We start from the raw sequence: 46,855 nt of genomic DNA, 5'->3' as shown, positions 1-46,855 counted from the left end.
TGTCCTCCCCTCCGAGGTCTTCGTCGACCGCTACACCGGAGGCCGGTCCGCGGGGAGGGCGGTGTCCTCCCCTCCGAGGTCTTCGTCGACCGCTACACCGGAGGCCGGTCCGCGGGGAGGGCGGCGGGGCGGCCGGCCGGGACGACATGGCGCGTCCCGGCCGGCCTACGGCACCCGCACGGCCGTACGCTGTCGAGCCTGCCGCGTTCGCATATCGGAGTGAAGTCGCCGGAGTTGCCTGCGCGTTAACGCGGTCGACGGTTCCTTCGGGCTTCCGTCCGCAGCTGCGGCGGCTGCCGTCACTCCTCGTCGCCCTCCGCCGGGACGACGTGCTTCTCCTCCGCGAAGTGGCAGGCCGAGTCGTGCTTCGCCGGGCTCTCGGCGAGCCGGAAGACCGCGGGGACGGCGAGTTCGGGCACCTCCAGGGTGCAGCGCTCCTGGGCCTTCCAGCAGCGGGTGCGGAAGCGGCAGCCGGAGGGGACGTTGGCCGGGGAGGGGACGTCGCCGCTGAGGATGATGCGTTCGCGGTGGGCGCGGGCCTCGGGGTCCGGCACGGGCACGGCGGACAGCAGCGCCTGGGTGTAGGGGTGCGTCGGGTGGTCGTAGATCTCGGCGTCGGTGCCGATCTCGACGATCCGGCCCAGGTACATCACGCCGACCCGGTCCGAGATGTGCCGCACGATCGACAGATCGTGCGCGATGAAGACGTAGGAGAGGGAGAACTCCGCCTGGAGCCGGTCGAGGAGGTTCACGACCTGCGCCTGGACCGAGACGTCCAGGGCGGAGACCGGTTCGTCGGCCACGATGATCTCCGGCTGGAGCGCGAGGCCGCGGGCGATGCCGATGCGCTGGCGCTGGCCGCCGGAGAACTGGTGCGGGTAGCGGTTGATGTACTCGGGGTTCAGGCCCACCACGTCGAGGAGGTCCTGGACCTTCTGCCGGCGCGAGCCCTTCGGCGCGACCTCGGGATGGATCTCGTAGGGCTCGCCGATGATGTCACCGACGGTCATCCGCGGGTTCAGCGAGGTGTACGGGTCCTGGAACACCATCTGGATGTTCCGGCGGACCGCGCGCAGGCCCTTGGCGGACATCTTCGTGATGTCCTCGCCCTTGTACGAGATGGTGCCGGATGTCGGGCGCTCCAGGTTCACCAGCATCTTCGCGACGGTCGACTTGCCGCAGCCGGACTCGCCGACGATGCCGAGCGTCTCCCCCGGCGCGAGGTCGAAGGAGACGCCGTCGACGGCCTTGACCGCGCCGACCTGCTTCTTGAAGAGGATGCCCTGGGTCAGCGGGTAGTGCTTGTACAGGTCCKGGACCTCGAGAATCGCCTCAGGCATGCAGGCACTCCTTCCAGAAGTGGCAGGCGCTGGTGCGCGGCACCGGGGACTCGGTCACGTCGTACAGCGGCGGCACGTCGGTGCGGCAGACGTCCTGCGCCATGGGGCAGCGCGGGTTGAAGGCGCACCCGGGCGGGATGGCGAGCAGGTTGGGCGGCAGGCCCTTGATGGCGTAGAGCTCCTGGCCCTTCTGGTCCAGGCGCGGGATCGAGTCGAGCAGACCCCGGGTGTACGGGTGGGCGGGCGCCTTGTAGATCTCGTGGACGGGGGCCGCCTCGACGATCCGCCCGGCGTACATCACGGCGATCTTGTCGGCGACGTCGGCGACGACGCCGAGGTCGTGGGTGATGAGGATGAGCCCCATGTGGAGCTCCTGCTGGAGTTCGGCGAGCAGGTCCATCACCTGGGCCTGCACGGTGACGTCCAGGGCGGTGGTCGGCTCGTCGGCGATGATCAGCTCGGGCTCGAGGGCGAGCGCCATGGCGATCATGATGCGCTGGCGCATGCCGCCGGAGAACTGGTGCGGGTACTGGCCGACGCGTTCCTTGGCGGCCGGGATACGGACCCGGTCCATCAGCTCGACGGCCTTGGTCCGGGAGTCCTTCCGCGACATCCCGCGGTGGACCTGGAACATCTCGCCCAGCTGGTCGCCGACGCTGATCACCGGGTTCAGGGAGGACAGCGCGTCCTGGAAGATCATCGCCATCTTCGCGCCGCGGATCTTGCGCCGCTCCTCCTCCTTGAGCTTGAGGAGGTCCTGGCCCTGGAAGAGGATCTCGCCGCTGGAGATCTTCCCGGGGGGCACGTCGAGGATGCCCATGACGGCCTGCGCGGTGACGGACTTCCCGGAGCCGGACTCGCCGAGCACGGCGAGCGTCTCGCCCGCGTCCACGGAGTAGTTGACGCCGTTGACCGCCTTCGCCACCCCCTCACGGGTGTGGAACTCCACGTGCAGGTCGCGCACTTCGAGCAGCATGGGCGTCTACCTCAGCTTCGGGTCGAGGGCGTCGCGCACCGCGTCGCCGAGCATGATGAACGCGAGCACGGTGATGGCGAGCGCGCCGGCCGGCCAGAGCAGCATGTGCGGGGCGACGCGGATGTACTGCGAGGCCGCGGAGATCTCGATGCCCCACGAGACGGTCGGCGGCTTCAGGCCGACGCCCAGGTACGACAGGGTCGCCTCGAGCGCGATGTACGTGCCCAGCGCGATCGTCGCCACGACGATCACCGGGGCGACCGCGTTGGGGGCGATGTGGCGCAGCAGCATCCGGGAGTTGGACGCGCCGAGGGCCCGGGCCGCCTGCACGTAGTCGTTCTGTTTGGCGGTGATCACCGAGCCGCGGGCGATGCGCGAGATCTGGGGCCAGCCCAGCAGGATCATGAATCCGATGACGGGCCAGATGGTGTTGCTGGTGACGACCGACAGCAGGACGAGTCCGCCGAGGACGACGGGGATGGCGAAGAACACGTCGGTGATCCGCGACAGGAAGCCGTCCCAGCCTCCGCCGAAGAAGCCGGCCAGGCCGCCGAGGAGGGAGCCGAGCAGGGCGACGCCGAGGGTGGCGAGGACGCCGACCGACACGGAGGTCCGGGCGCCGTACACGGTGCGGGTGTACACGTCGCAGCCCTGGCCGTTGAAGCCGAACGGGTGTCCGGGCTGGGAGCCCTCCTGCGCCTTGGCCAGGTCGCAGTCGAGGGGGTCGCCGGAGGTGATCAGCTGGGGCCAGATCGAGATGATCACCAGGAACAGGATCACCAGCGAGGAGATGATGAAGACCGGGTTGCGCCGCAGGTCGTACCACGCGTCGGTCCACAGGGAGCGCGGCTTGTTCTCCGGCCCGGTCCCTTGGGGGCCGCCCGGAGTCTTCTCCAGAGTCTCGCCCTCTTCCATGGCGAGATCGGTGCCGCCGCCCGCACCGGTGTGGTCGATGGCACGTCCGTCGTCGAACGGCGCGTGCGGCTCAGGCTGCTCAGGCATAGCGGATCCTCGGGTCAAGGACGGCGTACAGGAGGTCGACGAGCAGGTTGGCGACCAGGAACACCAGCACCAGGACGGTCACGAATCCGACGACGGTCTGCGTGTTCTGGCGGATGATGCCCTGGTAGAGCTGGTAGCCGACGCCGTGGATGTTGAAGATCCGCTCGGTGACGATGGCACCGCCCATCAGGGCGCCGATGTCGGTGCCGATGAAGGTGACGACCGGGATGAGCGAGTTGCGCAGCAGGTGGCGGGTGGTGACCCGGCGGCGCGGCAGTCCCTTGGCGACGGCCGTGCGCACGTAGTCGGCCTTCTTGTTCTCGGCGATGGAGGTCCGGGTCAGCCGGGTGACGTAGGCCAGGGAGACGGACGCGAGGACGAGGCCGGGCACGATGAGCTCGCTGAACGGCGCCTCGGGCGAGACGGCCGGTTTGATCCAGCCCCATTTGACGCCGAGGAGCAGCTGGAGCAGGAGGCCGGTGACGAAGGTCGGGATGGAGATCACGACCAGGGTCAGCACGAGCACGCTGGTGTCGACGGGGCTGCCGCGCCGCAGGCCCGTGACGACGCCGAGGGTGATGCCGATGACGATCTCGAAGAAGATCGCGACGATGGTGAGCCGGATGGTCACGGGGAACGAGCTGGCCATCAGCTCGGTGACCGGCTGGCCGTTGAAGGCCGTGCCGAAGTCTCCGGTGAAGACGTTGCCCATGTAGGTCAGGTATTGCTGCCAGACGGGCTTGTCGAGGCCGAACTCCTTCTCCAGCTGGGCGGCGGTCGCCGGGTCGCACGCGCGGTCGCCGCACAGGCCGGCGATCGGGTCGCCCATCACGTTCACCATCAGGAAGATCAGCAGGGTGGCGCCGAAAAAGACCGGGATCATCTGCAGCAGACGTCGGATCACATAACGACCCATGAGGGGCTCCGGGGGGTGGGGAAGGCGTACGGCCCGGCGTGGGGAAGGACGCCGGGCCGTGCGCAGCCGACCTGCGTCAGTTGACCTTGATCTCGTTGTAGACGGGCACGCTGAAGGGGTTCAGGGCCACGTTCGAGATCCGCTCCGAATAGCCGGCGCTGCCGTTCTGGTACCAGAGCGGGATGGCGCCCATGTCGTTGCGGAGCACTTCCTCCGCCTGCTGGAAGAGGCCCACGGCCTTCGCGGTGTCCGTCTCGGCGTTGGCCTGGTTGACGAGCTTGTCGAAGTCCGGGTTGGTCCACTTGCCGTCGTTGGACGAGGCGTTGGTGTAGTACACCGGCTGCAGGAAGTTCTGGATGAGGGGGTAGTCCATCTGCCATCCGGCGCGGAAGGGGCCGTTCAGCTTCTGCGTGGTCACCTGGTTGCGGTAGTCGGCGAAGGTGCCGATCGGGTTGCCGACGCAGGCGTTGTTGTTGCCCAGCGCGTTGTTGATCGAGTTGCAGACGGCGTCCACCCACTCCTTGTGGGAGCCGGTGTCGGCGTTGTACGAGATCTTCATCGTGCCGCCGGGGATGCCGCCGCCCTCGGCGACGAGCTGCTTCGCCTTGGCGGCGTCGTACGTGCAGAACTCGCCGCAGATGTTCTTGAAGCCGCCGTCCTCGCCGAGGACCGGGGAGGTCCAGTCGACGGCGGGCGTGCGGGTCTTCTGGAAGATCGTGTCGGTGATCTGCTGGCGGTTGATCGCCATGGACAGGCCCTGGCGGAGCTTCTCCTGGCCCGGCTTGTTCCAGGCCGGGTCGTAGAACGGGAAGGCCAGGGTCTGGATGATGCCGGCCGGGGTGTTGATGTACCGGTCGCCCAGGTCCGCCGACACGTTCTTGAGCTGCGAGGCCGGGACGTCGTCGACGAGGTCGAGGTTGCCGGCGGTCAGGTCGGTGTAGGCGGTGTTGTTGTCGGTGTAGACCTTGAGGGTCACGCCGCCGTTCTGCGCCTTGTCGTCGCCGGGGTAGGCGTCCCACTTCGTCAGGCTCATCTGCGAGCCCTTGGTGTACGAGTCGATGGTGTACGGGCCGTTGCCGATGGGCTTGGAGAGCCAGGCGGCGTGGTCGCTGAAGAAGACCGAGGGGAGCGGGGCGAACGCGTTGTAGCCGAGGGTCTCGGGCCAGGTGGAGAACTTCTGGGTGAGCTTCACCGTGAAGGTCTGACCGTTCACGATCTTGAGACCGGACATGCTCGTGGCGCTCGGCGTGCCCTGCTCGGGGTGGACCTTGTCGTAGCCCTCGATCTGGCCGAAGAAGAAGGAGTTCTTCTGGTTGTTCCTCAGCAGGGCGCCGTAGTTCCACGCGTCGACGAAGGACTTGGCGGTGACCGCCTCACCGTTGGAGAAGGTCCAGCCGCTCTTGACGGTGATGGTGAAGTTCGTGGAGTCGGTGGTCTCGATGTTCTCGGCGAGCATGTTCAGCGCCTCGCCGGTTTTCGGGTCGTACTTCTTGAGTCCCCGGAAGATCATGTCGAGGACCTTGCCGCCCTGGACCTCGTTCGTGTTCGCCGGCTCCAGCGGATTCTGCGGATCGGTCCAGGAGGCGCTCACGACCCCGTCGGCGCCACCGCCCCCGCTGTCGCTCCCGCCTCCGCACGCGGTCGTCGCCAGGGCGACGGCCGCGGCCAGTGCGGTCCACTTGGCGTACGTGGCTCCGCGCATGATGGTGCCTCCCGAGTGTCCTTGGTCTCCACTGAGAGACCCAATATCACCCGATACCAGGCTCCATGCACCTTATTGACACCCATACGGACAAACGCGCCGAGGGCGCCCGAACCGAAACGGTCCGGGCGCCCTCGTCACGGGAGCGGAGAGGATCACACCGCGTGGACGACGTCCTTCTCCTCGGCGAAGTGGCACGCCGACTCGTGCGCGGCCGGGGTGTCCTGGCCGACGAACACCTCGGGGATCGCCAGCAGGGGCTGCTCCGTGGAGCACTTGTCCTGCGCCTTCCAGCACCGGGTGCGGAAGCGGCAGCCCGACGGCGGGTTGGCCGGCGAGGGGACGTCACCGGTGAGGATGATCCGCTCGCGGTTGGCGCGGGCCTCCGGGTCCGGAACCGGGACCGCCGACAGCAGCGCCTGGGTGTAGGGGTGCGTCGGGTGGTCGTAGATCTGCGTGTCGGTACCGATCTCGGCCATCTTGCCGAGGTACATCACGCCGACCCGGTCGGAGATGTGGCGGACGATCGACAGGTCGTGCGCGATGAAGACGTAGGAGAGGTTGAACTCGTCCTGCAGCTTCTCCATCAGGTTGATGACCTGCGCCTGGACGGACACGTCCAGGGCCGAGACCGGCTCGTCGCAGATGATGATCTCCGGGTTGAGCGCGAGGCCGCGGGCGATGCCGATGCGCTGGCGCTGGCCGCCGGAGAACTGGTGCGGGTAGCGGTTGATGTACTCGGGGTTCAGACCGACCACATCGAGCAGCTCCTGCACCTTGCGGCGCCGGTCGCCCTTCGGGGCCACCTCGGGGTGGATGTCGAAGGGCTCGCCGATGATGTCACCCACGGTCATACGCGGGTTCAGCGAGGTGTACGGGTCCTGGAACACCATCTGGATGTTCCGGCGGACGGCCTTCAGCGCGCGCCCGGACAGCCGGGTGATGTCCTGGCCCTTGTAGAAGACCTCGCCGGCGGTGGCCCGCTCCAGGTTCATCAGGAGCTTGGCGACCGTGGACTTGCCACAGCCGGACTCGCCGACGATGCCGAGGGTCTCGCCCTGGTAGAGGTCGAAGGAGACCCCGTCCACGGCCTTGACCGCGCCGACCTGCTTCTTGAAGAGGATGCCCTGGGTCAGCGGGAAGTGCTTGACCAGGTTGCGCACCTGCAGGATCGGCTCGCCACGCTGGACGGGGGCCTCGATGGCGGCTACGGCCTCCGCCTCGCTCGCGGCGTCGACCGTCTGCACGTCGGTGACGTTCGGAGTCGCGTCCGCGGCGTCGTCCTTCTTGCTGAGCTCAGCCATGGATCGTCTCCTTCCAGAAGTGGCAGGCGCTGCCGCGGCCCGGCAGCTCGGCGCCGTCCTGCTCGGTGACCGGCGCCAGCGCCGGGACCTCGGTACGGCAGATGTCGTCGGCCTTGGGGCAGCGCGGGTTGAAGGCGCAGCCCGTGGGGACGCGGAGCAGGTTGGGCGGCAGGCCCTTGATCGCGTACAGCTCCTGGCCCTTCTGGTCCAGGCGCGGGATCGAGTCGAGCAGACCCCGGGTGTACGGGTGGGCGGGGCGCTTGTACAGCTCGTGGACCGGAGCGGTCTCGACGATGCGGCCCGCGTACATGACCGCGATCTTGTCCGCGACGTCGGCGACGACGCCGAGGTCGTGGGTGATCAGGATCAGGCCCATGTTGTATTCCTGCTGGAGCTCCGCGAGGAGGTCCATGACCTGGGCCTGCACCGTCACGTCGAGCGCCGTGGTGGGCTCGTCGGCGATGATCAGGTCCGGCTCCAGGGCCAGCGCCATGGCGATCATGATGCGCTGGCGCATACCGCCGGAGAACTGGTGGGGGTAGTCGGTGACCCGCGCCTTGGCGGCGGGGATCTTGACCTTGTCCATCAGCTCGACGGCCTTGGCCGTGGCCTCCTTCTTGGAGAGGCCGTGGTGCACGCGGAACATCTCGCCGAGCTGGTAGCCGACGGTGAGGACCGGGTTCAGGGAGGACAGCGCGTCCTGGAAGATCATCGCGATCTTGCGGCCGCGGATCCTCCGGCGCTCCTCGTAGGACATCTTGAGCATGTCCTCGCCGCGGAACAGGATCTCGCCCTGCGGGATCTTGCCGGGCGGCATGTCGAGGATGCCCATGATGGCCTGCGCGGTGACGGACTTGCCGGAGCCGGACTCGCCGAGCACGGCGAGGGTCTCGCCCGCGTTCACCGAGTAGTTGACGCCGTTGACCGCCTTGGCCACACCGTCGCGGGTGTGGAACTCGACGTGCAGGTCGCGTACTTCGAGCAGGGGACCCGTGTGGTCGTCGCCGTCGCGCGGCGCGGGGACGGCCGCGGTCTTGCCGGTGTTGTCGATGGTCGTCATTACGCCCTCCTCAGCGCAGCTTGGGGTCGAGGGCGTTGCGGACGGCTTCGCCGAGCATGATGAACGCCAGAACGGTGAGGCTCAGCATGATCGACGGGTACAGCAGGATGTGCTGCGACGTACGGATCTGCTGGACGCCCGACGAGACGTCGACGCCCCAGGACACGATGGGCGACGAGAGGCCCAGGCCCAGGTACGACAGGGTCGCCTCGGCGGAGATGTAGCCGCCGAGCGCGATGGTCGCGACGACGATCACCGGGGCCATGGCGTTCGGCAGGATGTGCCGGAACAGGATCCGGGTGGTGCCGGCGCCCAGTGCCTTGGCGGCGTGGACGTAGTCCGTCTGCTTGATCGTGATCACGGCACCGCGCATGACGCGGGTGATCTGCGTCCAGCCGAGGAACGCCAGGGCGAAGACGACGACCCAGATCGTGCGCTCGGTGAAGGACTGCAGAACGACCATCGCGCCGAGCAGGAACGGGATGCCGAAGAAGATGTCGGTGATCCGCGAGAGGATCGCGTCCGTGATGCCGCCGAAGTAGCCGGCGATCATGCCCATGATGCCGCCGACGATCGTGACGATCACGGTGACGGCGATACCCACGATGACCGAGGCACGGGTGCCGTAGATCAGGCGGGCGTACACGGAGCGGCCCTGGATGTCGTAGCCGAGCCAGCCCTCGGAGCCGATCTTGCTGAGCTCCGGCTTGCCGATGTAGTGGTGCACGAGGTCACCCGCGGTCGGCGAGGCACCGGTGAACCAGCCCGGGAAGGCCGCGATCACCAGCAGGAAGAAGATCAGCACCGACGACACGATGAAGTACGGGTTGCGGCGCAGGTCGCGCCACGCGTCACCCCAGAGGCTGCGCGCCTTCTCCTGCTTGTCCGCCGGGGCCGGCGCCGTCACCGGGGGGGTGGTGACGGCGTCCACGGCAGCAGCGGTCTCTGCGGTCTTGGTCACGTCAGGCATAACGGATCCTCGGGTCCAGGACCGCGTACAGCAGGTCGATGAGCAGGCTGGTGACGAGGTAGACGAGCACCAGGATGGTGACGAGTCCGACGATCGTGGTGCCCTCGCGGCGGGAGATCGACTCGTAGATGACGCCGCCGATGCCCTTGATGTTGAAGATGCCCTCGGTGACGACCGCGCCGCCCATCAGGGCGCCGATGTCGGTGCCGAGGAAGGTGACGACCGGGATCATCGAGTTGCGCATCAGGTGGACGCCGATGACACGGCGCCTCGGCAGGCCCTTGGCGACGGCCGTGCGCATGTAGTCGGCGCGCAGGTTCTCCGCCATGGACGTACGGGTGAGGCGGGCGACGTAGGCGAGCGACAGACCGCCGAGCACGATGGCCGGTGCGATGAGCTCGGACCACTTCTGCTCGACGCTGACGTTCGGCTCCATCCAGCCGAGCTGGAAGGCGAAGACCATCTTGATGAGGTAGCCGAGCACGAAGACGGGGATCGAGATGATCAGCAGCGTGAAGATCAGGATCACGTTGTCGGCCAGACGGCCGGCCTTCAGGCCGGCGATGATGCCCAGGCCGATGCCGAAGGTCAGCTCGAAGGCGAAGGCCAGTGCAGCGAGCTGCAGGGTGATGGGGAACGCGTCACCCAGCACTTCGGTGACCGGGCGACCGTTGCGGATCTGGTTGCCGAAGTCGAAGTGCAGGATGATGTTGGTCATGTAGTCCCAGTACTGCTTGAGCAGCGGCTGGTCGAGTCCGAGCTCGTGCTTGATCTTCGCGAGCGTCGCCGGGTCCACGCCCTTGTCGCCGAAGAGACCCGCCACGGGGTCGCCGGGCAGGCTGTAGACCATGAGGAAGATCAGCAGGGTTGTCCCGATGAAGACCGGGATCATCTGGAGCAGTCGTCGTGCGACATAGCGCCCCATCATGCCTCCGTTGAGATGTGACAGCCGCAGCCGGACGGGCCCTCCCTCGGCAACCGCGCCCCAGTGGGTGCGCGAATGTCATGGAAGGGCCCCCCGGCCACTGCGTAAGGCACCGGGCGGGGCTGACGATCCGTCAGCCCCGCGTCGGCGTGCGGACTACGCTTGGGTGGTTACTTCTTGACCTCGACGCCGGTCAGGATCGGGTCGCCGTCCTGGCCGTACTGAACGCCGGAGACCTTCTCCGAGTAGCCCGCGTTGACCTTGTAGTACCAGAGCGGGATGGACGGCATGTAGTTGACCAGGTCCTTCTCGATGACCTGGAACTGCTTGACCGACTCGTCGAGCGTCGGCGCGGAGTCGGCGGCCGCGATCTTCGCGTCCAGCTCCTTGTTGCCGAAGCCACCCTGGTTGCCCGCAGCCGTGGTGCGGAACAGGTCGCTGATGAAGTTGGCGTTGACGGGGTAGTCGAGCACCCAGCCGGACCGGTAGATGGCCTTGACCTGCTTGCTCTTACGAGCGGTCAGGTCGGCCTGGAAGTCCGGCTTGCTGTCGCCGACGCACTTGACGCCGGTCGCCTGCGTGATGCTGTTGCAGACCGCGTCGACCCACTCCTTGTGACCGCCATCCGCGTTGAACTGGATGGAGATCTCGTTGTTCGGGACACCGCCGCCGGCCTTGATGAGCTCCTTGGCCTTCGCGGGGTCGAACTTGGTGACGTCGCCCGCGGCGTTCTCCTGGAAGCCCAGGACGCCCTTGGCGACCCAGCCGGTCGCCGGCTCACGCGTACCCTGCAGCACCGTCTTGGTGATGGTGGCACGGTCGATCGCCATCGACAGACCCTGGATGACCTTCGGGTCGACCTTCTTCGGCTTCGACCACTTGTCGGCGTAGAAGGCGATGGCCAGCGTCTGGATCGCGGAGTACGGCTGGTCCACGGCACGGTCGCCGAGGTCGGCGCGGTAGACCGGGAGGTCCTTCGGGCCGATCTGACGCAGGACGTCGACGTTGCCGGACTTCAGGTCCTCGTACGCGGCCTCGAGGGTGGTGTAGTTCTTGAAGACCACACCGCCGTTCTTCGCCTTGTTCGGGCCCTGGTAGTCGTCGTAACGGACGATCTTGATCTGCTTCTTGTGGTCCCACGACTCGAACTTGTAGGGACCGTTGCCGACCGGCTTCTGACCGGCGCCCTTCGTGTCCTTGTAGAAGGAGTCGGGCAGCGGCGCGAAGACGATGTACGCCAGCTTGTGACCGAAGTACGGGACGACGTTCTTCAGCTCGATGGTGAAGGTGCTGTCGTCGACGATCTTCAGACCCTCGAGCTTGTCGGCGGTGGGCTTGGCGCCCTCCGCCTCCGGGTGCACGGCGTCGAAGCCCTTGATGTCCGCGAACCAGGAAGACAGACCCTGGGCGTTGTTGATGTTGGCGTTCCAGTTCCACGCGTCCACGTAGGACTTCGAGGTCACCGGGGTGCCGTCGTGGAACTTCCAGCCCTTCTTGAGCTTGACCGTCCACGTCTTCGAGTCAGTGGTGGTGACCGACTCGGCGTTGATCATCTCAAGCGAGCCGTCGGCCTTGTAGTCGACCAGGGTCGAGAACAGACCGGCCATGACCGCGGAGCCGTTCGACTCCATCGTGTCACCGGTGTACAGGGGCTTCTCCGGCTCACCGAGCTCGATCGAGAAGATCCCGTTCGGGTCAACAGCGCCCTTGGCGTCGCTGCCGCCGTCGCTCTTACCCCCGCCACAGGCGGTCGCTGCCAGGGCGACGACGATCGCGCCCACTACCCACTTGGCGCTCTTGGCACCGCGCATGGGTTCCTCCTCATGAGTCCACTTGTCACTACAAGAGGGGCACTTCGAGTTCTGCCGACACCCCTGACGGCGTTGGACTCAAGTGCCCCGAGTGTGCTCGTGAGTCGGCACTCCCCACAGTGCGTGACCCATTGACCCGAGCTCAATGGAGCCAACTATTAAGTACGTCCGGGCTGTAAACCACACTTAAGTGGTCTCGTTTTGACAACATCACCAGGGGCCTGGAGACCGAAATCCGGACAAAGCGATCACAGACAGACACCCCCGAAACGGACCGTTAACACACGTTCCGGAGAGCGACGACCGATATCCGGACAGGGTGCCCACCTAATGGAGTTGACGAAAGGCCCGGACCCCCACAGTGTCTGCGGGGGTCCGGGCCTTCGTCTGATGCCGTGTCAGCCGGGTGCCGTGAAGGTCACAGCCGGCCGTTCACGGCGTGCCTCAGCCGTTCTTGGCGCGCGAGGCCGTGCGGCCGCGCGCGTTCTGGTCCAGGACGACCTTGCGGATACGCACGGCCTCCGGGGTGACCTCGACGCACTCGTCGTCGCGGCAGAACTCCAGGGACTGCTCCAGGGAGAGCTTCCGCGGCGGGACGATCGCCTCGAAGGAGTCGGCCGAGGAGGAGCGCATGTTGGTGAGCTTCTTCTCCTTGGTGATGTTCACGTCCATGTCGTCGGAGCGGGAGTTCTCGCCGACGATCATGCCCTCGTACACCTCGGTGCCGGGGTCGGTGAACAGCACGCCGCGCTCCTGCAGGTTCGTCATCGCGAAGGCGGTGACGGCGCCGGCGCGGTCGGCGACCAGGGAGCCGTTGTTGCGGGTCTGCAGGGTGCCGAACCAGGGCTCGTGGCCCTCGTGGATCGAGTGGGCGATGCCCGTACCGCGGGTGTTGGTCAGGAACTCCGTGCGGAAGCCGATCAGGCCACGGGACGGAACGACGAACTCCATGCGGACCCAGCCGGAGCCGTGGTTGGACATGTTGTCCATGCGGCCCTTGCGGACGCCCATGAGCTGCGTGACCGCACCCATGTGCTCCTCGGGCACGTCGACCGTCAGACGCTCGACCGGCTCGTGGACCTTGCCGTCGACCTCCTTGGTGACGACCTGCGGCTTGCCGATGGTCAGCTCGAAGCCCTCGCGGCGCATCTGCTCGACCAGGATGGCGAGCGCGAGCTCACCACGGCCCTGGACCTCCCAGGCGTCCGGACGCTCGGTGTCGAGGACGCGGAGCGAGACGTTACCGATGAGCTCGCGGTCCAGACGGTCCTTGACCTGGCGGGCGGTGACCTTGCGCTGCTTGACGGCGGCCTTGGCGTCCGCGCCCTTGCCCGTGCCACCGCGGCCGACGAGCGGCGAGGTGTTGGTGCCGATGGTCATGGAGATCGCGGGCTGGTCGACCGTGATCAGCGGCAGCGCGATCGGGTTCTCCGGGTCGGCCAGCGTCTCGCCGATCATGATGTCGGGGATACCGGCGACGGCGCAGATGTCACCGGGGCCGGCGACCTCGGCCGGCTTGCGGGTGAGCGCCTCGGTCATCATCAGCTCGGTGATGCGGACGTTGGAGATCGTGCCGTCCCGCTTGATCCACGCGACCGTCTGGCCCTTGCGGAGCTCGCCCTGCTCGACGCGGAGGAGCGCGATACGGCCGAGGAAGTTGTCGGCGTCGAGGTTGGTGACGTGCGCCTGGAGCGGCGCCTCCTCCTCGTACGTCGGGGCCGGGACGTGCTCCAGGATGGTGGAGAAGAACGGCTCCAGGTTCTCGCTGTCGGCCGGGACGGTGCCGTCCTCCGGCTTGGTCAGCGAGGCGATGCCGTCACGGCCGCAGGCGTAGACGATCGGGAACTCGATCTGGTCCTCGTCGGCGTCCAGGTCGAGGAAGAGGTCGTAGGTCTCGTTGACGACCTCGTCGATCCGGGAGTCCGGGCGGTCCGTCTTGTTGATGCAGAGGATGACGGGCATCCGGGCCTGAAGCGCCTTGCGCAGCACGAACCGGGTCTGCGGCAGCGGACCCTCGGAGGCGTCGACCAGCAGGACGACCGCGTCCACCATCGACAGACCGCGCTCGACCTCGCCACCGAAGTCGGCGTGGCCGGGGGTGTCGATGATGTTGATCGTGATCGGGGCCCCGCCGTCCTTGGGGTGGTACTTCACCGCCGTGTTCTTGGCGAGGATCGTGATGCCCTTCTCACGCTCCAGGTCGTTCGAGTCCATCATGCGGTCGTCGAGGTGCTGGTGGGCGGCGAAGGCACCGGCCTGCTTGAGCATGGCGTCGACGATGGTCGTCTTGCCATGGTCGACGTGGGCGACGATGGCGACGTTACGGATGTCGTGGCGCGTGGGCATGGGTGCTTGCGCTTCTCTCGGATCGTGGGATGCGGCGTCAGTTCCTCTTACGCCCGCCGGGCGGACGCGCCACGGCTGTCTCCCATGGTACGGGGCTGCCGCGCAAGGGGCTTCCCCGCCCGGATTCGAGAGGGTTTACTCAGAGGTTTCGGGGTCGCCTCTGCGGGGGTGGCACGGGGTACTCAGGTGGTACGGGTGGTGCGGGATTGCACTGGGGTGCCGAACATGGGCCGGGTCAAGGGGGCCGGACGTGATCCTGCCCGCCGGGATCACCGGCGGGCAAGGAACTTGAGCGTGATCTGAGGTTGTGACCAGCCCTTTCGGGGCTTTCGGTCATTTGTTGGTGTTGCGTTCCGCGCCATGGGCGGACGCGGGCTTCTTCCACCCGATGTCCTGGTAGCGCGGGGCCGCGAAGCCCCAGGCGCCGGCGTTCAGGAGCTCGGGCCGGGCGGCGACCAGCTGGGGGCGCTGATAGAGGGGAATCGATCCTGCTGCGGCCCAGATCCGGGCGTCGGCCTGGCGGACCAGCTCGCGGGACTCCTCCTCGTCCAGCGTGGCGACCGCCTGGTCGAACAACTGATCGATCCGGTCGGTGCCGACCCGCGCGTAGTTCTGTTCGACCAGCAGGGAGCCGTCCGAGGCGGGCTCGGGCTTGGCGAAGATCGGCCGGGCGTCGGTCGCCGGGAAGGCCGAGGCCGGCCAGGAGTAGAGGGCCAGGTCGTAGTCGCCGGAGGCGACGTGGTCCTTGAAGAAGCTCTCGTCCGCGACCTTGGTGACCGTGGTGCGGATGCCGACCGCGTCGAGCATCCGGACGATCTTGTCGCCGACCGCCCGCAGGGACTCCGAACCCGGACCCGACGGCAGGACGAAGCGGAGGTCGAGCGCCTTGCCGTCCTTGCCGAGCGCCTGGGAGGCCGCCGCGGGCGCGGCCGGGGCCGCGGTGCCGAGCGGGGCGTAGGCGCCGGCGACCCCGTTGTCCGGGCGGCCGGCGGGCTGGCCCTTGGCCTCCGCGCCGGGGGTCGTGCCGGTGTCGAGGGACTCGGCCTGGCGGAGCACGGCGACGCTCTGGAGCGCCGCGGCGGGCGCCGGGGCGAGGACGCTGGTGCCGTTCTCCGGGCCGCCCACGCCGCGCGCGGACTCCCCGGCCTTGCCGTCGGCGGGCACGGTGGCCGAGCCGCCCGGCTTGTCGTCGCCCACGATGTAGAGGCCCTCGTTCGAGGCCACGTCGGCCTGCCACTGCGCGGACCCGGGCTTCGCGGCCTCGGGCTTCCCCGCCCCGCCCTCGGCGGCCTTCTTCTCGGGTGCCTTCTCCACCGACTCACTGCCGGCCTTCGTCCCGGCGGGCTTCTTGTTCGCGCCACCCGGCACCCAGCCGGCGTCCGAGAGCAGCGCGCGGGCCTCCTTCGTGTCCTGGTCGCCCAGCGCGTCACTGCTGTCCGCGTACGCCGCCTGCCCGGCGAGGGCCAGGTGGCTGCCCGGCGGCCTGGCGGGCAGGCCGAGCGGCTTGAGGACGGCCTCGGCCAGCTCCTGCCGGTTCAGGGCACGGGCCACCGCCCGCCGCACCCGCTCGTCCGCGAGCGGCCCGGACTCGCCGTTCAGCGAGAGCTGGGTGTACGCCGGCTCGAGGGACTTGCGCACCACGAACTTGCCCAGCGCGCTCTGCTCGCTCGCGTACTGCGCGATGGCCTGCTGGTTCTTCTCGCGGGCGGCCTTGACGACCTCCGCCTGCGCCTCGTCGGAGCCGTGGGCCAGCGCCCAGGACCGGAGCGCCGCGGCGGGGGTGATCCCGGCGCCCGGACCATGGGTGAGCACCTGCCCGCCGTTCGCGCCGGAACGGGCGTCGCGGGCCGCCAAGGCGATGCGGTCGGCGGCGGCCCGGTCGATCTCGGCCAGGTCCAGGCTGCCGGCGGACAACGCCGCCACCCGCTCGGCCCGCGGCACGGCCTTCAGCCGGAGCGTGTCCAGCTTGGCGGGCTGCCCCCACCAGCGGGAGCTGCGGACCAGCGTGATCTCGCCGCTCTTGCGGTCGATCCCCTTGAGCTCGAAGGGCCCCGCGGTCGCCTTCAGCGCGCTGCGCGCCCCGTCGTTGAAGCTGCTCGGGGAGCCCATCACCTCCTTCGGGTACAGCGGGGTGAAGAGGGACTGCCAGTCGGCGTACGGCTTGCCGAAGGTGACCCGCACCTCCAGGTCGTCCTTGCCGCGCTCGATCCGCTCGATCCGCTCGTAGCCGGAGTTGCGGGCCGTCCAGTAGGCGGTGTCCCGGCCGCTCAGGGCGCGCCACTGCGCGACGAAGTCGGGGGCGCCGATCTCGCGCCCGTCGCTCCAGACCGCCTGCTGGTTGAGCTTGTAGAGGACGACCTGCTTGGGCTCGGTCTCCACGACCTTCGCGGACTCCAGGTAGTCCGCGTTGCGCTGCGGGCGGCCCCGCGCGTCCAGCGTGTAGAGGGAGGGCAGCACCGCCCCCGCGACCCGGTTGGTGGCGCCGTCGGCGTCGGCCTGGAAGGCGTTGAGCGTCGTCGGCAGCGCGTCGACCGCCCAGCGCATGGTGCCGCCGTCGGCGACCTTGTCGCGGGCGGCGGGAGCGTTGTCCTGCGCGGCGGCCGCGGCCTGCTCGCCCTCGTCGTCGGAGCTGCAGCCGGCCAGGACGGACACGGCGAGCACCGCACTGGTGAGGGTGGCGACGGAGCGGAGCGTGCGGGAGCGGGGGCTCCTGGAGCATGTCCTCCCGCGAGGGGCGGCGACCTGGGACATGACTTGTACCCCTTCGTCCAGTTTTATTCCATTTGGAGATGATCACACCTATGACTCATCCACTGAAAGGGACGGATCGGACGCGGCCGCGCCGACACGGCGGCGCGGCCGGCAAACCCCACTCGTGCGGCCCAACCGCCCTCCGCGGAGACGATCCGTGCACACGCCTTCCCAACGCGTGATGTGACGCGCGACACTCTCAGGCGCGTGTGTGCCACCCGCTATCGCGGAAGTGAGGGCCATCCATGTCCCTGCACGACGATCTGGCGGCCGTGAAGCGCTGCCTCGACGACCTGGTCCGCACGGTCGGACAACTGGAACGGCGCATCGACACCGAGCGGGACGGACCCCCCGGGAGCACGGCAGGGCGCGCCGCGGCCCGCCCCGGACGCGCCGAGGAACTCGTCTCCATCCCCGACACCCCCTACCGCAGCGAGCTGTGGACGGACGTCGACGACGAGGGCCTCGGAGCGCGCGACCGGCACGCACCCTAGGGAGGGGACACCGTGGCCACCGGAACCGAACCGCCCGCACTGGACGCGGGCCGGCAGCCCGCCACCGGCGTGCACTCCCCCGGCCGCGCGGCGGTGGGCGCCCGCCATCTGCGCACCGACCGCTGGTGGCTCGCGCCGGCCGGCACCGCCGCCGGGCTGCTCGCCTTCGTCGTCTACTCGACCTGGCGGGCCTTCGCCGCCGCCGACTACTACGCCGCCCCCTACGTCTCGCCGTTCTACTCGCCCTGTCTGGCGGAGAACTGCGTGCCGATGAGGGGCGGGCCGAACTGGGAGATCCTCGGCAGCTGGTGGACCCTCTCCCCCGCCCTGATCATCCTGGTCTTCCCGCTCGGCTTCCGTCTCACCTGCTACTACTACCGGAAGGCGTACTACCGCAGCTTCTGGGCCTCCCCGCCGGCCTGCGCGGTGGCCGAGCCGCACCGCGCGTACACCGGCGAGACCCGCTTCCCGCTGATCCTGCAGAACGCCCACCGGTACTTCTTCTACGCGGCCGTGCCCGTCGCCGCGATCCTCACCTACGACACGGTGCTGACCTTCCGCGACGCCTCGTACGCCTGGGGCCACGCGGGCCTGGGAACGCTCGTGTTCCTCGCCAACACCGTGCTGATCTGGGCCTACACGCTGTCCTGCCACTCCTGCCGGCACATCGTCGGCGGGCGGCTGCGGCACTTCTCGCGGCACCCGGTGCGCTATCGCCTGTGGACCTGGGCGGGACGGCTGAACGCCCGGCACATGCAGCTCGCCTGGGCCTCGCTGATCAGCGTCGCCCTGTGCGACCTGTACGTCTTCCTGCTCGCCACCGGCACCTTCGACGACCCGAGGATCTTCTGACATGGCACAGGTCGCACGGCAGGAGTGGGACGTGGTCGTGGTCGGCGCCGGCGGCGCCGGACTGCGCGCCGCGATCGAGGCGCGCGAGCGGGGCGCCCGTACCGCCGTCGTCTGCAAGTCCCTCTTCGGCAAGGCGCACACGGTCATGGCGGAGGGCGGCATCGCCGCCTCCATGGCCAACGCCAACCCGCACGACAACTGGCAGGTCCACTTCCGCGACACCATGCGGGGCGGCAAGTTCCTCAACCAGTGGCGGATGGCCGAGCTCCACGCGCGCGAGGCCCCCGAGCGGGTGTGGGAGCTGGAGACCTGGGGGGCGCTCTTCGACCGCACCCCGGACGGCCGGATCTCCCAGCGCAACTTCGGCGGCCACGAGTACCCCCGGCTCGCGCACGTCGGCGACCGGACGGGGCTGGAGCTGATCCGCACGCTCCAGCAGAAGGTGGTCGCCCTGCAGCAGCGGGACTTCGAGAAGACCGGGGACTACGAGTCCCGGCTGCGGATCCTCCAGGAGTGCACGGTCACCCGCATCCTCAAGGACGACTCGGGCCGGGTGGCCGGGACGTTCTGCTACGAGCGCGAGACCGGACGCTTCTTCGTCCTGGCGGCGCCGTCGGTGGTGCTGGCCACCGGCGGGATCGGCAAGTCCTTCAAGGTCACCTCGAACTCGTGGGAGTACACCGGCGACGGGCACGCCCTGGCGCTGCTGGCGGGCGCGCCGCTGGTGAACATGGAGTTCGTGCAGTTCCATCCGACGGGGATGGTCTGGCCGCCGTCGGTGAAGGGCATCCTCGTCACCGAGTCGGTGCGGGGCGACGGGGGTGTGCTGCGCAACTCCGAGGGCCGGCGCTTCATGTTCGACTACGTCCCCGACGTCTTCAAGGAGAAGTACGCGCAGTCGGAGGAGGAGGGCGACCGCTGGTACGAGGACCCGGACGGCAACCGGCGCCCGCCCGAACTGCTGCCGCGCGACGAGGTGGCCCGGGCCATCAACTCCGAGGTCAAGGCGGGTCGCGGCTCCCCGCACGGCGGCGTGTACCTCGACGTGTCCACCCGGATGCCGGCGGAGGTGATCAGGCGCCGGCTCCCGTCGATGTACCACCAGTTCAAGGAGCTGGCGGACGTGGACATCACCGCGGAGGCGATGGAGGTCGGGCCGACCTGCCACTACGTGATGGGCGGTGTCGCGGTCGACTCCGACTCGGCGGCCGCGGTCGGCGTGCCGGGGCTCTTCGCGGCCGGCGAGGTGGCCGGCGGGATGCACGGCTCCAACCGGCTGGGCGGCAACTCGCTGTCCGACCTGCTGGTGTTCGGCCGGCGGGCCGGGCTGCACGCCGCCGCGCACGCGGCGGAGACCGGACGCGCGGCCGTCTCGGAGGCCGAGGTGGACGCGGCGGCCGCCGCGGCGCTGGCACCGTTCGGGGCGGCGGCGGCCGACGACGGCGGACAGGGGCCCGCCGAGAACCCGTACACCCTCCATCAGGAACTCCAGCAGACGATGAACGACCTGGTCGGCATCATCCGGCGGGAGGGCGAGATGGCCGAGGCCCTGGAACGGATCGCCCTGCTGCGAGCCCGGGCCCGGCGGGCCGGGGTCGAGGGGCACCGGCAGTTCAACCCGGGCTGGCACCTGGCCCTGGACCTGCGGAACATGCTGCTGGTCAGCGAGTGCGTGGCCCGGGCGGCGCTGGAGCGCACGGAGAGCCGCGGCGGGCACACCCGGGAGGACTGCCCGTCGATGGAGCGGGAATGGCGCCCGGTGAACCTGCTGTGCCGCGCGGTGGACGACGACGGTTCCGGCGCGGCGGCGGTCGCGCTGGCACGGACCCGCACGGAGCCCGTCCGTCCGGACCTGCTCGCCCTCTTCGAGAAGGAGGAGCTGGTCAAGTACCTCGCCGAGGAGGAGCTCGACACATGAGCAGCTATGACGCCAGGTTCCGGGTGTGGCGGGGCGACGTCGGCGGCGGGGAGCTGACCGACTACAAGGTGGAGGTGAACGAGGGCGAGGTCGTGCTCGACATCATCCACCGGCTGCAGGCCACCCAGGCGCCGGATCTCGCCGTGCGCTGGAACTGCAAGGCGGGCAAGTGCGGTTCGTGCTCGGCCGAGATCAACGGCCGGCCGCGGCTGATGTGCATGACCCGGATGTCCGTCTTCGACCCGTCGGAGACCCTCACCGTGACTCCGCTGCGGGCCTTCCCCGTCGTCCGGGACCTGGTGACGGACGTGTCCTTCAACTACGCGAAGGCCCGGGAGGTCCCGGCCTTCGTCCCTCCCGAGGGCGTGGCGCCGGGCGAGTACCGGATGCAGCAGAGGGACGTGGAACGCTCGCAGGAGTTCCGCAAGTGCATCGAGTGCTTCCTGTGCCAGGACACCTGCCATGTGGTCCGCGACCACGAGGAGAACAAGACGGCGTTCGCCGGTCCCCGCTTCCTGATGCGGGTGGCGGAGCTGGACATGCACCCGCTGGACGCGGCGCAGGAGGCGGGACTGGACCGCCGGCGGACCGCGCAGGACGAACACGGGCTGGGCTACTGCAACATCACCAAGTGCTGCACGGAGGTGTGCCCGGAGGGCATCAGGATCACCGACAACGCGCTGATCCCCCTGAAGGAGCGCGCCGTGGACCGGAAGTACGACCCGCTGGTGTGGCTCGGGAGCAGGATCGGCCGGCGGAAGACGTAGCCGGTGCCCGGGGCCGCCCCGGGCACCGGACACCCGGGCGCGGGGAGGCGCCCGGGCCGGCGCGGCGCGGGCGGCGGCGTCAGTGCCAGCCCGCGCGGTAGGCCGCCCAGTCGCCCTCCTCCGCCGCGAAGTCGACGTAGAGCGCCACGCCGAAGCGGGCCCGGTCGGCGTCCGTGCGCCCGAGGCCCAGCCGGGTGCCGCGGACGGCGGCCTCGACCGTCTCCGCGGACTCGTGGTGCCCGAGGTCGTCCTCGTGGAAGAAGGGCAGGCCCATCAGCAGGTCGGTGTCCTCGGGGGTGACCTCCAGGGCCAGGCTGGTCTGCTGGGCGACGTATCCGCCGTACATCCCCTCCAGCGGCATCCAGGTGTCGTACGACATCACGGCGATCTGGTCGACCCGCCGGGCGACCTGCCCGAAGAACTCCTGCGACCACCACTTCTCGCTGCCGCTCATCGCGCCCAGCACGGAGTGCGCGGCCGGCAGCGGGTCGATCTGGTGCGCGGCCACCGAGAGCTGCGCCCCGCGGGGCCCGGTCAGCGCGCCGAGGTCGTCCAGGAGCGAGAGGTAGTGCGCGTCGTCCGAGTGCAGCGGCTCCAGGTCGAAGTGCACCCCGTCGAAGCCGGCGTCCAGGACCTGCCGGGCGGAGCCCACCACGGCCCGGCGCGAGGCCGCGTCCTCCAGCCTCAGCCCGTCGGGGCCCTCGGTGGCCAGCACGTCGCCGAGCCAGGCCTGCACCCGGATGCCGGGCATCGTCCGGTGCACGTTCTCGATCAGCCACTTCGCCCGCGGGTACCGGTCGGCGGGCAGCGTCCCGTCGTGCTCCAGCGGACCCGTGTGGACGTAGAGGTCCCGTATCCCGGTGCCCTTGATCCGGGCCGCGAAGGCCGCGAGGTCGGCGTCCTTCTTGCGGCCGTCGACCCAGGCGTGCCCCAGCCAGACCGCGTCCCTGCCCCGCGACTGCGTGCCCTCCCGAAGGTCGCCCGTGTAGTTCAGCCGCAGCGCGAGCGCGCCGGACACCGGCGGCAGGACCAGCAGGAGCACGAGGCCGAGCACGACCCAGCGCCCCCGCCGCCACCGACCGCGCAGCCGGTCCCGCGTGCTCATCCGTGCCCCCATGTCCGCCCCCGTCCGATGCCGATCACCGCCCCCGGGACGGCCATGGGCAGGGACGCCGAACGGGACCGGACGGTTCCGGTCCGGGTGCGCCGCCCGATACCGGGACATAACCTCCCCCTGTGACGCGAACAGCCACCCGAGCCCTCCTCGCGGTGCTGGTGGCGGCGTGGTGGCTGGTCGTACCCGCCGCGCACGGCGCCCGCGCCGACGACCCCGTCGTACTGTCCCGCGACGGGCAGATCACCGACACGGTGGACGCGCTGGGCGACCGGCGCGGCGAGGTCGCCCGGGCCCTGGACCGGCTCTACGACAACCGGCGGCTCCAGCTCTTCGTCGTCTACGTACGGGACTTCTCCGGACGCTCCCCCCAGAGCTGGTCCGACGCCACCGCCGACCGCAACGGCCTCGGCACGGACGACGTCCTCCTGGCGGTGGCCACCCACGACCGCCGGTACGGCTACTCCGCCGACCCCGGCTCCCCGCTCACCCAGACCCAGCTCGACGACGTGGCGCGGACCGCGATCGAACCGGCACTGCGGCAGAACGACTGGGCCGGGGCGGCGATCGGCGCGGCGGACGGCTTCGACGCCGTACTCGGCGGCCGCCCGATCCCCGCGACCGCCGTCACGCCCGGCCCCGCCGACCCGGGCGGCTCGGCCGACGACGGCACCTCGGCGACGGACCTCGTGCTCCCGATCGTGCTGGTCGGCGGAGCGGGGGCCGTGGCCGCCTACGCCTACCTGCGCCGCCGACGGCGCGCAGCGCCCCCCACGCCCCCGCCGGGCGGGCAGACCTGGGGCCCGCCGAAGGAGCCGGCCCCGATGGGCCTGCGCGAGCTGGACCGGCTGGCCCGCACGGCACTGGTCGCCACCGACGACGCCGTCCGCACCAGCGACGAGGAACTCGGCTTCGCGACCGCCCAGTTCGGCGAGGAGGCGGTGCGGCCGTTCACCGAGGCCGTGGCCTTCGCCAAGGGCGAGCTGACGGCCTCCTTCCGGCTCCGGCAGCAGCTCGACGACGCCTTCCCCGAGGACGACGCGACCCGCCGCGCCATGCTCGACGAGATCGTCGCGCGCTGCGGACGGGCGAACGCCCGCCTGGACGCCGAGTCGGAGGACTTCGACCGCCTGCGGGCACTGGAGCGCAACGCCCCCGCGGCCCTCGCCGCTGCCGAGAGCGCGGCCCTCGAACAGACCGGGCGCGTCGACACCGCGCAGGCGGCGCTGGCGGCGATGCGCGAGCGGTACGCCGAGTCGGCGGCCTCCCCGGTCGCGAGCGACGTCGAGCAGGCCAAGGACCGGCTCGTCTTCGCCACGGCGAACCTGGAGCGGGCCCGGCAGGCGGTCGAGGCGGGTGAGAACGGCCTCGCGGCCGTGCACGTCCGCGCCGCCGAGGGTGCCGTCGACCAGGCGGCCCGGCTCACCGAGGCGGTGGACCGGCGGGCGCAGGAGCTCGCCGAGGCCGTGGGCCGGCTGCCGCACGCGCTCGCCGAGACCGAGGCCGACCTCGCCGAGGCCCGCGGCCTGCTGGCGGGCACGGCCGAGGACGTACCGACCGCCGACCTCCAGGGCCGGATCGCCCGGGCGGAGTCCGTCTCCGCCGACGTCCGCCGCACCGTGGACGCCGGCCGCTACGACCCGCTCGACGCCCTGCGCCGGATCGAGGAGGTCGACACCGCCCTCGACGAGGCGCTGGAGGGGGCACGCGAAAGCGCCTCGGGCACCCGCCGGGCCCGCGCGCTGCTCGACCAGGCGATGCTGACGGCCCGTTCGGCGATCGGTGCGGCCGGCGACTACGTCGCCACGCACCGCGGCGCGGTCGGCAGCGAGGCCCGGACCCGGCTGGCCGAGGCCCAGCGCCGGCTGGAGAAGGCGCGGCTGCTCGCCGACGAGGACCCGCAGAGCGCGCTGGCCGAGGCGCAGCAGGCCGACGGGCTGGCCCGGCGGGCGCAGGACCTGGCCGAGCAGGACGGGCCTCGGTCTCGGCGAGCGCGTGCGGCAGCCGGCCCACGGCCTCGGCGAGCTCCTGCGCCCGCCGGTCCACCGCCTCGGTGCGTGCGGCAGCCGGCCCACGGCCTCGGCGAGGGGTCTGGGTGAGCGGGGAGCCGGGGTCGGCGGAGTAGCCGTACCGGCGGTCGTGGGTGGCCACCCGAGCTGTCATCCGTGCGTTCAAGGAGAAGACCATGACGAAGCAGACGATCCTCGGCCGTGTCACCCAGCTCGCCAAGGCCAACATCAACGCCCTCCTGGACCAGGCCGAGGATCCGCAGAAGATGCTGGACCAGCTGATCCGCGACTACACGAGCAACATCGCGGAGGCCGAGGAGGCGGTGGCCACGACCATCGGCAACCTGCGCCTGATGGAGCAGGACCACCGGGAGGACGTGGACGCGGCCCGGGAATGGGGCGAGAAGGCCCTGGCTGCCAGCAGGAAGGCGGACGGGCTGCGGACGGGCGGGCAGACCGCCGAGGCGGACCGCTTCGACAACCTGGCGAAGGTGGCGCTGGGCCGGCAGCTCCAGTCCGAGAAGGAGGCCAGGACGGCCGAGCCGACCATCGCCGCGCAGACCGAGGTCGTGGACAAGCTCCGCACCGGTCTCGACCGGATGAAGGTCAAGCTCGGCGAGCTGCGGGCGAAGCGCGACGAGCTGGTCGCCCGGTCGAAGTCCGCCGAGGCGCAGAACCGCATGATGGACGCGGTGAAGAGCATCGACGTGCTCGATCCGACGAGCGAGCTGAGCCGCTTCGAGGACAAGGTGCGGCGCGAGGAGGCGAAGGCGATGGGCAAGCAGGAGCTGGCCGCCTCCTCGCTGGACGCCCAGTTCGAGCAGCTGGACGCCCTCGGCGACAGCGCGGAGATCGAGGCCCGGCTCGCCGCGCTCAAGGGCTGAGGGCCGTCCGCAGGGTCCCCGTCCCGGCCGGTCCCGCCGGGCGCGGCGAGCGGCCGGCGGGACGGCGGCGGACCGGCGGCGGGTGCCGGCGGCCGGCCGATCGGTCAGAACATGCTCAGCAGCTGCTCCACGGTCGGCTCCGCGACGCCCTCGCCGTCCGGCAGGGGCAGTTCGAACCAGACGGTCTTGCCGCGCGGGGTACGGCGCGACCCCCAGGCCTCGCTGAGCAGTCCCACGAGCTGCAGTCCGCGCCCGCCCTCGTCGGTGTCCCGGGCCCGGCGGCGCCGGGGCTGGACCAGGCCGGCGTCCCAGACCTCGCAGACCAGTGTCCGGTCGCGCAGGAGCCGCAGCCGGATCTCGCCCTCGCCGTAGCGCAGGGCGTTGGTGACCAGCTCGCTGACGAGCAGCTCGACGGTGTCCACCAGCGCTTCGAGGTCCCAGGCGGTGAGCTGGGCGCGGGCCAGCTCGCGGGCCCGGCCGACCGAGCGGGGTTCCCTCGGCAGCCGCCAGTCCCCCACCGCCTCGCTCGGCAGGCCCTGGATCCGCGCCATCAGCAGGGCGATGTCGTCCTCGCCGTGCCGGGTGTCGAGGGTGGCCAGGACGTGGTCGCAGACGTCCTCGAGCGAGTGCGCCGAGGGTTCGCCGCCGTAGGCGGGCCCCAGCTCGGCGGGGTCGGTGAGGGCGTTGCGGAAGGCGCTCAGGCCCTCGTCGAGCGGATGGTCGCGTGACTCGACGAGCCCGTCGGTGTAGAGGGCGAGGAGCGCGCCCTCGGGCAGCTCGACCTCGACCTCCTCGAAGGGTTCGCCGCCGACCCCGAGCGGCATCCCCGGGGGCACGTCGAGCAGCTCGGCCTCCTCGCCGGGGACGACCAGGACCGGCGGCAGGTGTCCCGCGTTGGCGAAGGTGCAGCGCCGGGTGACCGGGTCGTAGACCGCGTAGACGCAGGTGGCGAGGTAGACCTCGGAGAGTTCGGGACCGCGGGCCTTGTGCGCGCGGGCGCTCTGCTGGGCGCCCGCGGGGGCGCCGAGACCGCGGGCGATCTCGTCGAGGTGCGAGAGGACCTCGGCGGGCTCCAGGTCGAGCTGCGCCAGGGTCCGCACCGCGGTGCGGAGTTCGCCCATGGCCACCGCGGCGCGCAGGCCGCGGCCCATGACGTCGCCGATGACGAGGGCGGTGCGGTGGCCGGGGAGTTCGATGACGTCGAACCAGTCGCCGCCGACCTCGGTGGTCGTGGTGCCCGGCAGGTAGCGGCAGGCGATGTCCAGGCCGGCGGCCTCGGGGTCGCCGGGCGGCAGCAGGCTGCGCTGGAGGATGAGGGCCCGCTCGTGCTCCCGCCGGTAGAGGCGGGCGTTGTCGATGCAGACCGCGGCCCGGGCGGCCAGTTCGACGGCGAGGGCCCGGTCCCGCTCCCCGAAGGGCTCGCTGCCCTTGGTGCGGGAGAACTGGACGAGTCCGACGACGACGTCGTGGGCGACCATCGGGACGACGAGGGTGGACTGGACGAGGCTGCCCTCGCCGCCCGGCACGGTCCGCACCCGGCCGGTGCGCAGGGCCCCGGCGCAGGGCGAGTTGAACGGGTAGCGGTGGACGGAACCGACGTCGACGGGGCCGGTGCCGCAACAGCCGCCGTCGGCGTTCTGGTCGGTGCGCAGCGGTGTGTCGGACACGGCGCTGGCGATGGCGACCCGGCGCAGTTCGGCACTGCCCCCGTAGCCGACGTCGTGGGAGCCGCCCCAGCGGCCGGGCGGGGCCTCGTCGCCGGTCAGGAGCCCCTGGTACAGGTCGACGGAGGCGAGGTCGCAGAAGCCGGGGACCGCGACGTCGAGGAGCTCGCGGGCGGTGGCCTCCAGGTCGAGGGAGTTGCCGATGCGGGCACCCGCCTCGTTGAGGAGGGCCAGGTTGCGCCGGGCGCTGGCCGCCTCGCGGGCCGCGTTGTGGCGGCGGGTCACGTCGATGCCGAGCCCGGCGACGCCGATGGGGCGGCCGGAGCCGCTGTGGACGCGGTAGAGGTTGATCGACCAGTGGCGGCGGTCGGCGGAGCCGGGCGCGGCGCCGACGATCTGCAGTTCGGTGACGGACTCGCCGGTCTCCAGGACGCGCCGGAGGGCGTCCGTCATCCGGTCGGCCTCGGGCCGGGAGAGGTAGTCGTGCACGGTACGGCCGCGGTGGTCGTCGGCCGAGCCGCCGAAGACGGTGGCGAAGCGCTGGTTGGCGCGCGTCACCGTGAGGTCGGTGCCGAAGAGCAGGAAACCGAAGGGGGATTGGCCGAAAATCGCCTGCGAGGCGGCCAGGTCGGTCTCGATGTGCCGCAGGGCCCGGACGTCGACCACGATGCACAGCGCGGCCCGCTCCCCGGAGGGCGTCTCGCTCGGCATGACGTACATCTCGGCGATCCCCTGCGGGCGGCTCTGCCCGGGGATACGGAAGGGGACGAGGCCCGTCCACTCCTTGCCGTCGAGGATCTCCGAGACCCGGCGGCGGCCACGCTCGCGCAGGTCGGAGGGCATGAAGGCCTCGACGGGATCCTTGCCCATCGCCTCCTCGGCGGGCACGCCGAAGAGATCGGCCGCCCGTCGGCTCCATTGGTCGACGAGCCCGTCGGGCCCTATCGAGAAGGAGGCGACCCGGATGTAGTCATAGATCGAGCCGGGCGGGCTGCTCTGCCACATGACGCCGCTCGCCGTCTCAGGTATCTCGCTCACGCGACCGTCCCCTCCAGCTCACCGCACCGGACCGGCCATGACCGCAGTATTCAGCACTACGGCCCCGGACGGCACGACGTTCACGATCACAGGGTGGTCTCGTTCGTTTTGAGCCGGGTCCCCAATGATCGTCCCTTCCCCTAGTTACTCACCAGGCAAGGCCAGCTCGAACCACACTGTCTTGCCCGTCCTTCCTCTGCGGGTACCCCAGCGGCGCGCAGAACAGGCCACCAGCTGGAGTCCGCGTCCTCCTTCGTCCTCGGGACCGGCGGGACGCTCGGTGGGCGGATCCGGAAGAGGATCGGAGATCTCCACCAGGAGACCGGGGTGGCGGGCGGGGTCGTCGCCGTCGGGATGGAGGCGGACCAGACGGACGCCGATGGGGCCCGAGGCGTGGCGCAGCGAGTTCGTGACCAGCTCGCTCACCAGCAGGACCGTGACGTCACCGACGGCCGTGTCGATCTTCCAGGTCCGCAGGGCGTCCCGTACGGCGTGGCGTGCGGTGCGTACGGCATCGGCCTCCGCCGGGAAACTCCATTCGACGCAGTCGTCTTCGGTGTCGATCACACCCGATCACTTCCCCAGCCGTCACCAGAAGGAAGGCCCACGTCCGTTTCGGGGGTCAATCAGGACATACCCGATATTCGGGGCGCGATATCGCGCCCCGCACGGGAGCGGGTGCACGGTGGCACGATCGGCGTAGGGGCACCCCCGCCGACCGAGCGGGGTGCGGCCCGGCGGGCACCCCCGGGTCCGTCCGGGATCAGCCGTGGACGCCGTCCGCCGGAAGGGCGGGCAGCCACCGGGCGGCCTCGGCCACGGCGGGCCGGTCCTGGTCCAGCCAGTCCACGGTGTCCAGCTCGTGGCGGGCCAGCCAGCGCAGCTCGTCGTGGTCCTCCAGCGGGCGCGGTTCGCCGGAGAGCAGCCGGGCGGTCCACACCTGGAGGACGTAGCCGGGCTTCAGCGGCCACTCGCCGGGGATGCGCTCGCCGGGCTCCGTCTCGACGCCCAGCTCCTCGCGCAGCTCGCGGACGAGGGCCTCCCGGGCGCTCTCGCCCGGCTCCAGCTTGCCGCCGGGCAGCTCCCAGCGGCCCGCCAGGTCGGCGGGGGCGCTACGGCGCGCGGCCAGCAGCCGCCCCCGGTCGTACACGGCTCCCGCGACCACGACGACGCGGCCGGTACTGCGATCGGTCATGGGCACGAGCTTAGGTCCTGGCCGGACGGACGGAACCCAGGTACTGGCCGCCCCCGCCCGGGACGGCGAGGCGCGGCCCGCGGGCGTCAGACGGCCGGCTGGCCGATGCGCTCCACCCAGTAGAGCTGCTTGTGTCCGCGGTCGTCGAGGCTGTCGGCGACCTTCTGGGCCTCGTCCCTGGTCGCGTACCGTCCGACGCGATAGCGGTTGCCGTTGTCGTCCTGCCGTATGACCAGCCAGGGAAGGACAGGGCCGTTGTCGGTCATCGGGCATCCCCCTCCGCCGGGCAGGCCGTCTCTAACGATCTCCAGGAAACCGCAGTCTGCATATGCCCGACCTTACGCCTGACCTTTACACAGCGGTTACGGGTTTTCACAAAGAGGTACGGATCCGGCCGGGAACCGACGGAGGGAGGCCGAACGTCACGCCCCGGGCGGCGCCTTGGGCACGGTCGGCACCGGCATCAGGACCGGACCGGCCGCCTCGGGGTCCTTGCGGCAGACGTCGCCGCACTCGGCGTCCAGGGAGCAGCAGAGGGAGCAGATCGGCCCCGACCACACCGGGCAGTCGGCGATGTCCGGGAGCTCGTACGCCGTCTCGCAGACCGCGCAGACATGAGTGGCCGTCACGTCCGGGGCGTCGGCGTCCGTCCCGCCGCCGGTGCCGCCGGCCGCCCGTTCGGGCCCCCACACGGGGTTCGGGCGGGCCAGGTAGTACCGGCCCTTCGTGGCCCAGGCGATCAGCGGGCACAGGACCAGCGCGAGACCGGCCGCGATGAAGGTCGAGAACGCCTCCGCGTAGGCGCCGAAGAGCCCGAAGAAGGCGAGGATCGAGACGGTCGAGGCGATCGTCATGGCGCCGAAGCCGGCCGGGTTCACGGCATACAGGTAGGCGCGCTTGAACTCGATGTACGGCGGGCTCCAGCCGGCCCGCTTGTTGATGACGAGGTCGGCGGCGACGGCGGCGATCCAGGCGATGCCGACGTTGGAGTAGAACCCGAGCAGCTTGCCCAGGGCCGCGAACATGTTCATCTCCATCAGCGTCAGCGCGATGACGAGGTTGAGGAAGATGTACCAGACCCGGCCGGGATGACGGTGGGTCACGCGGGAGAAGAAGTTGGACCAGGACAGCGAGCCGCTGTAGGCGTTGGTCACGTTGATCTTGATCTGCGAGACGATCACGAAGAGGGCCGCCGCGGGCAGTGCCAGCGAGCCCAGCCAGGGCCGAAGCGCCTCGATCTGCGGGGCGATCGGCTCCAGGGCGTGCGTCTTGCCGACGGCCTCGAGGGCGACGAAGGCGAGGAAGGCGCCGCCGAGCTGCTTGGCCGCGCCGATGACGACCCAGCCGGGTCCGGCGGCGAGCACGGCGAGGTTCCACCGCCGCTTGTTGGCCTCGGTCTTCGCCGGCATGAAGCGCAGGTAGTCGGCCTGCTCGCCGATCTGGGCGATGAGCGAGAGGGCGACGCCCGTACCGAGGCCGAACCCGATCCACGAGAACCCCGACCCGGCGCCCTCCGTGCCGCCGAAGGAGCCGAAGACGCCCCAGGCGTCCGGCGCCTCGAAGGCGAGGACCACGAAGGGCAGCACCATGCCGACGATCCAGACGGGCTGGGTCCACGCCTGCACCTTGGCGAGGGCGCCCATGCCCCGGAAGACGATCGGGATCACGATCAGGGTGGTGACCAGGTAGCCGATCTCGACGGGCAGCCCCACGGCCTGATGCATGGCCTGGGCCATGATCGAGCCTTCGAGCGCGAAGAAGATGAAGGTGAAGGAGGCGTAGATGAGCGAGGTGAGGGTCGAGCCGAAGTAGCCGAAGCCGGCTCCCCGGGTGATCAGGTCCATGTCCAGGCCGTAGGTGGCGCAGGCCCGGGCGATGGGGATGCCGGTGAGGAAGATGATCACCGCGGCGGTGAGGATCGAGGCGAGGCCGCTGGTGAAGCCGTAGGTGAAGACGATCGAGGCACCGATGGCGAAGTCGGCGAGATACGCGATGCCGCCGAGGGCGGTGCCCGCCACCGTCGAGGGGGACCAGCGCCGGAACGCGTGCGGGGCGTACCGCAGCGAGTAGTCCTCGCGGCTCTCGTCGGCGGCCAGCCTGGCGTAGCTGCGACGGGGCGGTGGAGTGGGCACGGGGGTGGTGTCGCGCGCGACCGTGTCCGTCATGGGGGCTCCTGTCGTCCGACCGGGTTGCGGATACGGACTCGGAAGGTAGGAGCCGGGCGTGACGGTTCGTCACAGCGGGCGATTGCCTCGCGGTTACGGCCGCCGGGACGCCGTTAACTCGGCGTCACGGGCCTCGGACGGCGCCGTCCGCCCAGCGGTCGCCGCGGGCGGGCGGCTCCCGCGGAGCCCCGGCGGGAGCCGCGGCCTCGGGCCTTCACCGCCACCGGCGGACCGAGGTCCCGCCCGTCACCGCACGGGCAGGTGGTACGCGATCCGGTAGCGGTCGGCCGGGACGACGACGTCGGCGGTCTCCACCGCCCGCCCCGAGGCGTAGTACGTCCGCTCGACCACCATCACCACGTGGCCGGGCACCCCGCCCAGAGCCAGGAGCTCCTCCGCCAGCCCCGGGCGTGCGCCGACCTGCTCCGCCACGTTGTCGACGACGACGTCGATCGCGGCCATCCGCTCGACGACCCCGCATCCGCCGAGCGGCCCCTCCTCGGGCAGCATCACGGGCGTCCGGCCGGTGACCGAGAGCGGTTCCCAGGACGTGGAGAGCATCATCGGCTCTCCCCCGTCCCGGTACACGTACCGCGTGCGCATCACCCGCTCCCCGGGCTCGATGCCGAGCCGCTCGGCCACCGCCGCGCTCGCCGCCTCCTGCTCGCTGCGCGACTCCCAGGTGCCGCGCGCCCCGTCGAGCGCCTGCTCCTGCCGGAAGGGATTGGCGCCGGACGGCGGCCGGTTCCCGGAGCGGGCGATCCGGCGCGGCACCGGCCGCTCCCGCACGTACGTCCCCGAACCCGAGCGGCCCTCCACCAGGCCCTCGGCCATCAGCACCTTGCGGGCCTCCAGTGCGACGGTGTCCGAGACCCCGTACTCCTCGCGGATGCGTGCCTGCGAGGGAAGCCGGGTATGCGGGGGAAGCGAGCCGTTGGCGATCTTCTCCCGGAGATCGCTCGCCACCCGCAGATAAGCGGGCTGCTCACCGAACGTCACAGGACACTCCCCTCAGGTTGACGGACAGCTACAGAGTGACAACCCTCGGTGTCCGCCCGCAAGCATGGGCCAGAGTTTCACTCGAAGTGATGATTTGCCTTTACGCCTGCGCTTACCGCAGGTATGGCCGCAGACCCCTTGACCTCAATGGTCCAGACCAATACTTTCCTGTGAGCACCGCTCCCTTCCGGCACACGCACAGGAAACGAGCCTCATGCGTCGCAGAACCCTCTCCCGGCTGACGATCGCCGCCGCCTCGCTCGGCCTGCTCGCCGCGCTCTCCCCCGCGGCCGGCGCGAGCGCCCCCGCCCACCACCCCGTACCGGACAAGTCCGGGTACAAGCGCGTCGGCTACTTCACCCAATGGGGCGTCTACGGACGGAACTTCCAGGTCAAGGACCTCGACACCAGCGGTACCGCGGCCAAGCTCAGCCACATCAACTACGCCTTCGGCAACGTGGGTCCGGACGGCAAGTGCTTCACCGGCAACGTGCCCGGCGAGGCCGACGCCTGGGCCGACTACGTCCGCCCGCTGGACGCCGCGGGATCCGTGGACGCCGTGGCCGACACCGCCGACCAGCCGCTGGCCGGCAACTTCAACCAGCTGCGCGAGCTCAAGGCCAAGCACCCCGGCCTCAAGGTCATGATCTCGCTGGGCGGTTGGAGCTGGTCCACCCACTTCTCGGACGCGGCCCGCACCCCGGCCTCCCGCAAGGCGTTCGTCTCCTCCTGCATCGACCTCTACATCAAGGGCGACCTGCCCGTCGACGGCGCCCGCGGCGGCGCCGGGGCCGCGGCCGGACTCTTCGACGGCATCGACATCGACTGGGAGTGGCCCGGCTCGGCCGGCGACGTCGACACGGTCTTCCGCCCGGAGGACAAGCAGAACTTCACCGCTCTGGTGCGGGAGTTCCGTACCCAGCTCGATGACTACGCGAAGACCCGGAAGGGCCAGCGGAAGCACTACGAGCTGTCGGCGTTCGTCCCCACCGCACCCGCCAAGATCGACGCGGGCTTCGAGGTCCGCAAGATCATGCGCGACTTCGACTTCGTCAACCTCCAGGGCTACGACTTCCACGGCTCCTGGGAGACGACCACCGCCCAGCAGTCCGCGCTGTTCGCGAAGAACGACTTCAGCGTCGACCAGACCGTCGGCGACTGGCTGCGGCGCGGCGCGCCGGCCCACAAGCTCGTGGTCGGCATGCCCTTCTACGGGCAGGGCTGGACCGGGGTCACCGGCGGCGGCGACGGCCTCGGACAGCCGGCGACGGGCCCGGCCGCGGGCACCTGGGCGGCCGGCTCCGAGGACTACGAGGCCCTCGAGCGGCTCGCGGACTCCGGCCGGTTCACGGTGCACCGCGACCGGAGGAACGGCCACGCGTGGCTGTTCGACGGGACCACCCTGTGGACGTACGACGACCCGCAGGTACTGCGCGCCAAGTCGGCGTACGTGCGGGCCAGGGGGCTGGGCGGAGCGATGTTCTGGTCGCTGGACGGGGACACCCCGGACGGCGAGCTGATCACCGCGGTCGACCGGGGTCTCGGCCGCCGGTGACGGCACCGCGCTGAGGGCACCGTCCCTCCGCGGCGCGACGCTCCCCCGTCGCGCCGCCACGGACCGCGGGCCGGCCCGCCACCGGCGGTGCGGACCGCGACGGCGGTCGGTCACGGGCCGCCGCACCGGGCACACCGTCCCGGCCCGCGGACGACGGGGCCGGGTCTCCCGAGCGGAGACCCGGCCCCGTCCGTACGGACGCCGGCGGCTGCCGGCTCAGGCGTTCGCGCCCGTCTCCGGCCCCGTGGTGGCCAGGCCCAGAGCCGCCCGCACCCGCCGCTCCGCCCTCCACACGGTCAACTCGTAGGCCGCGTCGTAGTGCTCCCAGAAGACGTCCTCGTCGGCCGCCTTCGCCAGCTTGTCCCACTTCGCGGCCGCCGCGTCCAGTTCCTCGGTCAGATCCGCGACGGGCGCCGCGGAGGCACCCGGCCAGGAGTGGCCCTTCAGGCCCCGGCTCGCGGCGGTGAGGGCACCGCGCACCTTGCCCGCCCACGCCTTGTTGCCGTCGAGGTCCTCGTCCGCGTCCTCCTCCGGCTCGCTCTCGAGGGCGTCGCCGATCGAGTTCGTGCTCTTCAGGAAGAGCACCTGGTCGGCGCCGAGCGTGGTCTCGTCCCGGCGCACCGAGCCCTTCATCGGCTTGCCCCCGTCGACGATGAACGAGCAGGTCACGACGCGGTCGCCGGTACGCCAACTGGCCTTGCTCGGGTAGTAGTAGAACGTCCACACGTCGTCCGGGATCGCCAGGTAGTCCAGGGCGTAGGAGTAGCTGATGTCCTCGCAGCGGTCCTCGGCGATCGAGTCGATCTTCGTCTCGCCCGGCCAGGTGGTGCCGGTGAGCTCGAAGCTGCCGGTGACCTCGCCCTCGTGCTCGCGCGCGCAGTCGACGATCCGGACGTCCGACGTGAGCGCCTCCACCTCGCCGTCGACGTCGTAGCACTGGCCCTTGCGCAGCTCGAAGGTGGACTGGGAGCGGCCGGCCTCTTCCATGCCCTTGCGGAAGCCGTCCCACGCCTCGCGGAAGCCCCCGCTGACGAGGCCGGAGACGATCAGCAGGCAGCTGACCACGGAGAGGACGATGCCGGTGACGGCGAGGCCCTTGCCCGCCTGGTCCTTCTTCCTGATCTGCGGCAGCGCGACCAGACCGAGGATCAGGCCGAGGGGCGGGAGGCAGCACACGATGCCGGCGACGAGCGAGGCGACGGCCATGCCGTTGGTGGAGCGCGCCGGAGCGCCGTAGGGGCCGGGCCCGCCCGGACCCCCGGGTCCGTACGGGCCGTAGGGAGCGTACGGACCCGGGGCGTAGGGGCCGGGTCCGTACGGGCCGGGTGCGGTGTGCGGTGTCCCCGCGCCGGGCGCGGCCCCCATCGGGTTCGACGGCTCCGGGGCAGGCCGGCCCTGCTGGGGAGGCGGGGAATCCTGCGGCGGCTGGGAGGGCTCCACGAGTACGTGCTCCTGTGGGGGCGGGGATGCGAACAGGCGATCGGGCGCGCATCGTACGTGGTGGGGGCACGGGGCCGGTACGCCGGGGCGGCCCATGACGAAGGGGCGGCCGCCCACCGGCGACCGCCCCTCGAATCGACCGCTACCGGTCAGAACTGCAGACCCCAGGAGTCGATCTTCCCGGTGTCGTAGTTCGCGTTGTCGCTGACCCGCAGCTTCCACGTGCCGTTCGCGACCTCCGAGGAGGCGTTCACGGTGTACGTGGTGTTGATGTTGTCCGCGCTGCCGCCGGTGCCGTAGGCCTTCAGCGTGTACACCGTGCCGTCGGGCGCGACCAGCTGGACACGGAGGTCACCGATGTAGGTGTGCACGATGTTCACCGGCACCTGGAGCGCGGCCGGGGCGTTGCCCGCGACGCCGCTCACGGTCACCGGGGAGTCGACGCTCGCGTTGTCGTTGATCGCGTAGTCCGTCGTGTTCTCGAACTTCGGACCGGGCGGCGGGGTCGTGCCGCCGCCGACGAAGAGCAGCTTGTTCGGGGAGCCGGTGCCGGGGCTGCCGACGACGTTCGGCGTCGCGGCCGTCGTCAGCGCCGTCGAGACCTGGGCCGGGGTCGCCGTCGGATTGTCGCCGAGGTAGACCGCGGCGGCGCCGGCCACGTGCGGGGTCGCCATCGACGTGCCGGAGATGGTGTTCGTGGCGCTGTCGCTGGAGTTCCAGGACGAGGTGATGGACGAGCCGGGGGCGAAGATGTCCAGCACGCTGCCGTAGTTGGAGAAGCTGGAACGGGCGTCGGTGCTGGTCGTGGAGCCGACCGTGATCGCCTCGGAGACGCGCGCCGGCGAGTAGTTGGAGGCGTTGGAGCTGTCGTTGCCCGCGGCCACCGCGTAGGTGACGCCCGAGGCGATGGAGTTGCGGACGGCCGTGTCGAGGGCCGTGTCGATGCCGCCGCCGAGGCTCATGTTGGCGACGGCCGGCTTCACGGCGTTCCGCGTCACCCAGTCGATGCCGGCGACGACCTGCTCGGTCGTGCCGGAGCCGGAGTTGTCGAGGACCCGGACGCCGACGATCTTGGCCTTCTTCGCGACGCCGTACGAGGAGCCCGCGACCGTGCCGGCGACGTGCGTGCCGTGACCGTGGCCGTCCTGGGCCGTGTTGTCGTTGTCGATCGCGTCGTAGCCGTAGGAGGCCCGCCCGCCGAAGTCGCTGTGGGTGATGCGGACACCGGTGTCGATGATGTACGCCGTCACGCCCTGGCCGGCGCTGTCCGGGTAGGTGTAGCTCTGGTTCAGCGGCAGGGCCTTCTGGTCGATCCGGTCCAGGCCCCACGACGGCGGGGAGGGCTGCGTGCCGCTGACCCTGAAGACGCGGTTCTGCACGACGGAGGCGACCGCGGGGTCGGCGGCGAGCTTCTTCGCCTGCGCCTCGGAGAGCTCGACGGAGTAGCCGTTGAGGGCCGAGGTGTACGTCTTCCTGATCTTCGCGCCGTACTCGGCCGCGACCGCCCGGCCCCGTGCCGTCTCGGCCTGGGCGGACTCGTCGAGGGTGACGATGTAGCTGCCCGCGACCGTGCCGGGGGCGCCGGCGTTCTGGATCACGCCTTCCGGCGCGGTGGGGGCGGCGACGGCCGGCAGCGCCGAGACGGCGCCGAGGGTCAGGGCCGCGACGGCCATGGCACCGGAGGCGGCGAGTCTGCGCCGCGCATCACGCATCACTGACATGTGAGGGGTCCTCCTCATAGGTGGTGCGTTGCTGTGGGGGTACGGCAGGGACATGTCAAAACTTCAACCGGGGAACACCGCGAGATGCCCCACCGGCCGCCCACATCCGGCTGCCGAGCGAAAGATTGACGGATCCATAGGAATCCCACAAGGGTTCCGAGCGCCACGAAACGAGGGCGCCACACGGCTGTCATGCTGATCACCATGACGGCCTACGTGTGTCCCCGCTGCCAGGTCCACGCCCCCGCTGACGCTCTCACCTGGTGTTGTCCGAAGTGCCGGGGACCGTGGGACCTGGAATTCAACAGCGCACCCCTGTCACTCAAGTCCCTGACGTCACGCGTGAATTCATTGTGGCGTTACGAGGAGGCGCTGCCACTGGCGACCGAGATCCCCCACGTGACCCTCGGGGAGGGCCGGACCCCGCTCGTCCCCCTGACCACGCCGGGCACCTCGGCCCTCGCCGCCGCGGACACCGTGATGGCCAAACTCGACTACCTCATGCCGACGTTGTCCTTCAAGGACCGCGGCGCGGTGATGCTCGTCGAACTCGCCCGCCGCCTCACCCGAGGCGGCGGCGTACGGCGCGTCCTCGCCGACAGCAGCGGCAACGCCGGGACGGCCGTCGCCGCCTACTGCGCCCGCGCCGGCCTCGACTGCGTCGTCTACGTCCCCGACGGCACCTCCCCCAAGAAGCTGGAGCAGATCAGGGCCCACGGAGCACGCCTGACGGTCGTCCCCGGGGACCGCGAGGACACCGCCCGCGCGGCACGCGCCGCGGCCGACGAGCCCGGCACCTTCTACGCCTCGCACGTGTACAACCCGCACTTCCTGCACGGCACGAAGACGTACGTCTACGAACTGTGGGAGGAGCTCGGCGGCCGGCTCCCCGACTCCCTCGTGCTGCCCGTCGGCAACGGCACCCTGCTGCTGGGCGCCGCCCTCGCGGTGGCGGAACTCCACCGGCACGGCCTCGTCGACACCCGCCCGGCCCTGGTCGCCGTCCAGGCCGAGGCCGTGTCCCCGCTGGCCAAGGCCTTCCACGCGGGCGCGGAGGAACTGTCGGCCCCCGCCGCGCCGCGCCCCACCCTGGCCGAGGGCATCGCCATCCCGAACCCGCCCCGCGCCCACCAGATCCTGCGGGCCGTGCGCGACACGGGCGGGACGTTCCTGACCGTGACGGAGGACCAGATCCGCGCCGCCCAGCTGGACCTGGCCCGCCGGGGCCTGTTCGTCGAGTCGACGGGCGTCGCCTGCTGGGCGGCCGTGCGCGCCGCGCCTCGGCCGGGCCTGTCCGTCGTCCCCCTGTGCGGCGCGGGCGCCAAGACGGGCCTGGCGGCGGGTGCGGCCGCCCCGTAGCCGGCGGCGGGCTCAGCCGGTCCCGCAGGGGCGGGCTCAGTCGGTCCAGTAGCCGGCGGCGGGATCAGTCGGTCCAGTAGGTGTCGTGCCGGAGGAAGAACTCCGCCCGCTCCTCCTCCGACATCGCCGCGACGGTCGACACCTTCTCGAAGTACTCCTCCCGGGGCGCGCCCGGCGCGAAGAGCAGCAGCATCGAGGCCGGGTCGTCGGAGTCGTTGCGGAAGGCGTGCAGCCCGCCGGTCGGCACGTAGAGGAAGTCGCCCTTCCGCGCGTCCACCCACCGCGCGCCGTCGTACAACCGGACCGTCCCGTCGAGGATGAAGAAGCTCTCGGAGATCGTCTTGTGGAAGTGCGTGCTCGGGCCGCCGGCCCTGGGCGCCATGTCGACGCGGTAGAGCCCGAACTCCCCTTGCGTGGAAGCCGTCGTGGCGAGGTAGTGGGTCTGCGACCCGTTGGCCGCGGTGAGTTCGGCGGGCGTCCCCGCGGGCCGGTACGCCGCGCTGACCTCACCCTTCTCACCGTGATACCTGGGCTCGGGGTACGACATGGGAACTCCGTTCGCATCCGTGGATCAGGCGGGAGGCGGCACCTCCCGAGAGGGCCAACGCCGACTCCCGCCCCGGGCTTCCCGGTGGGAAGATGGAAGGACGAGCGGATGCCAACCACCCGGATCCCTACCAGGAGGTGGATCATGGGAGAGGCGCGCGCGGTCATGGACCGCCTCACCGAATCGCTCACCACGAACCAGGACCTCAAGGTCGTCGCCGACCTCTTCGCCGCCGACGCGGTCGCGATCACGCCGGACGACGGCGAGCTCCACGGCCGGGAGGCGATCGTCGCGTACTGGCGCACGATGACGGAGTCCGTACCGGACGCGACGTTCACGCCCTCGGCGTCCTTCGAGTTCGGCGACACGGCCATCGACGAGGGCCTCTACAGCGGCCGGAACACGGGCCCGATCCAGCTCCCCACCGGGGAGACGCTCCCGGCCACCGGCAAGGAGATACGGCTGCGCGGGGTCGACTTCGCCCAGGTCAAGGACGGCCGGATCGTCAGCTACCGGCTGTACTTCGACCAGATGGAGTTCCTGGGGCAGCTGGGCCTGCTGCCGGAGGAACTGGCGTAGGAACCGGCCGGGCGCGTGACGCGGGCGGTACGCGGGGCACGGACGGTACGCGTGACGCGGGCGGGCGCGCGGGGCACGGGCAGCTTTCGGGGCGGGTTCGTCATGCTCTGACCGGCTCCGCTCACTGCCGCGTCTCGGACGCCTCCGGATCCTTCCGCGACCGGGCGGACTCGGCACCGCTCACGCCCAGCCGGGCCTGCTCCTCCTCGATGATCCGGCGCGCGATGTCGGCGTCCGAGACGTCGATCGCGTCCGGGGTGGCCTCCGCGACCGCGCTGCGGCGGGCGTACGCGTCGAACAGCCGGTCCTTGTCCTCCAGCATCCGCACCATCCGCTCGTCCACCCCGCCGGTGGCGAGCAGGCGGTGCACCCGGACCGACCTGACCTGACCCATGCGGTGCGCCCGGGCCACCGCCTGGTGCTCCAGGGTCGGCTTGATCTGGGGTTCGCAGAGGACGACGACCGAGGCGGCCTGCATGTTCAGGCCCACGCCCGCCGCCTGGATCTGCGCGAACAGCACCGCCGGCCCCGTGACCTGCGTGAACTCGTCGACGAGCAGCTGCCGCCGACCGGGCGGGACGCTTCCGGTGAGCGGCCCGAACAGCGGGCCGTCGTCCGCCGAGCCGGTGTCCAGCGCTTCCCGCACCACGCCGAGGACGTCCTTGAAGTGGGAGAAGACCACCGTCTTCTGCCCGTTCTCGCGCGCCTCGCGCACGATCTCCCGCAGCCGGTTCAGCTTGGCCGATCGCGCGGGGCTCGCGTACGCGGCCCTCCGCATGGCCATGAAGTTGCCGGCCCGCACGGCCTCGCGGTAGGCCTCCTCGTCCGAGGCGCTCAGCTCCTCCCACTCCTCGATCCGCTGGAGACTGGGCAGCTCCGCGAGGACGTCCTCCTGGTTGCGCCGCAGGTACACCGGGGCCACGGCCTTGCGGAAGGCGACCGACCCGGCCGTCGCGTCCCTCTCACCCAGGGAGTCCGCGAGCGCGGGGTCGAGCATCCGCACCAGGTTCCGGAACTCGCCCACCCGGTTCTCCATCGGGGTGCCGGTCATGAAGAGGGTGCGCCCGCAGCGCTCCGTCCACCGGGCGACCGCCTGGGACCGCAGGGTCTTGGGGTTCTTGACGGAGTGCGCCTCGTCGACGACGAGCATCCCGACCTCCCCTCCTCCCGGGGCGGGGAACCCGCGCAGCGCGTCGAAGGTGGTGACCGCGACCCCGCCCCGCCCCTTCCAGTCGGCGAACGCCTCGTGGCGGTCGGGACCGTGCAGGGGCATCACCCGCAGGGCGCTCCGGGCCTCGATCTCCCGGGTCCAGTTGACCAGGACGCTCGCCGGGCAGACGACCACGAAATGGCTCTGGCCCTCGGCGGCGAGATGCGTCAGCGCGGCGATCGCCTGGATGGTCTTGCCGAGACCCATCTCGTCGCCGAGGATCACCTTGCGCTGGGCGAGGGCGAACCGCGCACCGAACGCCTGGTAGCCGCGCAGGGACACGCGCCGGTGTGTGTCGTCCAGGTGCTGGCCCCTGACCCGCTCGGCGACCTCCTCCGGCAGGAAGCCCTCGGCGGCGGCCGGGTCGGGCACCTCGCCGGAGATCTCGGCCAGCAGGCTGTAGTACTCGGCGGACCGGAGCTCGAAGTCGACCCAGGCCGCGACGTCTCCCGCGGACCCGCGCAGAAGGTCCACCGAGGCCTGGGCGAGCAGGCCCGGGATGCCCGCGTGGTCCGCCTCCTCGACCACGGTCCGGAGCTCCCCGACCGCCGCCAGCGCACGGGCCCTGCCGTCCCGGCCGGCCAGCAGCATGCGGACCCGCCCGGCGGCCGGCCCGGCGTCCGCCAGCAGCGGACCGAGCCGTACGGCGAGACCACCGGCGGCGTCGACCGCGCGCCGGGCGTCCGGACCGGCCTCCACCAGGACGTGCAGGGCGATGACGAGCGCGGTGGTACGCGGCTCGGGCCGGTCGACGTCGATGTGGACGGCGACGGTCTCGTACGCGGCCTCGGACAGCCTGCGCGCGGCGGCGAGGATCTGGTCGACGGTGCGCCGGCCGACACCGGGGATCTGCCGCAGCCGGTAGGGGCCGGCGTCGAGCACCTGGCCGACCGTCCGCAGCCCGCTCCCTTCGACGCTCCCGAGCCGCAGCCGCCCCTCGGTCACGTCCTGGAGCCGTGCGACGGGGATGGCGTCGAGCTCCTGCCGCACCGCCTCGTCGTGGAGCGGCTTCAGGGCCGTCCGCACCGCCTGGACCGCCCTGCCGTGGTCGTCGACCAGCGCGCGTGCCGCCTCGTCCAGCCGCGCTCCCCGCGCGACCACGTCCCGCTCGCCACGACCCACGTTCCCCGCCCCTCGCTCACGCTCCCCCGCATCCTCCCACCACGCCGAGGCCACCCGCCCCGAACCGGAGAGCCGGCGTCGCGCGCCCGCCGGGGACGACGGGACGGCCCGGGTCCGGAACCGTGGCGAAATCTGCGCCGCTGAGACGAGGCCGCGGTGACGCCGGGCCCAAGGGGTCACACCCCGTCCCCCACCACCTCTCCCTGTTCGCCCCCGTCGCCTCTACGATCCGGCGCATGATCAAGCTGACCTGGGCCCTGGTGGCCGACCGCATGGACGAGTGGACCGGTGAAGACATCGCAGAGGGCGTGGCCGTGCTCGAAGCGAAGGTGGGTGCGGTCGTCGACGCGAGCGGGATGCAGGAGCAAGCCGTACGACACTGGCGTACGGACTTCCTCTCGCCCGTCGTCGAGTCGCTGCGTACGGAGGGAGCAGCCGCACTCGCACGGGGCGAGTCGTGGAGCAGGGCGGCCGGGCCGTTCCTGGCGTGCGCGTCGCCCGTCGCCTGACTCGCACCCCTTCGGCCCCAGTTCCCCGGGGCTTGCCCATGCGGTGGGTTCGTTCACGAGATCGGGCTCTGGCTCCTCTGGTGTGTTCCCGCCTCGCTCGCGGAACGTGAGGCGGGACTGCCGGCCGGCCGAACCACTCGCCAGGTCACCTGGGCGTCCCCCGTGTCAGTAGTGATACCGGGCCGCGAGGATGACGATCTCCTTGTCCGTGACCAGATAGACGAGGCGTTGCTCGTCGTCGATCCGCCGCGACCACGCTCCAGGCAGGTGATACTTCAGCGGCTCGGGCTTGCCGATCCCCGTGAACGGGTCTCGCTTGACGTCCTCGATGAGCCTGTTGATCCGAGCAAGCATCTTGCGGTCGTTCTTGAGCCAGGACGTGTAGTCCTCCCAGCCCTGATCCTCGAAGACAAGCCTCACGCAGCGCCCTCGACGGGTTCCGCCGCATCGGGATCGATCAGCTCGCGCTCCGAGACGTTGATGTTGCCCAGGGCGTTCTCGTACGCCTTGAGCAGGCGACGTGCATTCGCGGGCGAGCGCAGCAGGTATGAGCCCTCGCGCAGCGCCGCGTAGTCGTCCGCCGAGACAAGTACGGCATTGCCGTGCTTGGACACGATCTCGATGGCCTCGTGATCGTCGTTGACCTTCTTGATCAGCGGAAAGAGAGCCTTGCGCGCTTCACTCGCAGTTATCGACATGGATGACTCCCTCTATCAAGTGGTACCGAATAACGTACCACTGATGACCGTCCGCAGCTCGACCACACGAGTGACAACCCGTCAGAAATCCCAGCACCCTCCCAGCACGGGAAAACGCCAGGGCCCGACTCCAGCGAGTCGGGCCCCTGTGACCTGCGTATCCATAAAGGCGATGTGGGGGATTTGCACAGTTATCTGCACCAACCTCCCTCGTTGACCAGCGTGCTGGACGAGCTGATCGACGAGGAGGGCATGTGGAACTGCGATATGAGCTCATGGAGGGCCGGGCGGAGCTCCCCCGGGTAGGGGCTGTGTTCCCCGCCCGGGGAGTTCACCCGCCGTACGTCGTCGTGAACGCGTACGACGATGAGGTCGAGCCTGTCACGGCCTACCTGCGGGACCTGGCGCTGAACGACTGCAGCGACCTGACCGTGCGGAGTTACGGGTACGGGCTGCTGCGGTGGTTCCGGCTGCTGTGGCTGCTCGGTGTGTCCTGGGAGAAGGCCACCGAGGCCGAGGTCGCCGTGCTAGCGGGGTGGCTGCGGACCTCTGCGAATCCGCAGCGGCGCCGGTCCGTGCTTGGAGGCGGGGCGCCGGGGGCGGTCAACCTTCGAACAGGCAAACAGAGCCTGCGGGCCGGATACGCGCCCAGGACGATCAACCACGCCTTGTCGGTGGTCAGCGGGTTCTACGAGTTCCACGCGCACCAGGGCGCCGGGCCGGTGGTCAATCCGGTTCCGATGTCGCCGCAGCGCCGCCGGGCGCTTGCGCACCGCAGCCCGCTGGAACCGTATCCGGTGGTCGGTCGTGCCCGGTTGCGTCAGAAGGTCGCTGACCGGCCACCGCGGTCGGTTCCCGACCGGCTCTGGGACGACCTGTTCGAGCAGATGGGCTGCGAGCGGGACCGAGCCCTGCTGGAGTTCTACGTCTCCAGCGGCGCCCGCGCCGTGGAACTGCTCGGCGTCGGCGTGGACGACGTGGACTGGGCCGGACAAAGGATCTACGTCATCTCGAAGGGCACCCGGGAGCGCGAAGCGGTCCCCGCGTCGCCGCAGGCATTCGTGCGGCTGGCCCGCTACCTCGACGAGATCGGCACGCCACCGAGAGGCGAGCCGCTGTGGCGTACACGGCGGGGAGCGAGCCGGCCGCTGTCCTACTGGGCGATGCGCCGGGTGATGCAGCGGGCGAACGAGGTGCTGGGCACGAACTGGACGCTGCACGATCTCCGGCACACGGCGGCGTCGCGCATGGCCAACGGCGGCACGCTGACGCCGGTCGAGGTCCAGGCGATCATGCGGCACGCCAACATCCAGACCACCAGCCGCTACCTGACGGCGCGGGTCGAGGAGATCTTCGACAAGCTGACCGAGCACTACGCGGCGCCGAGGCCCCAGACCACGTATCCGACGGGCTACGCCGCCGAGGACATCAAGGCGGTGTTCGGTGGCTGAGCCGCAGGTCAGCCGCACAACAGGGGTCAGCCGCAGGCATGGTCCGGTCGCAGAAGGGATGACCTTCCCCAGCCGGTTCGTCGGCGGACCAATGGAACCGGAGCCGGCGCGGGCATCCACGCCGCCCAGGCCCTTCGGGGACCTGTCGACCGCCCCAGCGGCAGACATCGCACGGCTGGCCGCGGGGGTGAGGGGCGACGCGGCCGAGGTCACCCGCTACCAGCGCGGCCAGGCCACCCGCATGGTGCTGGACTACCTGAGCGGATTCGTCGGGAACACCTGGCAGCAGCGCTGGGACTCCAGCCTCGTCGGCCAGGGTCTGGTCCAGGCAAGCTCGATCGGCTCGCGCCGGTCAACCGGCCTCGCCGTGACGCCCGGTATCCGGGCCTTGTACTGCCTTCGAGTGATCCAGCCGTCCCAGCTGGTCTTCCGCCTCAACACGCTGCAGGGCTTCTCGGCGATGTTCGTCGGGGCCCAGAGCGATCGGCTGCTGGACCAGTACGTCGACCACGTGGCCGCTCTGCCACTGCGTCACGTCCATCAGCGCGATGCCGTCTTGGACCTGTGCAATCTGCTGGCCGCGCAAGGGGTCGCCCTGGCCGATGTCACGCCGGCCTCGGTGTTGTTCTTCGCGCAGGAGAACCGGCGGGCCCGATGCCGTCTCCAGCCGGGGAACACCGTGTCCAACCGGCTGATCGGGCACAGCATGTGGAATGCCCTGCACACCATGGGCCACTTCCCAGCGGACACTCCGGCCACGATGCGGGCGGCCCTGCTGCGCGGGCAGCGGACCATCGAGGAACTCGTCGACCGATACCCGATCCGCAACGCGGCCGTCCGCGATCTGCTGATCGACTACCTCCAGCGGCGCCGGGCCGACAGCGACTACTCGACCATCAAGGCCCTGGTCCTCGCTCTGGTGCATCACTTCTGGGAGGGCATCGAGCGGCTCAATCCCGGCCAGGCTGACCTGCGGMTCAGCCCCGACCTCTACTCCGCCTGGCGCCAGACGATCAAGTTCAAGGACAACGGGCAGCCCCGGGCCGGTCAGGACGGCATCGTCATCACCGTCCGCAGTTTCTACTACGACCTGCACACTTGGGCCGCCGAGGAACCTGAGCGCTGGGCGGCATGGGTCGCGCCCTGCCCCGTGCCGCCCGGAGAACTCCACGGCCTGGGCACCCGCCGGCGCCGGATTAACGAGCGGACCGCCGACCGCACCCGCCAGCGCCAGCCCCTTCTCCCCCTGCTGGTCGCACACGTCGAAGAACGCTACGACCAGGCCCGAAGCCTGCTCGAACGCGCCGACAAGGCCGCGGACAGAGAAGTCTTCACCCACCACGGGACCACCTACCGCCGCGTGATCACCGAGCCCGACTACAAGCTGTTGCGGCACGGTGACCCGGTCCCCACCCGGGTCCGCAACGAAGACAGCGGCCGGCTCATCCACATCGGCACGGACGAGGAAGCGGCGTTCTGGGACTGGTCCAGCGTGGAGGCACTACGGCACTCCGGCGTCCGCATCGAGGAACTGTGCGAGCTGACCCACCTCAGCATCCGCCAGTACCAGCGCGCGAACGGCGAGGTCATCGCCCTGCTCGTGGTGGCACCGTCCAAGACCGACCGGGAACGCGTCATCCCGATGTCCGCTGAGCTCTTCCACGTCATCGCGTCCATCATCCGTCGGCACACCCGCCACGGACGGACAATCCCGCTGGTCAGCCGCTACGACAACCACGACAAGGTCTGGAGCGCGCCGATGCCCTTCCTCTTCCAGAGGCAGAACGGCGCCACCCCCGTGGTCTTCAGCACCGCTGCCATCCAGCGGATGATCAGCCGCCGCTGCGAGAGCCTCGCCGAGACCAACCCGGCCTTCCGCGACGTGAAGTTCACCCCCCACGACTTCCGCCGGATCTTCGCCACCGAACTCGTCAACAGCGGGCTGCCCATCCACATCGGCGCGGCGCTGCTCGGCCACCTGAACATCCAGACCACGCGCGGCTACGTCGCCGTCTTCGACGCAGACGTCGTCCGCCACTACCAGGCCCACCTGCACCACCGCCGCCAGGTCCGACCAACCGGCGAGTACCGCGACACGACCCCGCAGGAGTGGAGCGAGTTCGAGGAGCACTTCGACCGCCGCAAGGTCGAACTCGGGACCTGCGGGCGCCCCTACGGCACCCCCTGCCAGCACGAACACGCGTGCGTCCGCTGCCCGATGCTCCACGTCAACCCCAAGATGATCCCCCGCCTCATGGAGCTGGAAGAGGACCTGCTCGCCCGGCGAGCGCGAGCCGAGTTCGAAGGCTGGATCGGCGAGATCGAAGGCATCGACCTCACCCTCACCTTCCTCCGCACCAAACGCGAGGAATCCCAACGCCGAGCCCAGCGACCCGCGGTCGACCTCGGCATCCCCAAGCCCCGCACATCCCCCACACCACCGGAGGTCCACTGACAAGCCC

37 protein-coding genes are annotated in these 46,855 nt (G+C 70.6%); 12 read left to right on the top strand and 25 right to left on the bottom strand.

Annotated features, from left to right (window positions below; translation table 11 throughout):
* Positions 1–299 precede the first annotated feature (299 nt).
* From EAO71_RS30725 to EAO71_RS30670, 12 genes are all read right to left on the bottom strand, one after another.
* Positions 300–1,340, bottom strand: coding sequence for an ABC transporter ATP-binding protein (locus tag EAO71_RS30725; RefSeq protein WP_147981060.1), 1,041 nt, complete (start codon positions 1,338–1,340; stop codon positions 300–302).
* Positions 1,333–2,316, bottom strand: coding sequence for an ABC transporter ATP-binding protein (locus tag EAO71_RS30720; RefSeq protein ID WP_147981059.1), 984 nt, complete (start codon positions 2,314–2,316; stop codon positions 1,333–1,335). The genes EAO71_RS30725 and EAO71_RS30720 overlap by 8 nt, the downstream gene beginning before the upstream one ends.
* 6 nt (positions 2,317–2,322) lie before the next feature.
* Positions 2,323–3,318, bottom strand: a complete 996-nt coding sequence (locus tag EAO71_RS30715) for an ABC transporter permease (RefSeq protein ID WP_147981058.1) — start codon at positions 3,316–3,318, stop codon at positions 2,323–2,325.
* A complete protein-coding gene (locus EAO71_RS30710; protein WP_147981057.1) occupies positions 3,311–4,234 on the bottom strand; it encodes an ABC transporter permease in 924 nt (307 codons plus the stop codon). The genes EAO71_RS30715 and EAO71_RS30710 overlap by 8 nt, the downstream gene beginning before the upstream one ends.
* A 76-nt stretch (positions 4,235–4,310) precedes the next feature.
* Positions 4,311–5,936, bottom strand: coding sequence for a peptide ABC transporter substrate-binding protein (locus EAO71_RS30705; RefSeq protein ID WP_147981056.1), 1,626 nt, complete (start codon positions 5,934–5,936; stop codon positions 4,311–4,313).
* A gap of 155 nt (positions 5,937–6,091) precedes the next feature.
* Complete coding sequence (locus EAO71_RS30700; protein ID WP_147981055.1) at positions 6,092–7,240, bottom strand: ABC transporter ATP-binding protein; 1,149 nt, start codon at positions 7,238–7,240, stop codon at positions 6,092–6,094.
* Positions 7,233–8,300: an ABC transporter ATP-binding protein gene (locus EAO71_RS30695; RefSeq protein ID WP_147981054.1), complete on the bottom strand. Its 1,068-nt coding sequence runs from the start codon at positions 8,298–8,300 to the stop codon at positions 7,233–7,235. Before EAO71_RS30695 ends, EAO71_RS30700 begins: the two co-directional genes overlap by 8 nt.
* 10 nt (positions 8,301–8,310) lie before the next feature.
* Positions 8,311–9,270 carry an ABC transporter permease gene (locus tag EAO71_RS30690; RefSeq protein ID WP_147981053.1) on the bottom strand — a complete coding sequence of 320 codons (960 nt, stop codon included), beginning with the start codon at positions 9,268–9,270 and terminating at the stop codon, positions 8,311–8,313.
* Positions 9,263–10,195, bottom strand: a complete 933-nt coding sequence (locus tag EAO71_RS30685) for an ABC transporter permease (protein WP_187282908.1) — start codon at positions 10,193–10,195, stop codon at positions 9,263–9,265. The genes EAO71_RS30690 and EAO71_RS30685 overlap by 8 nt, the downstream gene beginning before the upstream one ends.
* Positions 10,196–10,365: 170 nt before the next feature.
* Complete coding sequence (locus EAO71_RS30680; RefSeq protein ID WP_147981051.1) at positions 10,366–12,006, bottom strand: peptide ABC transporter substrate-binding protein; 1,641 nt, start codon at positions 12,004–12,006, stop codon at positions 10,366–10,368.
* A 444-nt stretch (positions 12,007–12,450) separates the two neighbouring features.
* Complete coding sequence (gene typA, locus EAO71_RS30675; protein WP_147981050.1) at positions 12,451–14,352, bottom strand: translational GTPase TypA; 1,902 nt, start codon at positions 14,350–14,352, stop codon at positions 12,451–12,453.
* Between the two features lie 333 nt (positions 14,353–14,685).
* Positions 14,686–17,103, bottom strand: coding sequence for an ABC transporter substrate-binding protein (locus EAO71_RS30670; RefSeq protein ID WP_147981049.1), 2,418 nt, complete (start codon positions 17,101–17,103; stop codon positions 14,686–14,688).
* A 245-nt stretch (positions 17,104–17,348) separates the two neighbouring features.
* Here EAO71_RS30670 and EAO71_RS30665 point away from each other — a divergent pair, with 245 nt between their 5' ends.
* Genes EAO71_RS30665 through EAO71_RS30650 form a run of 4 tightly spaced genes read left to right on the top strand, consistent with a single transcriptional unit; the run spans position 17,349 to position 21,134 of the window.
* Positions 17,349–17,597 carry a hypothetical protein gene (locus tag EAO71_RS30665; RefSeq protein WP_147981048.1) on the top strand — a complete coding sequence of 83 codons (249 nt, stop codon included), beginning with the start codon at positions 17,349–17,351 and terminating at the stop codon, positions 17,595–17,597.
* A 12-nt stretch (positions 17,598–17,609) separates the two neighbouring features.
* Entirely contained in the window at positions 17,610–18,449 is an 840-nt protein-coding gene (locus EAO71_RS30660; protein WP_147981047.1) for a hypothetical protein, read from the top strand.
* Between the two features lies 1 nt (position 18,450).
* The gene (locus tag EAO71_RS30655; RefSeq protein WP_147981046.1) at positions 18,451–20,367 is read left to right on the top strand and encodes a fumarate reductase/succinate dehydrogenase flavoprotein subunit; all 1,917 of its coding nucleotides are present in this window, start codon (positions 18,451–18,453) and stop codon (positions 20,365–20,367) included.
* Positions 20,364–21,134, top strand: coding sequence for a succinate dehydrogenase/fumarate reductase iron-sulfur subunit (locus EAO71_RS30650; protein ID WP_147981045.1), 771 nt, complete (start codon positions 20,364–20,366; stop codon positions 21,132–21,134). Before EAO71_RS30655 ends, EAO71_RS30650 begins: the two co-directional genes overlap by 4 nt.
* Before the next feature lie 79 nt (positions 21,135–21,213).
* Here EAO71_RS30650 and EAO71_RS30645 read toward each other — a convergent pair whose 3' ends face one another.
* The gene (locus EAO71_RS30645) at positions 21,214–22,239 is read right to left on the bottom strand and encodes a glycoside hydrolase family 18 protein (protein WP_147981044.1); all 1,026 of its coding nucleotides are present in this window, start codon (positions 22,237–22,239) and stop codon (positions 21,214–21,216) included.
* A gap of 131 nt (positions 22,240–22,370) precedes the next feature.
* Here EAO71_RS30645 and EAO71_RS30640 point away from each other — a divergent pair, with 131 nt between their 5' ends.
* Both EAO71_RS30640 and EAO71_RS30635 read left to right on the top strand, forming a co-directional pair.
* Positions 22,371–24,347: a TPM domain-containing protein gene (locus EAO71_RS30640; RefSeq protein ID WP_147981043.1), complete on the top strand. Its 1,977-nt coding sequence runs from the start codon at positions 22,371–22,373 to the stop codon at positions 24,345–24,347.
* An 86-nt stretch (positions 24,348–24,433) separates the two neighbouring features.
* On the top strand, positions 24,434–25,141 hold the full coding sequence (locus tag EAO71_RS30635) for a PspA/IM30 family protein (protein ID WP_147981042.1): 708 nt from the start codon (positions 24,434–24,436) through the stop codon (positions 25,139–25,141).
* 104 nt (positions 25,142–25,245) lie between these two features.
* On the opposite strand, the gene EAO71_RS30630 is transcribed toward EAO71_RS30635, so the two are convergent.
* From EAO71_RS30630 to EAO71_RS30605, 6 genes are all read right to left on the bottom strand, one after another.
* Positions 25,246–27,810 (bottom strand): SpoIIE family protein phosphatase, encoded by a 2,565-nt coding sequence (locus tag EAO71_RS30630; protein ID WP_187282907.1) that lies wholly within the window; start codon positions 27,808–27,810, stop codon positions 25,246–25,248.
* A gap of 177 nt (positions 27,811–27,987) precedes the next feature.
* Entirely contained in the window at positions 27,988–28,410 is a 423-nt protein-coding gene (locus tag EAO71_RS30625) for an ATP-binding protein (protein WP_147981040.1), read from the bottom strand.
* 196 nt (positions 28,411–28,606) lie between these two features.
* A complete protein-coding gene (locus tag EAO71_RS30620; protein WP_147981039.1) occupies positions 28,607–29,038 on the bottom strand; it encodes a (deoxy)nucleoside triphosphate pyrophosphohydrolase in 432 nt (143 codons plus the stop codon).
* An 86-nt stretch (positions 29,039–29,124) separates the two neighbouring features.
* Positions 29,125–29,304 (bottom strand): SPOR domain-containing protein, encoded by a 180-nt coding sequence (locus tag EAO71_RS30615; RefSeq protein ID WP_147981038.1) that lies wholly within the window; start codon positions 29,302–29,304, stop codon positions 29,125–29,127.
* A 156-nt stretch (positions 29,305–29,460) separates the two neighbouring features.
* Positions 29,461–31,203, bottom strand: coding sequence for a purine-cytosine permease family protein (locus EAO71_RS30610; RefSeq protein ID WP_147981037.1), 1,743 nt, complete (start codon positions 31,201–31,203; stop codon positions 29,461–29,463).
* A 246-nt stretch (positions 31,204–31,449) separates the two neighbouring features.
* Positions 31,450–32,202 carry a GntR family transcriptional regulator gene (locus tag EAO71_RS30605; RefSeq protein ID WP_147981036.1) on the bottom strand — a complete coding sequence of 251 codons (753 nt, stop codon included), beginning with the start codon at positions 32,200–32,202 and terminating at the stop codon, positions 31,450–31,452.
* A gap of 214 nt (positions 32,203–32,416) precedes the next feature.
* On the opposite strand from EAO71_RS30605, the gene EAO71_RS30600 reads away from it, so the two are divergent.
* Positions 32,417–33,757: a glycoside hydrolase family 18 protein gene (locus EAO71_RS30600; protein ID WP_147981035.1), complete on the top strand. Its 1,341-nt coding sequence runs from the start codon at positions 32,417–32,419 to the stop codon at positions 33,755–33,757.
* Between the two features lie 216 nt (positions 33,758–33,973).
* Here EAO71_RS30600 and EAO71_RS30595 read toward each other — a convergent pair whose 3' ends face one another.
* Both EAO71_RS30595 and EAO71_RS30590 read right to left on the bottom strand, forming a co-directional pair.
* Positions 33,974–35,197 carry a DUF4190 domain-containing protein gene (locus EAO71_RS30595; RefSeq protein ID WP_147981034.1) on the bottom strand — a complete coding sequence of 408 codons (1,224 nt, stop codon included), beginning with the start codon at positions 35,195–35,197 and terminating at the stop codon, positions 33,974–33,976.
* A 149-nt stretch (positions 35,198–35,346) separates the two neighbouring features.
* Entirely contained in the window at positions 35,347–36,918 is a 1,572-nt protein-coding gene (locus EAO71_RS30590; protein ID WP_147981033.1) for a S8 family peptidase, read from the bottom strand.
* A 192-nt stretch (positions 36,919–37,110) separates the two neighbouring features.
* On the opposite strand from EAO71_RS30590, the gene EAO71_RS30585 reads away from it, so the two are divergent.
* Positions 37,111–38,277: a threonine synthase gene (locus EAO71_RS30585; protein ID WP_147981032.1), complete on the top strand. Its 1,167-nt coding sequence runs from the start codon at positions 37,111–37,113 to the stop codon at positions 38,275–38,277.
* A 64-nt stretch (positions 38,278–38,341) separates the two neighbouring features.
* On the opposite strand, the gene EAO71_RS30580 is transcribed toward EAO71_RS30585, so the two are convergent.
* Positions 38,342–38,824 carry a cupin domain-containing protein gene (locus EAO71_RS30580; RefSeq protein ID WP_147981031.1) on the bottom strand — a complete coding sequence of 161 codons (483 nt, stop codon included), beginning with the start codon at positions 38,822–38,824 and terminating at the stop codon, positions 38,342–38,344.
* Positions 38,825–38,968: 144 nt separating this feature from the next.
* On the opposite strand from EAO71_RS30580, the gene EAO71_RS30575 reads away from it, so the two are divergent.
* A complete protein-coding gene (locus tag EAO71_RS30575) occupies positions 38,969–39,403 on the top strand; it encodes an ester cyclase (RefSeq protein ID WP_147981030.1) in 435 nt (144 codons plus the stop codon).
* Between the two features lie 121 nt (positions 39,404–39,524).
* Here the strand turns inward: EAO71_RS30575 and EAO71_RS30570 are convergent, their stop codons facing one another.
* Positions 39,525–41,735 carry a DEAD/DEAH box helicase gene (locus tag EAO71_RS30570; protein ID WP_187282887.1) on the bottom strand — a complete coding sequence of 737 codons (2,211 nt, stop codon included), beginning with the start codon at positions 41,733–41,735 and terminating at the stop codon, positions 39,525–39,527.
* Between the two features lie 236 nt (positions 41,736–41,971).
* On the opposite strand from EAO71_RS30570, the gene EAO71_RS30565 reads away from it, so the two are divergent.
* Complete coding sequence (locus EAO71_RS30565) at positions 41,972–42,244, top strand: hypothetical protein (protein ID WP_147981029.1); 273 nt, start codon at positions 41,972–41,974, stop codon at positions 42,242–42,244.
* Positions 42,245–42,409: 165 nt separating this feature from the next.
* Here the strand turns inward: EAO71_RS30565 and EAO71_RS30560 are convergent, their stop codons facing one another.
* A complete protein-coding gene (locus EAO71_RS30560) occupies positions 42,410–42,664 on the bottom strand; it encodes a Txe/YoeB family addiction module toxin (protein WP_147981028.1) in 255 nt (84 codons plus the stop codon).
* Positions 42,661–42,942 carry a type II toxin-antitoxin system Phd/YefM family antitoxin gene (locus tag EAO71_RS30555; RefSeq protein WP_147981027.1) on the bottom strand — a complete coding sequence of 94 codons (282 nt, stop codon included), beginning with the start codon at positions 42,940–42,942 and terminating at the stop codon, positions 42,661–42,663. Before EAO71_RS30555 ends, EAO71_RS30560 begins: the two co-directional genes overlap by 4 nt.
* 254 nt (positions 42,943–43,196) lie before the next feature.
* Between EAO71_RS30555 and EAO71_RS30550 the strand changes: the two genes are divergently transcribed.
* Together EAO71_RS30550 and EAO71_RS30545 are read left to right on the top strand one after the other, a co-directional pair.
* Entirely contained in the window at positions 43,197–44,393 is a 1,197-nt protein-coding gene (locus EAO71_RS30550; protein WP_187282886.1) for a tyrosine-type recombinase/integrase, read from the top strand.
* A gap of 187 nt (positions 44,394–44,580) precedes the next feature.
* Positions 44,581–46,848, top strand: a complete 2,268-nt coding sequence (locus EAO71_RS30545; protein ID WP_315986621.1) for a tyrosine-type recombinase/integrase — start codon at positions 44,581–44,583, stop codon at positions 46,846–46,848.
* Positions 46,849–46,855 lie beyond the last annotated feature (7 nt).

The sequence above is a fragment of the Streptomyces sp. MS191 genome, from assembly GCF_008042125.1.
Taxonomy (GTDB): domain Bacteria; phylum Actinomycetota; class Actinomycetes; order Streptomycetales; family Streptomycetaceae; genus Streptomyces.
The sequence above is the reverse complement of the archived record's forward strand: the minus strand, read 5'-3'. Positions and strand labels throughout refer to the sequence as shown.

Coding starts and splice junctions, on each gene's coding strand:
- EAO71_RS30720 (WP_147981059.1), bottom strand. CDS start 2,316: ATGCTGCTCGAAGTGCGCGACCTGCACGTGGAGTTCCACACCCGTGAG.
- EAO71_RS30715 (WP_147981058.1), bottom strand. CDS start 3,318: ATGCCTGAGCAGCCTGAGCCGCACGCGCCGTTCGACGACGGACGTGCC.
- EAO71_RS30710 (WP_147981057.1), bottom strand. CDS start 4,234: ATGGGTCGTTATGTGATCCGACGTCTGCTGCAGATGATCCCGGTCTTT.
- EAO71_RS30705 (WP_147981056.1), bottom strand. CDS start 5,936: ATGCGCGGAGCCACGTACGCCAAGTGGACCGCACTGGCCGCGGCCGTC.
- EAO71_RS30700 (WP_147981055.1), bottom strand. CDS start 7,240: ATGGCTGAGCTCAGCAAGAAGGACGACGCCGCGGACGCGACTCCGAAC.
- EAO71_RS30695 (WP_147981054.1), bottom strand. CDS start 8,300: ATGACGACCATCGACAACACCGGCAAGACCGCGGCCGTCCCCGCGCCG.
- EAO71_RS30690 (WP_147981053.1), bottom strand. CDS start 9,270: ATGCCTGACGTGACCAAGACCGCAGAGACCGCTGCTGCCGTGGACGCC.
- EAO71_RS30685 (WP_187282908.1), bottom strand. CDS start 10,195: ATGGGGCGCTATGTCGCACGACGACTGCTCCAGATGATCCCGGTCTTC.
- EAO71_RS30680 (WP_147981051.1), bottom strand. CDS start 12,006: ATGCGCGGTGCCAAGAGCGCCAAGTGGGTAGTGGGCGCGATCGTCGTC.
- typA (WP_147981050.1), bottom strand. CDS start 14,352: ATGCCCACGCGCCACGACATCCGTAACGTCGCCATCGTCGCCCACGTC.
- EAO71_RS30670 (WP_147981049.1), bottom strand. CDS start 17,103: ATGTCCCAGGTCGCCGCCCCTCGCGGGAGGACATGCTCCAGGAGCCCC.
- EAO71_RS30665 (WP_147981048.1), top strand. CDS start 17,349: ATGTCCCTGCACGACGATCTGGCGGCCGTGAAGCGCTGCCTCGACGAC.
- EAO71_RS30655 (WP_147981046.1), top strand. CDS start 18,451: ATGGCACAGGTCGCACGGCAGGAGTGGGACGTGGTCGTGGTCGGCGCC.
- EAO71_RS30650 (WP_147981045.1), top strand. CDS start 20,364: ATGAGCAGCTATGACGCCAGGTTCCGGGTGTGGCGGGGCGACGTCGGC.
- EAO71_RS30645 (WP_147981044.1), bottom strand. CDS start 22,239: ATGAGCACGCGGGACCGGCTGCGCGGTCGGTGGCGGCGGGGGCGCTGG.
- EAO71_RS30635 (WP_147981042.1), top strand. CDS start 24,434: ATGACGAAGCAGACGATCCTCGGCCGTGTCACCCAGCTCGCCAAGGCC.
- EAO71_RS30630 (WP_187282907.1), bottom strand. CDS start 27,810: ATGTGGCAGAGCAGCCCGCCCGGCTCGATCTATGACTACATCCGGGTC.
- EAO71_RS30620 (WP_147981039.1), bottom strand. CDS start 29,038: ATGACCGATCGCAGTACCGGCCGCGTCGTCGTGGTCGCGGGAGCCGTG.
- EAO71_RS30615 (WP_147981038.1), bottom strand. CDS start 29,304: ATGACCGACAACGGCCCTGTCCTTCCCTGGCTGGTCATACGGCAGGAC.
- EAO71_RS30610 (WP_147981037.1), bottom strand. CDS start 31,203: ATGACGGACACGGTCGCGCGCGACACCACCCCCGTGCCCACTCCACCG.
- EAO71_RS30600 (WP_147981035.1), top strand. CDS start 32,417: ATGCGTCGCAGAACCCTCTCCCGGCTGACGATCGCCGCCGCCTCGCTC.
- EAO71_RS30590 (WP_147981033.1), bottom strand. CDS start 36,918: ATGTCAGTGATGCGTGATGCGCGGCGCAGACTCGCCGCCTCCGGTGCC.
- EAO71_RS30585 (WP_147981032.1), top strand. CDS start 37,111: ATGCTGATCACCATGACGGCCTACGTGTGTCCCCGCTGCCAGGTCCAC.
- EAO71_RS30580 (WP_147981031.1), bottom strand. CDS start 38,824: ATGTCGTACCCCGAGCCCAGGTATCACGGTGAGAAGGGTGAGGTCAGC.
- EAO71_RS30575 (WP_147981030.1), top strand. CDS start 38,969: ATGGGAGAGGCGCGCGCGGTCATGGACCGCCTCACCGAATCGCTCACC.
- EAO71_RS30565 (WP_147981029.1), top strand. CDS start 41,972: ATGATCAAGCTGACCTGGGCCCTGGTGGCCGACCGCATGGACGAGTGG.
- EAO71_RS30555 (WP_147981027.1), bottom strand. CDS start 42,942: ATGTCGATAACTGCGAGTGAAGCGCGCAAGGCTCTCTTTCCGCTGATC.